Consider the following 57,671-nt stretch of genomic DNA (forward strand, 5'->3'; position numbering starts at 1 on the left):
AGGTGGAACAGTTAATGAAGTTAACTCCTTCTAAACGCCGCTTTTATCAACAAGGTATGCGGGCTGCAACCCTTATACAGTCTATCTCGTAGACCTCTTTGTCACCCCCCCAGACTCTTGTCAAGCCTACCTTTTCAGTTTACTTGTCACCCGTCGGTCAAATCATCCTATTTAGTTATTGACAATTGCTCTTCTCTGTTGAATTGTCAGGGAACGTATATATAAGGTTACAAATTGTATCACAAGCAACAGAAAGTACCCAATGTTTTATGTAGTGCCCTACAATTGAGAAAAGAAACAAGATTAAGAGGCGCGATCCCGATGGATATGAATATGGATATGAATATGGATATGAATGAAAACCTAGACTGGGAAGAAGCATTTGAGTACCGAGCGGGCTTAACAGTGGAGTTGAAGTCCCAGCCAGGTGTTTTCGATACGATCGCTTACTATGAAGTGATGATGGTACCGCCCATCTGGTTAGAAAATGACCCGCGTCCCCGCTATCCTCACGAACTGCGAGTCGTTGCCCACCAGCCAACTGTGTCCAATGTTTGCCGGATTTCAGAGAGTCCTGTTTTAGTCGCCTCCTAGGTTTTTTCAGCCGGAAATATCGGCGATGGCATATAGCCAGCAATCAAACCGATGCAGTGATTTTCGGATTGAGATTGCTTGAGTTTACTTTGTGGCATCGGCTAAGTAGTCGTAGGGTGCGCCGCCATGAACAACCCCTAACGCAGCATATCGACAATCTCACAGATCCGCACCTGTGCGATCGAGAGGCGATGTAAACAAACACAACACTTATTTTCTAGCCAAACTTTGTAAAAATGGTATTATTTTAGGGTTTCGGTAATTCCTTCCCCTATCAATAACCGCACGTTGGTCTAAAATCTCCTCAGCGACCAGAAAGGCGATATGGGCGATCGACTTTCACGAAAAAACTGCGGTAATCCAAAAGTATATTGGTACAAATTGTATTAAATCCATCTTGATATTAATGAGAGTTGTTTGAGGTTTTTCCTAGGGTGACTAATTCGGTTTATTAACACAAAACTGACAATTTTAACCATAAAAATTAAATTGGTATGTTAAGATGACACAAGCCCTTACCATACTTGATTTCAATTATGGCTGAAAAATTAATAGTTAGAAACTTTGCTGGCATCAAGGATTTGGAGATTGAAATCAAGCGAATAAATATACTTATTGGCCCTCAAGCCAGCGGTAAAAGTGTTTGCGCTAAACTCCTTTTTTATTTTAAGAACTTCGTATGGGAAATTTTATCGGTTGTAAAGAATGAGCAGACAAAACGAAATCTAGATTCAAACTATTCCAAGACGTTTGAGGAATATTTTCCTCCTGATTGTTGGGGAAAACAAAATTTTTTCATCAGGTATGAAATTTCCAATGTTTTTATAGAAGTTAGGAGAAAACAGGATACCAAAGGTAGAATTTCCCTCAGCTATTCAGATTTTTTCAAGAAAGAATTGGCAGACCTACGCAATTTACTCAAAAAAACCAGAGAGAAAGGCTCTGAAATAGCTCCTAGTTTTGATATTATTTATACTTTATTTTTATCCCAAAACATTTTAAAAGAACACTTAGTAGAAAGTTTAGGCCGATCCATTGGTCGAGAGGCAGCCTTCAATCAGCTTTTTATTCCTGCTGGCCGCTCATTTTTCTCTAATCTTCAGAGCAATATTTTTTCTATTCTGTCAAGCAATAATACCTTAGATCCATTTCTAAGATCGTTTGGCTCAACATACGAAGGGATAAAAAATTTGGGTATACAATATGAAGTTGATGTTGAAGATAAATATACAAAAGATATACTAGAGGAAATAAACAGGCTAATAGAGCAGTCTTTATGTGGTAAGCACATACAGGAAAAAGGCAAAGATTTTCTGGAGGTGGCAGATGGAAGACGTATTAGTATTGCGAACTCATCTTCCGGTCAACAGGAAACATTGCCTCTGACAATTATGCTAGCTGCACTACCTTTACTAGCTTCCCCTCCTGTCGGTCAGACAGTGTATATTGAGGAGCCGGAAGCGCATTTATTTCCAAGTGCACAGCGTAATATTATTGAATTGATCGCTACTGTCTTTAATTCTCGTAAAGAGCAACTTCAATTCTTCATAACTACCCATAGTCCTTATGTCCTGACAGCGCTTAATAATCTGCTCCAGGCTGGGCTTCTTTATGAAGAGTCCAGCGAAGATATACAACATCAACTAGAAAAGATTGTATCTAGATACAAATCATTAGATGTTGACGATCTCTCAGCCTATGTTTTGAGCGATGGAAAATGCAATAGTATTGTGTGTCCTGATACTGGGTTGATTGACGCGCGAGTAATTGATTCTGTTTCTGATGAACTAGCTATTGAATTCGATCAACTTCTCAACTTAGTTTGAATCGTATATGAAAAGTCTTCCCGAGTGTGAGGAACGTAGATCCGATACCAAGATTGTCTTGCAGGAGAACAAAAGTAAAATAACGTTCCTCAACCCGAATAAAGACGAAATATTAATAATTAAAATTGATGGCTGCGTTATTAGTGACAATGAGACTTTGCGTTGCGACTACGCACTCATTCCTTCTGATGCAGTAGAAATATATGTAGAGTTGAAAGGAAGTGATATTGCACAGGCGGTTAAACAAATAGAATCAACTATTAATTTACTTTCGGCAAATCCCCAAAAGATTAAGAAGCTATGTTTTGTCGTGTCTACACGAGTGCCAAAACAGACAACAAGTATACAACAGCTACAAAGTCAGTTTAAGAAAAAATTTAATGCTAGTTTCCGCATCAAGAATATTCAAGATGAGTATGATTTAAGTACGTCCACAAGCTAAACTAACGAGAACTTTGATATGACGAACATACAAAACTTTAGCAGAAAATGAGTCAGCGGACGATCGCCCTGCCTCAACTAAATTTGAGTTCGTATTTATAATAATTAATTCTGACACCTACCTTAAGAAATATCTTTTTGGGACTTCCCCAACACATCCCACCACTCCCAACATATACTACGGATCAGTGTGCAGTGCACACTCTACAAAAAATTTTGTGTAAATCCTATTTTATATTGCTTAATTCCTTGATCCCCGTAATTGGTCACCTTTATTCGAGCAGAACTGTGCGATATTTAGCCATAAATTAATATTGATTTAAACTTTTATGGAGACATAAACGAGCTAGAATTCAATAGTTGGTGTGGAAGGCATGGAGTTTAAATACAAAATGTCACAGATAACAAATTAATATCGATCGCACTTCTCGATCGCACTTTACAAAACAACCAAAACTCAGGAGTCAATCGCTGATGATGCTAGGAACAACCGAGATCCCGCAATTAAAGCCGCTTTCCGACTCAGAACTACACAAAATGAACGCCTACTGGCGGGCGGCAAACTACCTATCCGTCGGACAAATCTATCTCCTCGACAACCCCCTACTCAAAGAACCCCTCAAAATCGAACACGTCAAACCGAGACTCCTCGGACATTGGGGCACCACTCCAGGTCTAAACTTCATCTACGTTCACCTCAACCGCATCATCAAAGCCCAAGACCTCAACACCATCTACATCGCAGGCCCCGGACACGGCGGGCCGGGCTTGGTCGCCAACACTTATCTCGAAGGCACTTACAGCGAATATTACTCGAACATTTCCCAAGATGAAGATGGTATCAAACGGCTGTTCAAACAGTTCTCCTTTCCCGGCGGTATCCCCAGCCACGTCGCCCCGGAAACCCCCGGTTCGATTCACGAAGGCGGCGAACTCGGCTACGCCCTCGTCCACGCTTACGGGGCGGCCTTCGACAATCCCGATTTGATTGTGGCGGCCGTTGTCGGCGACGGGGAAGCGGAAACCGGCCCGCTAGCTGCTAGCTGGCACTCTAACAAGTTTCTCAACCCGGTTCGCGACGGGGCCGTGTTGCCGATTCTGCACTTGAACGGCTACAAAATTGCCAATCCTACCGTCTTGGCCCGCATTCCGCAGGAGGAATTGGAAAGTTTGATGGTCGGTTATGGCTACAAACCTTATTGGGTGGAAGGTTCAGACCCGGAAACCATGCACCAGTTGATGGCTGCAACTCTCGATACCGCGATCGGCGAAATTAAGGCGATTCAGGAAAAAGCCCGGACAGAGGGCTATTCGGGCCGTCCCCAGTGGCCGATGATTGTGATGAAAACTCCCAAAGGCTGGACGGGGCCGAAGGAAGTAGACGGTAAGAAAACTGAGGATTATTGGCGATCGCACCAAGTCCCACTTTCGGAAATGGCTTCTAAGCCGGGACACGTCCAACTCCTGGAAGATTGGATGAAAAGCTATAAGCCCGAAGAACTCTTCGACGAAAAGGGCAAGTTAATTCCCGAATTGGCGGAACTCGCACCCAAGGGATCTCGGCGGATGGGGGCAAATCCCCACGCTAACGGCGGCCTGCTGCTGCGAGACTTGAAAATGCCGGAATTTGAAGACTACGCCGTTGACGTGCAAAAACCGGGCACTGTAATGGCAGAAGCAACCCGCGTTGCCGGCCGCTTCCTGCGAGAGGTGATGACACTGAATCAGGAAAACGCCAATTTCCGCATTGTCGGGCCCGACGAGACGGCCTCAAACCGCCTCGATCCGGTGTTTGAAGTGACGAACCGGGTGTGGGCGGCGGAAATTTTGCCCGAAGACGACCACATCTCCCCCGACGGCCGGGTGATGGAAGTCCTCAGCGAACATCTATGTCAGGGATGGCTGGAAGGCTATTTGCTGACGGGACGCCACGGCTTTTTCTCTTGCTACGAAGCGTTTATTCACATCATCGATTCGATGTTCAACCAACACGCCAAGTGGTTGAAAACTACTAACGACATTCCTTGGCGCCGACCGATCGCCTCTCTCAACTACCTGCTAACTTCTCACGTTTGGCGGCAAGACCACAACGGTTTTTCTCACCAAGATCCGGGTTTTATCGACCACGTAATTAACAAGAAAGCGGAAGTGGTGCGGATTTATTTGCCGCCGGATGCGAACACTTTGCTGTCAGTAACGGATCACTGTCTCCGCAGCCGTCACTATGTCAACGTGATTATTGCAGGGAAGCAGCCGGCATTGCAGTATTTGGATATGGATGCTGCGATTAAACACTGTACCGCCGGCATCGGCATTTGGGAGTGGGCCAGCAACGATAAAGGCGGCGAACCGGATGTGGTGATGGCTTGCGCGGGTGATATTCCGACGCTGGAAACTTTGGCTGCTGTTGACATTCTCCGCCGAGATTATCCCGATTTAAAAGTGCGGGTGGTTAATGTGGTGGATTTGATGACACTTCAGCCTTCTAGCGAACATCCTCACGGTTTGTCTGACAGGGATTTTGATAGTTTGTTCACGAAAGATAAGCCGGTGATTTTTGCTTTTCACGGCTATCCTTGGCTGATTCACCGATTGGCTTACCGCCGGACGAATCACTCGAATATTCACGTTCGGGGTTACAAGGAAGAGGGAACGACTACGACGCCGTTTGATATGGTGGTGGTTAATGACCTCGATCGATTCCACTTGGTTGGAGATGTACTCGATCGCGTTCCGAAACTGAGTTCTGTAGCAGCTTACGGCAAACAAGCTATCCGTGACAAGCTGATCGAGCACACGCAGTATATCACCAAGCACGGCGATGATATGCCGGAAATCCGCGACTGGAAGTGGCCGCACGCGGGCCCGGTTTCGTCGGAAGCGCCGAAGGAAACAAAAGATCCGGGGGCGACGGCAGAACAAACCGTGCGATCGGGTGCTCCTGGGTAGGTGCGATCGCTTGTAGAGCACAAGCTACTCATCCCTATGATTGTCAACCACAGGGAAAATTAACGATTTTGCGAGTATACAACCTACGCAAGATCGAGGTTTGACCTCAGTTTGACAATCATAGGGAGTGACATCAGTTAAATAAAGCTTCAGCTAGCAATCTCAATTTCTAGGTATGCGCCCGGAACAATAGTGTCGATCGCGTTCCGAATATCGTCTTGATGTTTTTGAATGCGAGGCCAAGAAGTAGACAGCAAAACCACAATAGCAATTTGTCGGTTTGTCAGGTTTTGTTGATAACGCAAGTTGCGATCGGTCGTCACCAGCAGATTATACCCATCGCGTTCGGCAGTGTCGAGCAGATCGCCATTTGCTAATGTTGACCATCCACGTTCATAAGCAGTATCTACTGTATGACTCAGCAGCGATCGGCGCAACGGTACTGGCGTACCTTGATCGAACAATATCTTCATGCCACCATCTGCGTTATTGAGGCTAGGGCGCGATCGAGTAGCACCTCAACTTGGGTGCGAGTTACTCCCGGAAACCATTCGAGAAACTGGTCAATAGATGCTCCATCTTTAAGGTTCTCGAAAAAGGCGGCAACAGGTACGCGCGTGCCCCGAAATACCCATGCACCGCTTACCTTGCTTGGATCGCGTTCAATGACTTCAAAGAGGTGTATATTCTGCATGACGATCGTGTAGTATACAATTAAAACAAGATAATATGTAAGTTATCTTAGCATCAATCAACAATGATTTATGATTTGTACATTCAAAAGAGGCGGTAATGCTTAAAGAAATAGAAATCCAAAATTTTAGGTGCTTTGAGCAAGTCAAAATTTCTGGGTTTGAAAGAGTCAATTTAATCGGCGGTAAAAATAATGCTGGCAAGACAGGCTTGCTAGAAGCAATTTTTCTCAATTTTGCTCCCGATCTTAGTAGTATAGTAATGCTAAGAGAGCTGAGAAGAGAGTCATCAGCAGCCCTAGATGCTATGCCAGATAGAGCATGGAATCACTTATTCTATGCCTTAAAAAAAGATAAAACTATAGTTATTCAGGGAAAGAACGATAATGACAAGGATAATATCGACCGACTAGAAATTCAAATAGAAATCAATTCACGTGAGTCTGATATAATTATTCAAACAATAAAAGGTGAAAAGATACTTGACCAGTTAGTAGGAACTGTTACTTATAGAAGCTCACTGAGTAATACAAGTTTCACTGTGTACGAAATACCGATCGTTCCTCCTTTTATCAGAATTCCAGGAAGAAAACTCATAGAATCATTCGATCAAGCGCGCTTGGATGATAAAGATAGCGAAGTTTTGAAAGCTTTTCAAATTATTGACCCTACGATCGAATCTGTAGAAAGTTTTTCAATTGGCGAACCCACACTTTACTTAAGAAGAAAGGGCGAAAAGCGTTTGCCTTTATCATTGTTTGGAGATGCAATGAATAGAGTTGCATATATTATTCTTAAATTAGTAAACAATAAACACAAAATACTGCTAATTGATGAAATAGAGAATGGCATTCACCATACAAGTCAGCGTAATTTTTGGAGAGTGTTATTTCGGTTGGCGGTTGAACTGGATACGCAGATTTTTGCTACAACGCACAGTTTAGAGATGCTTCAAGCATTTGCTGAGGTGGGTTTAGAAACCACTAAGGAATGCAGCAGCGCATATTTTGAACTAGCAAGGAAACTCAAAACAAATCAAATAATCGGAAGTCGGCTCGATTTGGAAACGTTGAATTACGCACTAGAGCATCAAGAAGGAGTGAGAGGTGAGTAATATTGTTATAGTAGAAAGTAAAAATGATAAATTTTTCATGCAGGCAATGGTTGAGAAACTAAACTGCGATATCCAGGTAGAAAAACCTATTTATATAAATGATTATGAACCTTTGGAAGGCTTGAGCGAAACAGAGTTAATCAAAGCTTTAAAAAATTTAATAAGAAAGATTGACCGAAAAGATATCGAAAAGATTGGAATTATTATCGATATTGATAATTGTTCCGAGCAAGAACGGCTGGAATTCGTAGATAGATGTATAAAACAAGTGTTTCAAGCTGAAAGCTTGTCAAGCACTAAACAATTTATCGATATTTGTACAGATCATGGAACAAATGCAAAATTGGCTTGTTACTTTACAAATGTTGGAGGTCAAGGCGAACTGGAAACGCTTTTAAAGGCAATAAAGGCTAGAGAATCACCTCATGCTGATTGTTTGAATAGCTGGAAAACTTGCATACAAAGCCAGGGACAGCAAATTAACCAGAAAGGTTTTGATAAATTCTGGGTGAGCATCTATCTCAGGTATGATACTTGCTCAGATAACGAACAGCAACAAGCTGGCAGAAAATGCACTATGTCTGGGTTTGATTATGTTATGAAACACAAAAAAGATATTTGGGATTGGGATAATCCTGCACTCGATGATTTGAAGGAGTTTTTTAAACTCTTTTGCTAACATAGTAAAATTCACACACAATTAACTCATGAGCTTAAAAATCTACTTTGTACGACACGGTGAAACGACTTACAGCAAGACTGGCGGTTTCTGCGGCCATATCGATCCAGAATTAACGCCCGTAGGTTCTCAAATGGCAGAACAGTTTGGCGCCGCTTACGCAAAATTGCCTTGGAATGCTGTTTATGTCAGTCCGATGAAACGAACTATTGCTACTGCAAAACCTTTGTGCGATGCTGTGGGAATTGAAATGCAGCTTCGCGACGGACTGAGGGAAATTAATTACGGTGAGTGGGAAGGCAAAACAGTAGAAGCGGTCAAAAAAGAATACGAAGAAGATTATATTAATTGGCTGACTGAACCTGCTTGGAATGCACCTAATGGTGGCGAAACTTCGGTGGAAATTGCTAGTAGAGCTTCCTTAGTGATCGCAGAAATTGAGGAAAAGTACAAGAGCGGTAATGTTTTGGTTGTCTCGCACAAAGCGACTATTAGAATTATTCTGTGCAGTCTCTTGGGGATTGATTTGGGACGTTATCGCTATCGCATTGCCGCTTTAGCAGCTTCTGTCAGTATTGTTAAGTTTGACGTGCGCGGGCCGTTGCTGGAGGTTTTGGGCGATCGATCGTACATGGATGAAAACCTCCGCAATTTACCCGGTACTTGAAATTGCGGGTAGGCTGCGCGCACTGCCTACCCGGAGCGTCTGAAACTAAATCGCGCCTATGTAAGACAATCCTAAAATCGTACCCGTTCCCAAAATATGACCGAAGCAGAGACTTCCCACAAGTGCACCCAAACTCAAGCCGCCGACCAAACCCGATGAGGGCGCGGCTGGGCCTGTGTGAGGCTTTTGGATGGTCGATCTGCCGATCGCAATAGCTAAAATATTGCAAAGAATCATAATCAAACCGGTCGTGGGGCTCCACTCTACGGTTCTGGCGACAGTGGCAAGTAAAATTGGTGTAAACATCGATCGACTCCTTAAACTTTAGTAAATGAAAATCTGCATAGAAGATATATCAAAAAAATGCAACTGTTAGCTACAGATTGCATTAAGAGTTAATTTTTCGACATTTTTCTTAATAATTTTCCCAGGATCTCAAGGTTTCTTAGTCTGTGCAGGCGGATGAAAGTTTGACAAGACGCGATTTCAATCGCCTAGCGATCGAAAGAACGAATCAACAGGACATAATAAAGCATGAAAATACTGGTGTTAAATGCGGGTTCTAGTAGTCAAAAGAGCTGTCTTTACGAGTTAAACGGTGTCCTGCCCGATCGACCTTTGCAACCCCTCTGGTCAGCTCAAATTGATTGGACTCACCAGCAGGGTATAGCAGAGTTGAAAGTCAAAACAGCAAAAGGCGATCGGCTTGAGGAGGAGTTTGCATCCGAGTCTCGCGAAGATGCTATTTCTCGAATGCTGGAGAGTCTTTGGAAGGGAAGAATTCAAACAATTAATGATTTAAACGAGATTGATATTGTCGGCCACCGCGTCGTACACGGCGGACAAGATTATCAGCAAAGTACGTTAATTTCGCCGGATGTTAAAAAGGCGATCGCCCGTTTATCTGTTTTCGCCCCTGTCCACAATCCGGTTAACCTCGAAGGTATCGAAGCCCTTGAAAAAATCCTCCCAAATCGGTCGCAAGTAGCAGTATTTGATACAGCTTTTCACGCACAATTGCCGCCCGCAGCCTTTGTGTATCCCGGCCCCTATGAATGGCTGGAAAATGGGATTCGCCGTTACGGTTTTCACGGGATTAGCCATCAATATTGCGCGCGTCGGGCCGCCGACATTCTGGGTAAAGATTTGGCAGATTTGCGGTTGATTAGCTGTCATTTGGGCAACGGATGTTCTCTGGCGGCCATTCGCGGTGGCTGGAGTGTTGACACGACGATGGGATTTACGCCTTTGGAAGGTTTGATGATGGGAAGTCGATCGGGTTCGATCGATCCAGGCATTCTCATTCATCTGTTAAAACAATCCGAGTTTACTGCTGAGAAACTTGATGGTATTCTCAATCGAAATTCTGGTTTAAAAGGGATTTCTGGGGTATCTAGCGATATGCGGCAGATTGGAGATGCGATCGCCCAAGGTAATCAGAGAGCTCAACTTGCTTTGGATATTTACATCCACCGTTTGCGTGCCGGAATTGGTGCCATGCTGGCGAGTTTGGGAGGGTTGGATGCTTTAATTTTTACGGCGGGAGTTGGGGAAAATTCTGCTGTTGTACGGGCTGCAGCTTGCGAACCTTTTGGATTTATCGGGTTAAAATTGGATGGGGATAAAAATCAACAGTCACCGATCGATCAAGATATTGCGGCCGTGGATTCGGCGGTGAGAATTTTGGTGGTCCACACGCAGGAGGATTGGGAAATTGCGCGAGAATGCTGGAAACTTTATCACTAACTTATTTTATGAATTCCTTCAACAGCGATGCCCACTAAGCATTGCACAATGGTCAACAATCACGAACCCCGCCACCGGAATATATCTAATTCATCGGCGTTAATCTGTGTTTATCTGCCCTCATCGGCGGTAAAAAAAAGAGAATGTATTAACCGCAGATGACAAGGGATTGACGCTGATTCACGCAGATGAAAAAAAGAGAGATAGGAATAATTCCGATGCTAACAGATTTGATATGACAACGCAATGCGTAGCCGGATTGTTAAGGGTTGCTAACTGGAATTTATTTGGGGATGTTGGTTAATAGTGAGTGCCACAAATTACAAAACTTGCCTGGGGGCGATCGGAATCTCAATAATAAACTCGGTTCCCTCTCCGGGTGCAGAAACGCAAGTCAATTTTCCACCATGAGAATTGACAACAATCGAGTGAGAAATAGACAATCCCAAACCAGTTCCCGACCCCACGGGCTTAGTTGTAAAAAATGGATCGAATATCTTGTGCAGCACCTCCGTGCTCATCCCCGGCCCGCTGTCGGCAATTCTAATTATGACAGAATTCCTGTCAGTCACCTCTGTAGAAATTGTAATAGCAAGCTGTTGATGAGAGTTTTCCGGGTCATCTCTTGCTACGAGGAGAGCATCGATCGCATTGGTGAGAATATTCATAAACACCTGATTGAGTTGTCCGGCGTAGCATTCCACCAGGGGTAGAGAACCGTAGTCTTGAATCACCTTAATAGACGGTCGTTCCGGTCTATCTTTGAGGCGGTGTTGCAAAATCAGTAGGGTGCTGTTAATACCCTCATGGATATCTACTGGTTTAAACTCTGCTTCGTCCATCCGCGAAAAGTTCCGCAACGACAGAACAATTTGGCGGATGCGATCGGTACCCATTTTCATCGAAGACAGCATTTTGGGCAGGTCTTCTTGCAAGAACTCCAGGTCGATTTCTTCGGCTGCGATTTGAATTTCGTCAGCAGGGTTAGGATAGTGCTGTTGATAAAGCTGTACGAACTTTAACAAATCTTGGGCGTATTGCTGTGTATGGACGAGGTTGCCGTGAATGAAGTTGACCGGGTTGTTAATTTCGTGGGCGACTCCACCAACCATTTGCCCCAAACTAGACATTTTTTCGCTATGAATTATCTGTGATTGGGTGCGTTGCAACTCACTTAGGGCGTTTTTGAGTTCACCGGTGCGGTGTTCCACGCGGTCTTCTAATTCTGCATTACTTTTTTCTAAGGCGGTAAACGATTCGCGCAGTTGTCTTGCCATCTGGTTAAAGGAGTTGGCAAGGGCGTTGAGTTCTTGAATACGGCTGTCTTCTACACCTTGGTCGAAGTTGCCAGATGTTATTGCCTCACTCGCCCGATTCAGTCGCAGAATCGGACGCGCAATCCAGCCGGAGGTGATAACGCCCATCCCACAAGCTACCCCCAATGCTGCTAAGCAGAGCAAGATTGTGGTGCGAGTGTTGGCATCAATCTGTGCCATGAATTCGCTTTCTGGCACACTCACCACCACTAACCAATCCAATCCATATTGGTCGCGCCAGGGAGTGAGTTGCACATAGTAGAGTTCTCCCTGAAAATCAAGTCGGAGATCCGTGTCTCCAGAAATAGATTGAAACCCTTTGAAGCGTTGCTGGATTTGTTTGGCAATTCCCTGCACTATGGGATTGGGACTGTCGATCGCCTTCAAACGCCGAATCTCGTCTTTGATGGTAGTAAAGGGCTGTTCTTTCGCAGAATTTGCGATCAACAGCCCATTTCGTTCCATGATGAAAACCTGCCCTGAGCTACTGAGATCTATATTCCGTAAGAAATGGCTCAGTTTCAACAGATGGATATCGACTCCAACCATTCCTAGCAAGCGATTATTTGCGTCATAGATGGGGCGACCAGCGGAGGCAGCGATGTAGGGATAATTGGGATAATTTACGGTGACGATCCGCGACCAGATGGGTTTACCTGCTTTCATGGGTTCGGTGTACCAAGGTTCTTGCAAGTTGTCCCAATCATAAATAGTCACGACGTGAGTGCGATCGCCTTTGTTATCGGTGGCATAGTTGGTGACATTATTCGGCGGTTTGGGACTCCAATCATCAATCACGACGGTTTTGGGGTCGTAGCGTGCGGCTCCTACTCCCTCACCCGTGATCAGTCCAATGCCGATGTAATTCAGGTCATAGGCCTGCATTTGGTGCCAGAAATACTTACCGAGGGTTTGGCGATCGCGCACATCCAGCAATCCCATCCGAATCGCATCGGCGTTAATCTGAATCACTTGATGCGGAATAGATAAATAAGCCTCCAGATGTTGATTCACCGAAATGCTGGTTCGATGCATCAACTGAGCCGCCAGGTCGTTTACGGCTTTTTGTCCATTTTTGAACGACAAATATCCAACCAGACCGACCGCTCCAAAGATTTGCAAAACAAATGGCACCATCAGTATGAGCTGCAATGGGATCGCCGGAGTTTTGCCGAAGTGACGTATCTTCATGATCGGAATTTAATTTTACTTTAGTATGATCTACTATCTACAGTTCGATCGTGAAGCTACACACAAGATTTACTTTCTTAATAAAAAATCTGACACTTTTTATGCTTTGCCGGAGCATTGCCACCTCGTCGTGATGAAAAGCCCTCAGTGCGGCTGCAAAATGGCGATCGTCCTATTATGAAAACCCGATCGCTCGACTTGGCGACAGAGTTTTCGCCGAGTTTAAATTGCGAATTCAAAGTTTAGTAAACGCAATGCGTGGCCGGATTGTTAAGGGTTGCTAACTGGAATTTATTTGGGGATTTGGGTTGATAGTAGGGCCGATTACAAAACTTGCCTGGGGGCGATCGGAATTTCAATAATAAACTCGCTCCCCTCTCCTGGTGTAGAAACGCAAGTCAATTTTCCGCCATGAGAACTCACAACAATCGAGTGAGAAATAGACAATCCCAAACCAGTTCCCGAACCCACGGGCTTAGTTGTAAAAAATGGATCGAATATCTTGTGCAGCACCTCAGTGCTCATCCCCGGCCCGCTGTCGGCAATTCTAATTATGGCAGAATTCCTGTCAGTCACCTCTGTAGAAATTGTAATTGTAGGCTGTTTATGAGAGTTTTCCGGACAATCTCTTGCTACGAGGAGAGCATCGATCGCATTTGTCAAAATATTCATAAATACCTGATTCAACTGAGACGCATAACAAGTAATTAGGGGTAGCGTGCTGTAATTTTTAATCACCTCAATTCCCAAACGCCCGCCCTCTTTTCTCAGGCGCGGTTGCAGCAACATCACCGTACTGTCGATGCCTTGATGGATATCTACCGACTTCATTTGCGCTTCGTCGAGGCGAGAGAAATTCCGCAAGCTTAGCACAATATCCCGGATTCTTTCCGCTCCTACTTTCATGGAATCCAGCAGCTTTTGCAAATCCTCGCTCAAAAATTCCAGCTCAATTGTTTCTATTTCTTCTAGAATTTCATCAGCCGGTTCTGGATAGTGCTGCTGGTAAAGCTCAATCAATTTTAGCAAGTCTTTAACGTATTCGCTAGCCGGATTAAGATTGCCGTAGATAAAACTTACAGGATTATTAATTTCGTGAGCTACACCAGCGACCATTTGCCCCAAACTAGACATTTTTTCCGTTTGAATTAATTGAGCTTGAGTTAGTTTAAGTTCGCGCAAAGTTTGTTCTAAACGCTCGTTCTTTTCATTTAACTCCTGCGTTCGTTCTTGTACTTTCTGTTCCACAGAATTGTAAAGCAAAGCATTTTCCAAAGAAATAGCCACTTGGGAAGAAAGCAACCTTAAAACTTCCAATCTGTGGGGAGTAAATGCTCCGACAGTCAAATTGTTTTCTAAATAAAGAATGCCGATTAGTTTGCCTTGATTGATGATTGGAGTACACAAAATAGATTGCAGTTGGTGTTTAGCGATGTAAGGATCGGCTGTGAATAGTCCCTCAGCCGCCGCATTGCTCAACACCAAATCCGAGCGAGTCCTTTCCACGTAATTAATCACCGTCACAGGTAAATCATGATAGTCTCCAACAGGCGTAAATTGCAGCACAGCTACATCTTCAGCAAATACTGACGCTTTAGCTGAAATCAACAGTTTACCATCTCTAACTAAAATCAGAAAACCTAATTGAGCACCCGCATTTTCTAAGGAGATTCTCATCAAAGAAGCCAGCAACTTATCGAGGACAATTTCGCTAGAAATCGCCAGAGATGCTTTCATTACCGTTGCCAAATCCAGCACTCTCGCATCGCTGCCAGTAGAAGTATGAATAGTTGTGGTAGTTTGATTGTTGTTAAAACTTCCGTTGATTGGCGTCATTTCCCGCAACTGCGGATACTTCTGTTCTAAATCTTCTACTTTGCGAACTGCACCCCAGCGCAAGTAGCACGAGTGAGCTTCGCGCAAGTGAATTTTGGCATATTGATACTTGCCTTTACTCAACCAAAACTTAGCTGCTAGTTCATTAGCTAGCGCTTCATTTTGGACAAATTCATTGTCTTGGGCTAAATTTATAGAGAAATCGTACAGTTCTACAGCTTCAGAATCTTTCTTGGAGATTCTGGCTATTTCTGCTTGTACTAAAAGATACTTGTGCAGAAAATTTTCGGCACAGTTGTCTGCCCAAATTTTCATCTGTTTTTGGTTTTCCTCTAACTTTTCCAAGTACTCCTTTTGCTTGTCTTCTGAAACATTTGGGAAAACGGCGGCTAAAGTTAGAGAAAAGAAAAAATTCCATTCGGTAGCGGGTATCGCTCCGGTAATAAAAGATAGCTGTTTTTCTACTTCAAAAGCTAGTTGTAGCGCTTCGTTGAAGTTGCCGTACCAGTACATTACCTGGCATTTGCGAATCTGATAAAGGCAGAGCGAGTACAAATTTTGATGAGCTTGACAGTTGTGTACGTATTCAGCTTCGCTGATATCTTCGCTTTCAAATACAAACTTTTCAGGAGTTAGTTTGCTCAAGTTACGCAGGATTAACTCTACCCCTAATAATATATCAGTTACGAGCTGATTTTTGGTTTTTTGGCTGAACTGCAAATACCTGCTCGTGTCTGCCAGAATTTGCGAGATTTCTTTACCTTGAAAAAATGAGTTAGCTATGCGGTTGGACAGGATATAACCCGCATACTCTAAATCTCCTGATTCTAAAGCGGCTTGATATCCTTCATTGCTGATCGCGTGGGAATCTTTGATGTGATTGAACCAGTAATAAAAAATACTGACCAGGGATGAACAAGCTCTGCACTTCAAGCCGATATTGCCCGATTTTTCGCTGAGATTCAGCGAGAGCAAGCCGAATTGATATGCAGCTTTGTAATCTCCCGAAACTGCGTTTAAGAACATACCGTAGCCAGCATAGCAAAGAGAGGCTTCGGGTACTAAACCGTATTGTAGAGAAAGATTGACTCCTTTTAAAACGCTGACTTTCCACAAATCGGGATTTTTGAGGTACGCGGATGTCAGCAAGTTTGTAATTAATTTGACTGCAACTTTTTTGTCGGGTACAGTCATTTCGGGGGCGTCAATTAGGGAAGCTATTTCTCTACCGGCTAAAATATTTGTAGCGGCTGCAAATTCTTCGGATATGACTTTTTGTAGCCCATCTAGCGGCAAGTCAATGCCTAGCAAGTCTAAAGCTGTGATTCCGGCTTTAACGGCTTCTTCGTACTTCGCCCGCAGGGTGTACTGCACGATCAGCAGGTTGTAAATTTCTACCTTTTCTAAGGGCGATCGCGCTTTTTCCAACGTTATATTAATAAATTCTTCGGAGTTCTCAAAAAAACCGTTTAAATACTCAACATTTGCCCGCTCCATGTGCAAGGCAAAGGCTAAATCGTAGTGGGCATCCCAAATATCGGCGCTCAAACCGTCCATGCCTGCGGTCAAATACTGCAAGGCAGCAACATAAGCAGTGGCATCTTTGGCTCTGCGGGCCGCGTCTAAATTCAGCGTTGCCAGTTCAATTAATTCTCGATCGTCTGTAATTAGCGATCGAGCCACATTCAAGTGATCGACTAATTCAAAAATTCTGTCCGCGCGATATTCAGCCGGGGTGTTTTCTAGGATTTGCCTGCCTATTTTCAGGTGAACTGCCTTTTTTTGCGAGTCGTCGATCAGAGCGTAAGCTGCTTGCTGTACGCGATCGTGCAAAAATTTATAATTCAGAATTAATAGCGGAAACAGCACGTAATCTAATGACTTGCTTTCCAATTCCGAAGTTGGCAGAATCAGTCCCGACTTAATCGCCGGCAACAGGTGAGAAAAAGTTTCCGAGGCTTCTTTTTCATGAATTAAAGAAAGAGTATTCAAGTCAAACTCGTTGCCCAAACAAGCCACTAAACGCAAAACTTGCTGCGTTGAACTTGGCAGTTTTCTCAATTTTTGTACCATCAAATCTACTACATTGTCAGTGATAGCGCACTGCTCAATTTGGGTCATATCCCAATGCCACCCGCCCTTGCTCCCCGACTGTGGCGGGTGAAAAACTAGCAGGTTTTCCTGATACAATGTTTGCAGGAATTGATTTACAAAAAAAGGATTGCCGTCGGTTTTGCTGATTACCAATTCAGCTAACGGTTTGACAGATTCTCGATCGCTGTGCAAAGTTTCGGCAATCAAATGAGTTATGTTTTCCACCCCCAGCGGCGACAAAGCAATCTGATTAATGATAGCTTCCTGATTCCGCAGCGTCTCCACAGTCATCATTAAAGGATGAGTAGGACTAACTTCATTATCCCGATAAGCACCAATTAAAAACAGATATTGCGTAGCTTCATCTGTCATCATCAATTCGATCAGCTTGAGAGTAGCAGAATCAGCCCACTGCAAATCGTCGAGAAAAATGACCAGCGGATGTTCTGGCTGGCAAAATACGCGAATGAAATTTTGAAATACTAAATTAAAGCGGTTCAGAGATTCCGTCGGCCCCAATTCAGCTACAGGAGACTGAGCTCCGACAATTAGTTCAACTTCGGGAATAACATCAATAATAATTTGTCCGTTTTGACCGAAGGAACTGCGGAGTTTTTCGCGCCAAACTGCTAATTGAGCCTCACTTTCAGTTAACAGTTGCCGCACCAATTCCGAAAAAGCGCTGACAACGGCAGAGTAAGGAATAGTTCGCTTGTACTGGTCAAACTTCCCCCAAATAAAATATCCACGTCGGCGGGTAATAGGTTTGTCTAAAATCTTCACCATTGCAGATTTGCCAATACCGGAATAACCGGCAATCAGCATCATCTCGCTGCGAGATTTATGCTGTCCTCTCGCCAGGACTGACAAGGGACTTTCTTTTTTCGATTTAATCTCTTTTTTGATGACAGAAATTTGAGAATCTTCGGTGCGGTAGCCTCGATTATTTGTTGCTGCTACCCGTTCAAATGCCGCTAAAAGAGTTTCAACTTCTCGCTGTCTGCCGTAAAGTTTTTGAGGTATTTGAAATTTGTCGGAAATATCTTGGCTGCCGAGAGGAAACTCAGAAACAACCCCAGATGTTTGCCACTGAAACAGGCAGGATTCCAAATCGGCTTTTAGTCCCCAAGCACTTTGATAGCGCTCTTCAGGAGTTTTTGCTAACAATTTCATCACAATATCTGAAACAGCTTGAGGAATTTCTGGTGCAATTTCAGCTAGAGGTACTGGCTGTTTGGCAATGTGACAGTGAACTAACTCCATGGGATCTGTAGTGGGAAAAGGAAGTTGTCCTGCCAGGATTTCATAGAAGGTCACGCCGAGGGAATAAAAGTCGGTGCGGTAATCGACTACCCGGTTCATTCTGCCGGTTTGTTCTGGCGACATATAGGCTAAAGTGCCTTCTAAAAAATTGGGATTTTTATTGGGGATATTTTCCAGGTTGGATGCAGTTGAAATGCTAAAGTCTATTAGTTTAACTTGTCCTGTAGCAGGGTTAAAAACTATATTAGAGGGATTTATATCTTTATGAATTACATTTTTTCCGTGAATTTCGCCCAAAGTTTCCGCAACTTTGATTGCCGTAGTCAGAAATCCTAAAATGGTAAATTTTTGGGAACCCATAAATATTTTTAAAGATTCCCCGCCAAAATCTTCTAAGATCATTGCCAGACTATTTCTAACCTGTTGCAACTTATACACTTTCACAACTCCGTCCAACAGGCTTAAGTTGGCAGTGATCTCATATTCGCGCTTGTATCTATTCAGTTCTTCAGGAGTCGGATAGTCTTCTTTGATAAGTTTGATAATAACAGGTTGGTTGTTCTGCTCGTTGTGGCCGCGGTAAACCAGGGAAGTGCTGCTTTCATAAATGAGAGCGAGAACTGCAACGCCGGGAATTGCCATCATAGTTGGGTTCTCTCAAATTAGGTGTGCTTGGTCAATGTTACAGGACTGACGCGCGGCGGGCTAGAAACCGGGTTTCTTCGTTGCTAGTCGTTGACAAACCCAAGATTTTTTCGTGTAAATCGGGTTTCTTTTCGTAAATCCTATGTTATTCTTCATTATCGCTCAAGAGCTATCTTTTGGGATGTGTGGGAAAGCAGGCCTTGACAGCAAAGAGCTACTGCTGACAAAAGCACGCTGGGGCTTTCGTTACCTCAGCCGTTAGGTTAACAAGAGCGCAAATACAGGAGTTGTGCAAGGATTTACTCTAATACTCGATCGCCACGCTGACAACTAAATCATCTCAGATTCCAAGCAATCGCTTGATTTTAGTGGAGCGTCACCACATCTCGTGAAAATACGCAAGTGCTGAAAGATTTATTTTTTCCGGTGATCGGGTACGAATTTGCGGTGCTTCAAAAAAACCGGCCGGTGCAAATCTTAACTATAATTCGCGACCGAGGCGCTGAGGGAAGTAAGTGTTGCTTCGGAATCTGAAATTTCCTTCAGTTCTATCTATTTTGACCGATTGATTAACAATACTAACTGACCGTTTGACCAAAGTAAATTTGACAAAAAATGCAGAATTATTGCACCTTGTCTGGTGTACGGCAGCGAACCCTACATTAATCTAATTTGCCTAACTCTTAAGAAAATTTGAGGAAAGATTAAGAATTATTGCCATAAAACCAAGGTAAAGTTGTTTGAATTGCCAGTTAAATCCCAAGCAGGCAAAGCGTTTGAGCATTTCCCAAATCTGTAAATCCTCAGAAAATTAGTATTTCTCAAGGATTCATCCGGTGAGAAAATCAGAAACAACCTTAAAATTTAGCAGTAATCGCCCGATCGGGCAATTCTCAACCAGCACCAGGAAAAATACCTATGAAATTGGCTTATTGGATGTACGCAGGCCCAGCCCACATCGGCACTTTGCGCGTGGCCAGTTCCTTCAAAAACGTCCATGCAATCATGCACGCACCGATTGGAGACGACTATTTTAACGTCATGCGTTCCATGCTGGAGAGGGAACGGGATTTTACCCCGGTGACTACCAGCGTCGTTGACAGACACGTACTGGCGCGGGGTTCGCAAGAACGGGTGGTGGACAACATCACCCGCAAAGACAGAGAAGAACACCCTGATTTAATCGTGCTCACCCCCACTTGCACCTCCAGCATTCTGCAAGAAGACTTGGAAAACTTCGTGGAGCGAGCTCAATTGGATGCCAAAGGCGATGTATTGCTGGCGGATGTGAACCATTACCGCGTCAACGAACTGCAAGCAGCCGATCGCACTTTGGATCAAATCGTCCAATTTTACATTAACAAAGCCCGCAAAAAAGGCGATTTAGTAGAAGCCAAAAGCGAAAAACCATCTGTCAACATTATCGGTATGTCTACCCTGGGTTTCCACAACCAGCACGACTGCACCGAGTTGAAGCGTTTGATGGCAGATTTGGGCATTGAAGTCAACGAAGTTATTCCCGAAGGTGCTTCGGTTCACAACTTAAAAAGACTGCCCCGCGCTTGGTTTAACTTGGTTCCTTATCGGGAATTGGGGATGATGGCCGGGGAGTATTTGCAAAAAGAATTCGGTACGCCGATGGTGGATATTACGCCGATGGGTGTGGTGGAAACGGCGCGCTGTATCCGCAAGATTCAGCAAGTGTTGAACGCTCAAGGTGCGGATGTTGATTACGAAAATTTTATTGACCAACAAACGCGGTTTGTGTCGCAGGCTGCTTGGTTTTCGCGATCGATCGACTGCCAAAACCTAACCGGCAAAAAAGCCGTCGTATTTGGCGATAATACCCACGCTGCGGCGATGACGAAGATTTTGGCTCGCGAGATGGGAATCCACGTTGTGTGGGCTGGAACCTACTGCAAACACGACGCTGATTGGTTCCGGGAACAGGTAAGCGAGTATTGTGATGAAGTGCTGGTGACGGACGATCACGGGGCGATCGGGGATGCGATCGCCAAAGCGGAACCTTCGGCGATTTTCGGTACGCAAATGGAACGCCACGTAGGTAAGCGGTTGGATATTCCCTGCGGCGTAATTGCTGCACCGATTCACGTCCAAAATTTCCCGATCGGCTACAAGCCATTTTTGGGTTATGAAGGCACGAATCAGTGCGTAGATTTGGTATACAATTCCTTCACTTTGGGAATGGAAGACCACTTGCTGGAAATCTTCGGCGGCCACGATACCAAGGAAGTGATTACGAAGGGTATTTCGGCTGATTCTGATATGGGTTGGACGAAGGATGGACAAGCTGAGTTGAATAAAATCCCTGGTTTTGTGCGGGGTAAGGTGAAGCGGAATACTGAGAAGTTTGCGCGCGATCGGGGCATTGATAAGATTACCGTTGAGGTGCTTTACGCAGCGAAGGAATCTGTCGGCGCGTAGTTTATTGGTAGGGTGGGCATTTGCCCACCTCACTTAGTAAAATAGAAATGCACTGTCACTTTTCAAACAGAGAAAAGTTCTTTATGGCTAATTCTGTTGCTTTCCAGACCGCGATCGAATATGTAGAATCTCTGGCAATTGAAGAGCAAGATTTATTAATTGAATTAATTCAGAAACGGCGAATTGAAAATCGGCGAGTGGAAATTGCTAGCAATGCAACAGAGGTTTTGAGTGCTTTAAAAGCCGGCACAGCAAAGCGAGGCAACCTTGCACAGTTAAAAGCTGATTTACTGGATGAAGAATGAAAACTCTAGTTTGGAACAACAGTTTTAAACGGGCTTTTAAACGGGTTATCAAGAGAAATCCGCAATTAGGTGAGAAAATATTTTCGGTTTTGGAGTTGTTAGTAAACGATCCATTTTCTCCTTCATTGAAGGCACATAAACTGCGAGGGCAATTAGAAGGGCTTTGGGCTTGTTGGGTTGAGTCCGATTGCCGAATTATCTATACTTTTGAGCAAGATAATGAAACGCAAGAGGAATTGATCGTCTTGATTGATATTGGAACCCATGATGAAGTATATTAAGTGACGATCGCCGTTTTCCAGCAAGCGTGCGATCGGCTAAACGCGGTACTTGCACCAACTCCCTGACATCATCTCCCAGTCGAGTAAAATCATTAGGGTTAATAGTCAACAACACATCCACACCTGCTTTCCGTGCAGCTTGAGCAATTAACCCATCGTAAATCCCTCCCCCTGGTAGGTTTAAACTAACCATTTTGGGTAGTCCTGCATAGGCAGTATAATTAGGGGTTTTATGTGATAGATAAACTAGCGTTATACTCATGAATAAAATACCAAAGAGCTGCCCATGTGATTGGAGAGTGTTTTAGAGAATGAAAGAGTTTTTCTTGCCCATCGAGATATTCTTTGCCTGATGGTATTATTAAATCTTTTTATAGAGGGTAATCCTGACTATGCAGGACTACCCGATCGCACTTATCGAAATTGATGAAAATTAGCATCCGCGCCCGCAGTTGGCGCACAATATTTAAAAGAATTCTCTGCTTTGTCCTCGCGATCGCCTGTTAGTGCATAAGTCCTCTCAGTAATCCAAAGTGCCACTTATTTAATTGTCTACCGGATAGTCAGTTGCAGGGAAACTCACAAAAAAATATCATTCTCAGTAACTAGCTTTCGATTATACATTCAACCCTCTTGTGGGGCGGGCTTCTAGCCTGCCCCTAAAAGCTTATTGACAATAGTGTCCGATCTCAGGGGAAACGGAAATTGCATCCAAGGATTTCCTCCTTGAGGCCAATTGTGAAAACTGTACTGTTCGCTCGCCCTAATCAATCCCACTTACCTAGATTAGACGCATCAACATATTTTAAAGGAATGACTTATGAACTTCACAGCAAGACTCACACAAACCAGCTTACTCGGTTTAATGCTATTTGCCAGCAATCCAGCGGCAACCTTTGCTCTAGGACAATCGAACACAAGCACTGCACCAACAGCGTCTCGCACTCAGTCTCCGATTGAAACCATACAAATAGCTCATGTATCCACTCCCCAAAAACAGGTGAGAGATTTTTGTGTTCGCAAAAGACAGACACTGGCAAACTATTTCGAGACCAGCAACTTTCGGATTTATCTGTGCTACAACCACGCTCATCAACTATATTACTACGGCGTTAAAAAGAGTAACGGCAGCACGATCGCCCTGCGTGCTCGAACTGAAGAGGGGACTGGTTACGTGGCAAAAAATGGCGCCTACGATTACATTGTTACAGGAGCTAGCCTTAGTATTTATAACAAAGGCAAACGCATTCTCGAACAACGAGTGATTCGCTCCCTTTAGTATTTAAATGCGATCGGGATTTCAAGCCCCGACTTCTTCAAAAAGCCGGGGATATAACAGAATATCTAGCTTTTCTGCTGAGGCAGACGAAAGTTTGTGTAATTTAACCTCCAACTCAAATGATCGGCGCTTCGCCACCTTTGAGTTGGAGGTTAACAGGTTTCAACCGCGGAATAATCTTAAAATAAACAAACCCTCCCCAACAAGGAGAAGGGAGGGTGAAAAGACAGTGAGAAATTTAAGTTTTTGCAGAATTAACAATAAGGAGTTACATCTTCGCCACACTCGTCAGCCAAATAACACAAAGCTCGAAAGCGCAGCCCTACCACTTGCTCGTAAAGCGGATTTAACTTGCACAGTGGCGGAATGGAAAATAAAGTGCGATCGCCCACGAGGGAAATTTCTACAATATCAGATGAACCAATCTTGCTCTCATGCAAAAAATTATGTCAACCTCTACGAAAAGGGAGTACCCCGGTCTTGTGGCGATCGCCCGGAAAGCCTTAAAATAGTTTACCGAAGCATCCCCAATTCCGATTTAATCATGCCGCTCTCCTGCACAATCGCGGACGCTGCTTCCCCCAAAATTTTGTGTGCGGCCGTCGTCGGATGAATGCCGTCCCAAAACAAAAATCGATCGGCACTACCACAAACACCTCCACCCGATAAACACGCACTCGTCACATTAGTCAAGCCATATTTAGCCGGAGAAGTAATGGCTTCCCGATAAAGCGCATTAGCATCCAGAGTCGCAATCTTTAAGTCAGAATGCTGTTGACTTAATACCTTAACCGTTCGCCTCAAACCCTGATTGTGTGCTTGTGTTAATGCAGTGAGCCTTGCAGAATTAACGCCTGTTCGCGTCGCGGGTAACTGCCCCAAATCTGGTAAATTTGCCACCAAGATATTTTTGGCACCCACAGCAGCAAGAGACGCGATCGCCCTCGCCACATTTTCAACGGGAATATTCGCATTATTTACCCCCTGCAAATAGTCATTTGCACCCGCCCACAGTACATACAGCGCATGAGGATTTGCCTGTTTTTGGGATTTAGTCCATGACTGAACTTGAGCTAACAAACCAGGGACAACGCTATTGCGATCGCTCCCCGTTGTTGCACCTCCATAGGCCAAATTAGTGACTCGCTCCGGCGGCAACTTTAGGCGATCGGCAAGATACTCTACCCAAACTTTACCATTCGAGTAACGCCCTTGAAAGTAAGTCGAACGAGGCGGATATTGACCCCCGCTCGCTCGAAACACCGTTCCCATATCCGAAAGACTGTCCCCAAATACATATAGTTCATTGACAGCCTCAGAACTTTGAGCTGATAGGATGAGTGCAACCATACAAGATAAAAGCCCAATAATTACTGCAAAACACGTTTTTTTTAACACTTGGTATTAGTTATTTCCTTGAAGTTTTTTATAATTTGTACCGTTATTTACCCAGTTCGTGAGTTTGAATTTTCATCTTAGTGATATTCTTGAAATCGCTTAAATATTTGCATCAATTACTAATATATCAATTTTCTAAAAAAAATGTGGGTAGTAAAATTGAACTTTAATTGCGGTTGGCCTCACTCCAGGGCTAAACCTACATAGATTGATGATGTCCTTGACACTTGTCTAATGGTATCTAGCTCCTAGCGCTGTGGCGGGGACAAAACCGTACATCTTTTGGGAGATTACCCAATAAAGTTACGCAAGAGGCGAACCAAGAAAACGTTCCAAACAACTACCCTTGAGGTAAATATCAATAAAAAAAGAATGGATTTAAAGCTGATTTACTAGACGATCAAGAAATTGACCGCACTTTTGATCCTTGAAAGCCGACACAAAACAAAAACCCTCCCCAACAAGGAGAAGGGAGGGTGAAAAGACAGTGAAAAATTTAAGTTTTTGCAGAATTAACAATAAGGAGTTACATCTTCGCCGCATTCGTCAGCCAAATAACACAAAGCTCGAAAGCGCAGCCCAACCACTTGCTCGTAAAGCGGATTTAACTTGCACAGCGGCGGAATGGATAATAAGGTGCGATCGCCAATTTTGACTTCTCGCTCAAACGGACACTGGCTGGGAATAAACTTACACAGCAACCGAGCCAACTTTTGACTTTTAATTGCAGTGTTATCAAGCCATTGTTTTAGCGGATGCAAGGGGTCAAAGTGTGGCTTTTGACCGTAAGGTTGAGAATTTGTAGCGACATTAACGGCTGTTTCTTGTTTGCCAAATCCTACCCAATTTGGCAGAGTTCGGTAGGAGACTGTATGCTCAAATACGTTCATTTTGCTCTCTTCCTCTTTTATAACGAGGTGCCAAGAACTCTCTGTAGAGCTTGTGCGATATTATCTACAATCAGTATCTACAGCATCTCGTTTTGCTTTACCGGATTGAACTTCTTAAATTAATGACTTAGGGCGAGAAAAGTAGTTCCTGATTTTTTTTTAGACCGGGTGTGCGATCGAAAAAGTGTCCTCATTTCAAGCCCAACAATTGATTGATAGGGTAAAAATTCTGTCTTCTCCGTTCTAGCTTCAACCTTCGGTTGACTCTCCTTTTGTAGTTCAATTACAATTGTGACGCATTGAGGTGAATTATCCTATACGTGAAAATGCGGAACTTTTAATAAAACTTATCATATTTCTAAATAAGCTCTGCTGTAAAAAACCCTGAAGCCTCGCCCCAACAATCTTTGCTCGCGATCGCTCAGAAACTTCTACAATGAGAAATAATCGGTATCACCGCCCTCACCACCCATGAGCAACCCAGAAACCAAAGCTATCACCCGCGAATTGCAAAGCCACGCCGCCATTCTCGGTGGCTTCGTCTCCCTCCTCTGGATTATCGAAATTGTCGATGCCTTCCTGTTCGGAGGCAGGCTGAATGTCTACGGAGTCCGCCCCCGCAGCATCGACGGACTTGAAGGCATCTTGTTTATGCCTTTTCTGCACGACAATTTTGCTCACTTAGCCACCAATACCCTCCCTTTAGTGACATTGGGTTGGTTGATCATGCTGCGAGAAATTAGCGACTTTTTTATCGTGAGTGCCGTCACTGTGCTAGTCAGCGGATTCGGAGTTTGGCTGACTGGCGCGCCTAATTCCGTTCACATTGGTGCTAGCGGATTAATCTTTGGTTACTTCGGCTTCTTGCTGCTGCGGGGCTATTTTGAACGCAGCTTTACATCTATTTTGGTATCTTTAATTGTCGGTTTCTTCTACGGCAGTTTAATTTGGGGAGTTTTGCCCTCGCAGCCGGGAGTTTCCTGGCAAGGCCATTTCTTTGGCTTCGTGGGCGGGGTATTAACAGCTCAACTTTTGGGGCGGCAGAAACGGCGAATTAACTAGGATTAGGAATTATCGTGCATGGTATCATCACCTTAGTTTATTGCCCCGAACTTATCTGAAAGCGTAGGTTTTTTGTCAATAAACCTGGTTTCTTGTGTAAGACTCGCGTCCACGAAAGTATGCCTAACTGCTGACTAATAACTCAACGCGGGCTGGCAAGCACACAGTAAAAACCGAACCGCAACCTAACTCGCTTTCAACCTGCATATCGCCACCCATCATCACGCAAAAGTGACGACTAATAGTCAATCCCAAACCCGTGCCGCCATACTTGCGCGTAGTTGATGCGTCGCCCTGCATAAATGCTTGAAATAAATGCTGCAATTGTTCGGGGGGAATCCCAATGCCCGTATCCGCTACGCGAAAAATTATTGAGTCGGAAGGTTCTGCTATTTCTTGAGTGGTTAAGCTGTCATGTTTAACTCTTTCAATACAGAGGGTAATAGTGCCACCTTCCGTAAATTTGGCTGCATTGCTCAGCAGGTTGAGCAATATTTGACGAGTTTTGGTAATGTCAGCATACATCATTCCCAAGTCGTCAGCACAATCAACTTCAAACTTATTAAAATTTTTATCTACCAAGGGTTTGACAGTAGAAACTACCTCGTCAATTAAATTAACCGGGTTGAAAGTTTCTAAGTAAAGTTCCATCCGACCCGCTTCAATCTTAGAAATATCTAGAATGTCGCTAATTAAAGATAGCAAGTGTTTGCCCGCTGTTTGAATTTTTTGCAAGTCGGGGATAAAATCTTCGCAGCCTAAATCCTCGGCGTCTTCTTTGAGCATATCGCTGTAACCAATAATCGCGTTGAGGGGAGTTCGCAATTCGTGGCTCATATTAGCTAAAAAGGCGCTTTTGGCTTGGTTTGCAGCTTGAGCGGTTTGAGCGACTTTTTGGAATTCTTCTGCTAATTTGCGCTGGGTAATATCTTCGGCAATACCGACGATGCGGTAAATTTCTCCGGTTTGACTGCGGACTGGAAAAGCCCGATCGCGCACCCAGCAAACTGAACAGTCAGATCGCACTACCCGATACTCCTCATCATAGTCGCCCCGCACCTGTTTCTCAAAAGCAGCCTTGACGCGATCGAGATCCTCCGGGTGAATAGCATCCCAAAAAGCCTCCGGTTCTGACTGCAAACTGTGACAGCTCAAATTCCATATTTTCTCGCAAGCAGGGCTCACATAAATTAGCTGCTTTTGATTGGGTTCTCTAATCCAAAATACCTCATGAATATTTTCTGCCAACTGGCGAAACCGCTCCTCGCTGGCCCGCAACTTCTCCACAGCACTGTGAAATTCAGTCACATCCTGAATCAGCGATGCCACCCCAATGATGCTGCCGTCAGCATCAACCAAAGTCGTATTGTACCACTCGCACAGAATTATTTTGCCGTCCTTTCTGATGTTCTCGTTAAGGCTGGTAACTCCTCCTGTATTAGTGAGCAAAGTTATAGATAGTTGCCTGACATACTCCTTAGCACTTTCAGGAACTATGAGATCGACTCCGTGGCGTCCCATAGCTTCCAAGCGGTTGTATCCAAAAATTCTTTCCGCTGACAAATTCCATTCCGCTACTTCAAAGTTTAGATCCCATTCAATCGCTCCCAAAGGAGTTTGGTGAAGATGAAGAGCCAGTTTTTGCTGCGAGTTTTTCAGAGAAATAATTAATTGATTTTTGTCGGCGATCGCAGATTCCACCCGATCTTCGAGAGTAGTAAACGACTCTTCCAATTGATCTGCCATCATATTAAAAGAGCGAGCCAGGACACCCACCTCATCCTCCCGATCTACAGATGCCATCAAGCCGGGCTCTACCGCCATCCCGTCCCATTCTCCCCGGGACAAAGCCTCCGCAGCCTTGCTCAGACGCCGAATCGGTACAACAATCCACCTAGAAGTCAGAGCGCCAATCCCCGTTGCCAGCACCAAAGCACCCAGACACATCACCACAGTATACCGAGTGTTGGCATTAATCCTTTCCATAAAATCGGCTTCAGGAACCGTCACCACAATCAACCAGTCGAGGCCCCTGCTGTCTAAAAGCGGCGTCACCTGTAGAAATTGCCGTTGACCGTCGATCGTAAAATCCAACTGGCGTGATCTGTCAATTTTGTGCAAATCCCCGAAGCGTTCTGTCAAATAGCGGGCGGTCGATCGAATTAGAACATTCTTGCTGCTCGTTGCCACAATCCGTTTCGCAACACCATTGCTAACAATAAATGGCGGTTCCTGAGTAGAATTTGCCACCAATTGCCCAGACCTTTCTACAATAAAAGTCTGTCCTGATTTGCCAATTTTTAGAGTTTCCAAGAATTGATTGAGCTTGGAAAGTGCCAAGTCAGTACCCAGGATGCCAATCAGTTTACCATCCTCGCCATAAACTGGTTGACCAGCCGTAATCGCTAGTTTGGGAGCGTCAAAATAATTATAAATTTTACTCCAAGTCGGTTTGCCTGCGCGCACCGGAGCTATGTACCAAGGTCGGACGCGGGGGTCGTAGTTGAGAGTAGTTTTTAATAGCTTGGTTGGTTCCTCGAACTCGGACAGCGCATAGCTATGCAAATTATAGCCAGTAGATTGATTAGAAATCTGAACTTGCAACTTGCCGTCGTCGAGGCGTTCAACTCCAATAAAATCTTTTTCTTCGGATGCGAATTGAATGTAGCTAATTTTATCAAAAATTTTGATTTGTTTGTAGAAGTAGCGTCGCAAACTATCACTATCCTCCTCGTTCACAATGCCGAGACGGATGGCATCGAGATTGAGCTGATTGATTTGGTGTGGCGTTTCAATATAACTATTAATATGTTGCTGAATACGCGATGTGACTTCTGTCCGCAGTTGTGCGGCAACATGGTTGACGGCTATGCGCCCGTTCCGCAAGGACAGCCACCCCGTCAACCCTACCGCAGCGAAAGTCTGGAGGGCAAAAGGCACAACAAGGACGATGCGAATTGGCACTTTGCCCGACATTTTTAAAATCGGGTCTGTCAGATATTTGATTGGCATGGTAAAGCAGAACTATTATGAACCCACAACATTCCGGTCAAGTACAACTTGATGAGCGCAGGTTTTGAAGTTGAGATGGTTTTAGTAGGCAAAGTGCTGTTAATAACTCGGAATCTGCCGCTGGCAACTGAATTTTTAACGACTGCCACCGCCATCTTAGCGCGATCGCGAGCTTTGGGAACATTGGCGATCGAGATGAATGCAGTATCAATCCTGAATGCACTCTACACACTCATACTATTATAGATTTTGAGATTAAAGTATTGAATAATTGGGAAAAACGGATTCTGTAAGGGTTTAGAAGTTGCCTGCTGTTGCATTCTTTTTTTAAACTGGTTTCTGAAACCGGGTTTTTTTAGCCTTTTGGCGGGCTGTAAGTAACTATTGTCGTGAAAAAACCAATTGGTGAATAGCCACCCGTGCATCCACCACTAACTATTTTTCCACTCCTGACGCGCCCTAATCAAACAAATCGAGTTTTTGGTTGACTCATTCCTGAAATGACGTATTCTGGGGTTTCAACCGGGTTGCTGGGTTAGTTATATTTTTCCGATAGCGCGATCGAAAATTATAAGTTTTCACAGCAACTGCCATTGATATCTCCACAAGCAGCTACTTTTGATAGAGTGCAACTTAATTCTGGCTCGGTACAATAAGCGCATAGTAGGATGCAACTAGCGGAGGCATGGATGATGAACGCAGTTATTGCTACTCTTGGCACTGCTCTCGGACTGAGCTCAATTTTTATCGGTTTGACCCCGGCGGTTCTCGCCCAACAAAGACTGCAACCAGCGCCCCAATATTCGGAAACGACTTTATCTGGGGACTCGTTGAGGACTGTGGAGGACAGAACCTTAGACTCGGACTACCAAAACTTGATTGGTGAACCAGAAACGGCAGCTAATTCTGCTAGAAGGGAAAGCAGCTTGGGCGACACCTTTCGCCTCAAAATCGATGGCCCATTGGAATTTATTACTACTCCTTCGGACGCCCAGCGTCAAGGAAATCCTTTACCTCCTAAACAAACCGACAGCGGTACAGAAGCGGGAGTTCAGCTTCAGCTAGGACTTTAGGAATTTTAAATGAATTCATTTAAAGCAAGCGATCGCGGAACCCAATTTTTGATTCTCGGAGTTATTGTGACTGCGATCGCTTTTTTATCATAGTTTTATCACAAGTTTTGTGCGGTTTCGATCACACAAGGTTCTCTATTGTGAACCTAAAATTAGACCAATTAAACTTCCGATACAGACCAATTAGCTACATATCTTTACAATAGCGCATAATACTGGCGGTGAAGGTGATGGGAAAGGCTCAACTGATCGATTATTTGCGGGGGGAGTTGGCGATATCGAATTCGGCGATCGCCGTTGCTCTCCGACACGGTGAACAAGATGCCAGCGAACTGCCGATGGTTCTGTGGCAGTACGGGTTAGTCACACTGGAACAATTAAATCTGATTTTTGATTGGATGGAAGCTCAGCCGACTTAGCAATTTAAAATCCTGAGTTAAAAAATATGGATATTGGATTGTAATTTTTTAACAAATAAAGCTTGCACAAACGGTCGTCGAAAAGTATAGGGTTGAGTGTTTAGGTTGAGGGTGGGTCTTATTTTGTCCCAATTAGAAAAATACAAATATACAGTAGGGGCACAGCACTGCTGTGTCCTCATTTTTGTTGCCGCCTAAAATAAACTGCTTTCAATCTGTCGAAGAGGCGATCGCACTCGGCATCAAATAGAAGCTATAAAACAAACCCCAGCAACTTTTAGGCTGCCGGGGCTTGTCTTATCGAATTTGGTGGCGGGAAGTGGATTTGAACCACTGACCTTCGGGTTATGAGCCCGACGAGCTACCAGGCTGCTCTATCCCGCGTCGCTTTGTCTTTCTGTAGTGGTTTCCAAAAACAAAACCCTGAAACCTTAAAGATTACAGGGTTCGCTTGAATTTGGTGGCGGGAAGTGGATTTGAACCACTGACCTTCGGGTTATGAGCCCGACGAGCTACCAGGCTGCTCTATCCCGCGTCGCTTTTTGTCTCTTTACTAATATAAACATATCTTTCCGAAAATAGCAACCCCACAATCAAAAAAACTTTTTAGATTGTGGGAGGGGTTGCTGAAATCGCCTCAGAGTCTCGATCGTACTAAAGCATCGAAACTTCCCCGATCACCTCCAAGCGCTTGAACTCGCTGAGAGTCAGGTAAGTTTCCGAAAGAGTTTCGGCAATTGTCGGAGTAATCCACCCCAACTGCTTGAGCAAGTGAATCGCCACAGCAAATTGAGCGCGCTTTCCCCCATCCGTCACCTTAATTGCCAAGCCCATGCCTTCGCCAACGCGGCCAATGCACTGCACCCCTTCGGCGCCGGACTTGCTCACCAATTCCCCTTGAGTCAAGCGCATCAGTTCCGTGTCAAATTTGCCCTCACCAGCAACCATCATCGGGTGATGAGTCATAGCGCGGACAATCCGTTCCATATCCACATTGTTGCCGGAGGCTAACTGAGCGTACAAAGACGCCATTTGCCCCAACTGCAACAGATAGGTAGGAGCGCCGCAGTCGTCGCGAGCGCTGATAAACTCTTCGGCAGGCATTGCCAGCAAGTCAGCCACTTTGCCCAAAATAAGCTGCTGGACAGGATGTTTGCGGCGTAAATAAGTGTCCAGAGGCCAGTGCAGTTGCTGGCAGACAGCCAGCATTCCGGCGTGTTTGCCGGAGCAATTGTATTGCAGGGCGCTCTTTTTGCCTTCGGGAATGGGGCATTGAAGTTTAGAGGGGTCTATGTCGCAGCGCCACAGGACGTTAAATACCTGGCGCGATTGCTCGATCGTACCTTGATGGGAACTGCAAATAATCGCTAAATCTCGATCGGTCAATTCGTAGCGTTCTAAAGTGCCAGTCCCCGTCACCGCCAAAGCTTGAAAAGGCTTGAGTGAAGAACGGACAAATGAGGCCGTTTCCGAGTTACCAGCAACAGACAGAACGCGCCCGCGGTTGTCGCAGACAGCGGCCTGGGCGCGGTGCCTCGATTCCACAATACCTTCGCGCAGCAGTGTGACTTCAAGTTCGGGAGCTTGGGTTCGTTTTCCCCTTGTCATATCAATTTTAGATTTTAGATTTTAGATTTTAGATTGGGGCCGGTGGAAGTTATGAGTTGCGAGCTGCCAGTTAAGAGTTATAAAGTTAATCTTTCTGCGATCGTTTCTCACTCATGCACTCCGTGTGCCCTGTTGGCTGTGGGCGGCAATCTCAAAACTCAAAACTCCCTTCCATTCCCGATTACAAACAACTCCAAGTTAGTCCCCCGGCAACCAGCAACACTGTCAAACCATAAAATGTCTGCCGCAGACGCCTGAGAATTGGTTCTAGTTGGTAGTTGACAATCAACTGGTCTTGAAGCAAAACTTCGGGAGTTTTAGGCCAAGATTGACAATCGTACCAACCAGACTCTTCGTAGACGACCGTGGGATTTGAAAGGCGCGATCGCACGTAGAACCAACCCAAGTAGAGTCGCAGCAAAGCTAATCCTAGAATAAAACTGGCACCTGCGGCACCGCTGAGGACAAACTGAGCTGGATACTTGTTTGGAGAAAAGCTAGAAGCAGCTATCGGCCCCGATACCAAGCAACTCCAAGCCCACACCCAAGCTAGTTTTGCCAGGTATCCGGGCCAATTGAGTGTTACCCAGCTAAAAAACCAGGATTCTTTAAGTTCTTGGTATTCATTGATCGGTCGCTGTTCTTGCGGAACGGGACAAATAGAAGCAGAAACGTTTTTCACATTAGCCATCCTCACGGCGTGGGGGAAAAGTCAATGCGTTCGGCGTGTCCCCAGAACGCTTCTAAATTGTAGAACTCCCGCTCTTGAGGCTTCAAAATGTGAATGATCGCGTCGCCGTAGTCCATGACGACCCAACTAGCGTCTGATAGGCCTTGTGTACGCAGTGGCAAGCGTTGCCACTCTTCTTCCACTTGGTCTGCTATTGCTTGGGAGATGGCTCGTACCTGCACGTTGGAAAATCCGGTGATGATCGCAAAGTAGTCTGCCAAGTAGCATACTTCTGACACGCGGAGCAATACAATATCTACTGCTTTGCGTTCATCGGCTGCTTGGGCAACGGTCATGATCAGGCCACGGGCTTCGTCTGAGGAGGTGCCGTCGGTTGCTGTAGACTGAGCCCTGGAGTATTCGAGTTGGGTTAGATCTGACATTAAGTGTTTAATTTCCTAATTGATAGGGTAAGGGGAAATCGGTGCGCTATTCGCTTTCGATTGTTGGCAGTTTGAGACGGGAAATAGAAGTTAGGTTGAAGCCAAAAGTAAGGACAGGATTGCTGATAAATTTTACTTTCAACTTGTGATTTGTTCGATCGACTTCTGGGTCGAATTTCCTGTTTCCGGCGATCGAGCCATAAGCAGCGCCCAATTGCGGGTAAGTACGGTGCGGGGGTGGATGTAGCAGCGAGTTTCTAGCAAATATTTCAGAGAATAATCGCTAGTTTGCCACACGGCTGCATAAAGATTTTGCCAGCTTGCCTCGCGCAGTGCTTCTAGTTGGGCTGTGTTGCCGCGGCTTGGCTCTATGGTATCTGCTATGAAAACGGTACAACTGAGCTGGCTCATGTTTGGTCTGCCAAGGGTGTGATTGGCGATGGCGTCCAAAATTTCTCGATCAACCACCCCGAATTCGTCTCTAGCGACGATCGCGCTCGCGTCTGCGTGCAGCAAATGCGGGTGTGCTTCCAACACTGAGTCTAACTCTAAACCTTCCTTCTGGGCCATTTGCAGCAGCAGTTGAGGTTTGAAGTATTTTGCCAAATCGTGCAACAAACCGGCCGATCGGGCTTTTGCTTCGTCGAGGCCGTAATGGCGAGCCAAGTCACCTGCTACCTGTTCGACTCCGAGGATATGTTTGATGCGGGCAGCAGGAACGCGGTCACAGAGCCAAGCTAGGACGTTTTCGCGCGCGGGTGCAAGTGTCAAATATTAACTCCAAAATTGTATGAGCTACTATTTTAGCGTTTTGTTTCGATCGGCTGCGGTGTCGGGCACGCAGGGGTGTGGTGACATCTGGGATGGGGAGGGGCGAAGGGCGCGAAGGGGGCGAAGGGGGCGATCGCATCAACACACCTCTCTCTGCTAGCTAGTTTCACAGTTCACCCTTAAAAGCTTAGTCAATAATTTACTTCATTCTAGAACATCCACCTCATCATTCAATCCGAGTTCTTGTAGTGCAATTTTAGTCTCATCCCGCCTTTGCTGAGATACCTCACCTTCGATAGAAACTTCTATTTTCACTGTGAGCTTAACATTTTTGTCACTGGCAAATTTACTCAGAACTTTAGTATAAAAATTCATCCACTTTTGAGGACTAATTTCACTAATCCATCTCAATCCTTTAGGGGGATGTGGGATGGTTTTGTTATCTGCTAATTGATAAATTGTAGCATTTTCTTTCGCTATGCCACCATTAGAAGATTTTACGGTAAATTCAGCAATAGCACTGATTGTTTCTACTGTTGCTGTTACAGTGAAATTTCCCTCATTTTCTCCACCCGTGAGTAGGCCATTGGGTTCAATATTACCGCCTGTAGTAGTCCACTGTATTTCACCCATAGCAATTTCTTTATCATATTGATCGCGTCCCCGTGCGATAAAAGTTTGCTTTTTACCCGGTTCGAGTTGCACTTTGGTGGGGGAAATTATCAACGCGCTCAACTTTGGGGGATCGGTGATACGTTGCAGGTAAGCGGCGGCTACCTCTGATTTAATGATAAACAAATCGTCTGAAATTTCGATTTTGCTGGCTGCTAAATCGGTTTTGAACTCAAACGGTTCGTATCGATCGCCTGATGCTTTGCCAACTAATGCTAAAGTACCATCTTTGACACCACGAGCGATCGCCTCTTTCACCGCATCCCCTTTCAAAAGTCGCGGAAACGAAGGTGAAGCAAAGAAGGTATCCCGCACACCCTTGGTACTCCACTCCTGGAAAGCACCAGACCAATTGCGAACCAAAAACCGAGGACTCACCGTCTCTTCCACATCCCCATCCAGACGCAACCGATTGATAATTAAGTCTACAATAGATTTGGCAGAACTCGACGTAACTAAACCCAAATCTACCACCCGTAACTTATTCTCTTTTCCTAACAAGGCGACGTATTTATAAGCGCGCCATACGGTTTCAATCAAATCGCGCTGAGCCTTTTTCAGGTTTTCAGATAATTGCTTTTTCTGCACGTCATCTAAATTGGTTTCCTCATCCCGAATGTCTTCCCAGGATAGCATCTTGCGGGCTTCTTCGCGCAATTGAACATCCGAATCGACGATCGCAAAAATTAGCGCACTCTTAAACGTTCTCGCTGACGCACCAGACTCGCGAATCATTGACTCCACCAACTTTAGGGTACTCTCATCCTGTTTGGAATGGGTGGGAGACATCACCGCTAAAGTCAGCACAGCTTGATTCGGAAGATTGTTAGGTTGTTCGGGAAAACATATAACCTGAATTCCCTGATTAATGGCAAATAGCTTCTGAATCTCATTGAGAATTCGCTCATCAATGCGATGCCCTTGCACGTTAGCGCGGCGGTCGGCTAGAATTTTGTTGAGGTTTGGATAGAGACTAAATCGATACTTAGTTTGCCCGACAGTTAAGTAATAGCAATCGCTAGTTAAAGATTCCAAAACCGTTTCTACATTGCCAATATCTACATTTGGCTCACCTACAGCCAGTCGAATTTCTGGGACAGTTGCTTCTGTGCGAGTGCAGCCACCATTAGATTCAAAAAAGATCGCAGTCGTCACTTTCCGATGCAGTCGTGATTTCTTAATATCTTCCGTAGCTTCCGCATCAAGACGAATGGCGTGAGAGTTTTTTTTGCCGCAAATATCTGTTGTCACCGGCCCTTCTAGGCGATCGTTTCCAAGTTGATCGAATACGGCGGCTCGAAATGATAGGTCATCTAGGGGGGCAGTTCCTAATCCAATTAGGGCATCGCGATGGTTGCCTTTATAACCTTCTTGGTAGGCAATAGACACCCACAAAGCTAAGAGTCGGAGGACACCTCTGGTTCGTTGAAAGCGAGGCAAAGCCTGCCATTTACGCTCGAATACCGATAGCACCGTTGGGTGAAAAGGATAACTCGCGACAAAGGCTTCCCGCGCACTTTCAATCGGGAAACTAGGCAACTGTTGCTTGTGTTCAATCACCCAATCTGCATACTCGTTACAGGTAGTAACAGCATCCTTGGGAAGCATGATTTTACCTTCAGGGGTGACAGCATTAGCAGTCCATTCAAATAAGCGACGGCGGATAATTTCTGATGTCTCAGCTTCGGCGGACATCATAATTGCCTTACCCAATCTGTCGAGCACTTTCTTGAAGCGCTGTTCGTCGGCTTCGTCAGCAGCAGTATATTCCATCTCCGAGGCGGGAATAGATACTACTAAAACCACATTTTTTTCACCTCTGGCAGTTTCAGAAAGTGCTTGAATGAAGTTATAAAGCCGATCGCCATAGCCTTTGTTGCGATAAGTGCTGGCGTAGTTGATAATCTCATCTAACAAAATCAAACAGGGCTTATCTTTAGGCAAAAACTTGCGGATTACATCGCCTTTGGGTTCAATAAATTGTGCTTCGTGTTCGGCGACAATATTAAAAGCCGCTTCCCCTCCCAACTGATAGGCAATTTCACCCCAAGGTGTTTTGCGTAGAGGAGTGCCATCATCGCCACCGCGCCCGGTGATCGAGTCAAATTCAGTGCCGACAAATACGGCTACAGCGGCTTCGGGGATGGCGGAAATGGCTGCTTGGTTTAAGATTTTATCGACTCCCGTCCATTTGTTAGCAGCAGCGCCGTGTTTTGCTAAGTGATAGAGTAGAGTTAATGCGTGAGTTTTGCCGCCGCCAAATTGCGTAGAAAGATTAAATATAGCTGAGGTTTCTGTGGTTTCACCAGAGAGTCGCCGGACTACCTGAGCGGCGAGGTATGTTAAATATTTGGTAAGATAAGTGCGATCGAAAAAGCGATCGGGTTCTTGATAATCTGCGGGCGCTCGTTTGTCTCGCACTTGGTCGAGATGTACCGCAAATTCGGAAGCATCTAAAGGTTTGCCTTCGCGCAAGTCTTCGCGGGGGATAAGTCCTTCAATTTTATACCAAGGTTTGATCGTTGCCATTGCTTATTCTCCTAAGAGATTATCGTAAATTTTCCGGCATTTATTTCCAACTCCCACCATTTAAAAAAGCCGTAGGGAAAGGTAGCAGAATCGTCTCGGCTACCTACGACTACAAGGGTTTCACCTCCGAGTTTCCTCCTGTCGGCTAGACTCATGGCTTGCAGCACTTCATCACGCAGGAAGGCAATCACAGCAGCGCGTTCCTCTGCACTGCGGCGGTAGCAAAATACTATTCGTAAATCTGCACGCACGCATAGCACTTTCCATAGTGAATAGGCACTGCGGTTAATATCGCTACTGTTCTCTAATTCCATCACGGCGATAGGGAACCGCCAGCGAGTATTACCAGGAGCAAAGGACATTACATCTAAGGCTAGGTATTCACTGGTTGAAACAGGAAACAAGCCTAGTGAATTTCCTCTAGCGGAAGACTGCCAACCCATTGCTGTAGAAGTGGCGACAACGGTAGTGGTTAAAGCTGTTGTCCATTTAGTAAGTTGTCCATTTAAGGCAGCTTGTTTTAAAGGGTCAGCATTTTCAGGTTGTTGCAGGGTTTGCCAGAATTTAGTTTGCCACTGGTAGGCGATATTTTGCATCATTAGAACCCCAACCCTTTTTTGCGAGCTAAAACTCCATCCACCCAGCGCTTTTCATCGGTGCCCGTGGGATACAGGGCTGAGAGGGATTGGGCTAAAGTCCAGAAGCGCTTGTCACTTCCCACGCCGTCATCGACTAAGAAGCGTTTGAGGGCTTCGCTGCGTCCAGCGGCAAATAAAATCATGGTTTGGTGGATGCGATCGAGTACAGTTTTTCCTTGATTCTCAATATTGGTATCGCCCCAATCTTCTGACACTTCATCGGCTGTGCTCTCTGAAGTATCAAAGAGACTCAATTGCTTGTGCTCTTTTTTCGGGCGCTTGACTGGGGCTTTGCCCGCGTCTTTGCCGAACAGATATTGCGATCGCTCTGATACTGGTAGCAGTCGGGCTTTGTCCCCCTTTACTTGTATGAGACTGGTGAGGTTATCCAAGTTAGCGCCGAGTCCCTGAGCAATCTTGCGGGCGGTATCATATTCCAGGCTAAAGCCTGTGATTTTTGCTTTTTTGCCTGTGCTTTCGTCGTCATCATCGCTAACATCTTCTTCCTCTTGTGGAACAGGCATCTTGCCTGTTTTTCCATCACCTTGTGGAACAGGCATCTTGCCTGTTTCTCCATCACCTGATGAAAGTGTCCACAGCCACATGGCAGTTAATCGAGCATCTTCTTCAAAGCTCGAAGTGTCTGCATCTTTGAAAATGGTGCTGAGTGCTTGTTTGGAAATCGCAGCCCAGACATATTCGAGATATTCGCGGAGGGTGACGATTTCGCCGCTGGCTTTTTCGACGCTGGAATAACGGGAGAAAATTTCTAGGCCGGGCCCCAAACAAGCAAAGATGGCATCGGCTCCGACTACGCCTTGATCCGTGAGGCGCGGCATCCATTCTTTGATCCGTTGCGGTAGTTCTTGCAATACATCGCGCCAATCGCCAATTTCTTCGTGTAATGTGCCATCAGGGTTTTCTCTAGGGCGGCAGACAAGGTGAACGGAGGATGCAAGGGCGGCAGAGTTCATGGCTCTGAGCCGATTTCCCATCTCGGTATCGATGGCCCAAGAGCCTGTAAAAATCCAACCTGCATCGATCATTGCTTGTAATTGCGCTTCCCATCCTGCTGTGGATTTGTGAGCAAAAACAATTAAACCGATACCATTTGGAGCGACTACCCGCCGCCCTTCTGCCATTGCTTTTCCCATTGTGCGCTCGAAGAATGCTTTATCTTTTCCTTTTACTTCATCAACAATGCACTCTTCATCTTTAGGTGTAAGTTCATTAGAGAAACTTGCAGAAAGGTTAGGCGGTAGTGTGCGTTTTAACCAAACGTAAAAGAAGTCAGATAGATCGGCGTAGGGTACAGCATCGTAGTAAGGCGGATCAGTGCATAGAAATTGGGCGGAATCATCAGGAAGATAGTAGAGATTGGTAGCTGAGGTCTGTTCTGTTTGTCCTTCTGTACCTTCAAGATGAGCATTTGATTTACAGACATCAAAAATCCATGCTAATGCACCATCTAAGTCGCCTGATGAACCTGACAAGGGATTAGCTTCAGAAAAATCCCATACCATAGGAATAGCTTGTCTTGCAAATAATCCTTCATTTTTCTCACCAGATGTGTGCCACCGAGAGAGAGAGGTTAAGGTATTTGCTTGTCTATCCACAGCTAAGGATAAACAAGTTTGAATTGCATATGCTAATTCTTTGTCACTTCCTAATTCTTGAATTTCTTTACTCTCAAGTTTTTTAACCAGTCTTGCCAGTGTCACTAATGCCAGCATTTGTCGTGGTGAGAACAAATCAGCAAAATTATCCATACCATAATTACGCTGTGAGAATGCTCGGCCCGCACCACTACCGCCCCCCATTGGAGTTGGTTCATTTGGAATTAGGTCTAAATTTGTAAATTCTTTCAGCCCTACAAGTGCTTTTTCAGTCGCTTCTAAATCCTGTAAAGTAGGCAAACGATAAAATCTGCCTTGTGTACTCGGCTTGGTCAACACTACACAAAAAAGCCTTGCATCATTTGCCCCACCCTTACGCTCTTTTAACTGCCTTCTTGTCGATGCTACAGGGGTTGTATATCCCGTCCTAGGACAAGTAGCCGAACCCCTAGCCACCGTTCCCTTTTCAACTTCCTTCTCACTCTTCGGCTCAAAAATCTCCAACAAAGGACGGCGCACCTTGCGCGTTACCCCATCGGCATAAGTCACTTCTATCGTCTCAGTTTGCACAATACCCGAAGCATCCCGTACCCAACGCAAAGCCCTATATCTACCAGCTTTCTTTGCCAACCAAAGACTACGCATTAACGGCACTTCTACAGGAATCCCCGTCCCATCATCAGGAGCCTCAGAAATAATTGTCCTAGCCCACAAATAAGCAATGGGCGTACTTCCATCAGCATCTTTCGGATAAAATTCAGCTAATTCCTTCTCTGCTTCTTCCTTAACCCACTGTCCCCACTTCCGCACCTCATCCGCTAACTTTTGCCCATATTTAGGAATATATTCCAACACCACTTTATTCAACAAAACTGCCACCGGATTCAAGTCAGAAGCAAAAGCATCCGCACCTACTCGCAACGCTTCCAAAGGAATCGAACCACCCCCAGCAAAGGGGTCAACAACTAGGGGACGAGTTCCGAGAACGCCGCCTAATGCTTCATGGGCTGCTTGAGTTAAAGCGCGACTGGTTTCTAAATAGTCTTGCTGTGTGGAATTATCCCAATTAGCAAAATCCGCAATAAAATCCAATAACCGATAGCGGAGAATATTGAAATGCTGGGGATTATTAGGATCTAACTGATTTTCTGTTTTGGCTAAAACCTTCCAATTACTCCAATTTTCCTGAGAACAATGATTAGCTAAATCCTTATCCTTCGCCACTTTCTTAGCAAAATCATTAATAATGCTGGCTGCTTTATCCCGAAATTCTTGAGGACATAATTCATCAACTGGATCGATCCACAACGAAGCACAAATCACGGCCCGACACGCGGCCAAAGGTCGCCTCGCCCACCAAATATGCAGCGTTGAAATATGCCCGTGACGGATAGATTTTTCCCGTCTGGCGTGGGCGGAAATCCGCTTGATGGGGAGGTCAACTTCGATGAGGCGTTTGGGATAATTAGTTTTGTTACTCACTTGCTCGCCTCCAAAATTTTCTCTGCATCAACGTGATAATGTTCAATCTTCACTAACGGTTCCCACCCCAACTGCACGGGGTCTTGTATTGGACGCACTTCTGGAGTAGAGGCACAGTTAAAGACTACATACAGCCAGTAGTCTTTTTTTAAGCGTTCTGCTGTCTTGTATTCGTTGGTGGTGAGGGCTACTTCACCCACGCGCGATCGCCCTTTAACCTCAATAAACCTCACCGCGATCGCCGTGCTTGGATCTTCTGGATGAGGTTTGCGGGAGATTAAATCAAAGCCGCGATTCTCCTTTTCTACACTCACCACCAGCCAGCCCCTCGCCTCCTCGTAGGCAATAACTGCCTCCACTGCAATTCGCTCAATTTCGCGATCGCTAACCATAGCTGCCATTTCAGGGGATGTGCGTTCTGGATGGGGAAGTACCCAAGCCCGTCCGTGATGTTGAATATCGGCGATCGTGCAACTGCGCTCTTTTTCGAGTTCGTCCCGCCGCGTTTCCAATCGCCCGTTTAACTCAAACAATCGGTCTTCCATTTGCTTGATGCGGCCGTCTAGTCCAGATTCCTTGGCACCAGATTCTTGTCGCGAAATTAACTCAGCAAACTGACACTGCACTTTATCAATAATTGTACTAAAACTAATTTCCATGTGGTCGGAAATAGTCTTAACTTCCTGCTGTCTTTGAGTCCTGATTTCGGTCAAAAAACGATTCAATTCTTGTTCTATCAACGCTTGTTCTGTCTGGTCGCGACTGGGTAAATCTGTATCATTTGGCAAACTAACAACCAACTTGGCACTATCAGTTACTGGCACCAAATCTAAAAATAAAGTCGGCTGTCGCACTGTCATTGTCCCGTCGATTTCCGTCTGCACCACATAGACACGTTCGTGCAGCTTGTTACCGCGTCCATCGGCGATCGCCGCCGAAAACACATCCAATCTCGCAGGTCGATCGCGATGCAAATCGAAAAATACTGCCCCGTGGCGCAAATCATCCTGTACCCGCATTAGCACATCTTCCCGCACGCACTCAAACAGCGGATGTCCGGGCGTCACCCATTCCAGCGTTGGGTCATCTGTCAACTTATGTTTATCAAACGTAATCTTTTTGTAGTCATGACCCAATTTGCCAAAGCGGGTTTCCAAACGTTCCCCGATCGGCCATAGAGTACGCGGTACTCGCCCAATGCGGTACACCTTCTGATGCTGGCGCGTTTCCTTGGGGTGAATCCCCGAAATCGGGGCCGCTTGCACAAAAAAGTCATCAATCACTTCTGGCACTAAACGTCGCTCTTTTGCTTCTGCTGATTTACCAATAATCGCACTTAAATTCAGTTCCCGCTTAGCTAATCCTTCTAAAGCGGAATTGGTGAGGCGGCGGAATCGATCGGTGTCCACTTGCTCGACGATGCGGTTCTTAATCACATCTTCCGTCAAGTTGTGAGCGTACATCTCCCGAATCATCCGTTCTAGCTGATTGGCCGGAAAAATATCGCCCAAAACATTAAACACTTTGCCAGTGCGTTCTGGATCGATGTCAATCTCGATCGCCCGGATGCGCTCAAACAACTTCCACAACACCCGTCCTTCGCGGGTATTCGTCGAAACAAAGTTAAAAATCAGACAATCCTTATCCTGACCGTAACGGTGGATGCGACCCATCCGCTGTTCCAAGCGCACCGGATTCCAGGGAATATCATAGTTAATCAGGAACCAGCAGAATTGCAAGTTAATGCCCTCCCCCGCCGCTTCCGTCGCCACCAATACCTGACAATCTTCCCGAAACTCGCGTTCAGAATAAATTCGGGTATTGGGCGTATCCCTGTCTCCAATTTTCATCCCCCCGTGAATCTGAGTCACCGATAGTCCCCACTCCCGCAGCTTACCCACCAAATAATCCAACGTGTCTTTGTGCTCGGTGAAAAGCAGCAGTTTCATCAGCGGGTCTTGGAATATGCCTTTCTGGGTAATAGCTTCTTTCAGTTTCACCAGTTTCGATTCAACTTCTCGTTTTTCCAACGTCCGCGCTTGGTCGATCAGTTTGTTCAACTGATAGATTTCTTGTTGCAGCGCTACGGGGTCAATGGAAGCGACGACTCCTTCCAAATCTCCCAGAATTTTTTCCTGTTCTGCTTCAGTCAGTTCATCAAAATCCTCTGGCACTTTCTTAGCAATCTGTTCGGCCCGATAAGCCTCTGGGTCTTCCAATATCCGCTGGCGTTTATCGCGCATTCGTTCTAAACTTCGCCGCACTGCGTAGACACTAGACGCGAAACGACGTTGCAACATTGCCATCGTAAAACCCAAGGCGCGACCGCGGGCGGAATCATCGGCCGATGCTTTGATTGACTGGTCTTCTACATACTTAGTCAAGTCGTCGTAGAAATCCAATTCTTCGTCATCAATTTGAAAGTCTATCGTTTCAACTTTGCGATTAGTAAATAGCTTTTTGGCTTGACCTGTCTCTGTATCGGGGAAAGTAACGAGAGCTTCTTTAGTCCGCCGCAGATAAAACGGAGCATTATTCCGACGCATTGCTTCTTCTAAACTCGTAACATCACCATAAACATCGCGGTCGAGAAGTTCTAGGAATAAACAAAAGTTTTTGGGGTCGCCTTTATGAGGCGTGGCGGTCATTAATAAGTAGTGGTCGGTGAGTTTGGAGAGTTCTTCACCGAGTTTGTAAGCCAAGGTTTTATCATCGGAACTATAGGCGCTCATCTTGTGGGCTTCATCCACAATGATTAAGTCCCAATGACTCCGCAGGAGACTATTTTTGGCATCTTCAATGCGGGAAACCCAGGATATTGAGGTGATGACTTGTTTCTTTTCTTTCCAAGGGTTAGAGCCGTAATTTGCCCGCAGGACATCGCCCCGAATCACCTCAAAATCTTCGCGGAATTTGTCTTTGAGTTCCCGCTGCCATTGAAATGTGAGGTTGGCGGGGGTGACAATTAAGGTACGTCTGACTAAGCCCCGGACTTTGAGTTCTTTGAGTAGCAGTCCGGCCATGATGGTTTTACCAGCACCGGGGTCATCGGCTAGCAGGAAGCGGATGCGGGGTTGTTTGAGAAAGTATTCGTAGACGGCTTCTAGTTGGTGGGGCAGGGGGTCTACATGGGCGATCGCCAGGGCAAAATAAGGGTCATATTCGTAGGCTAAACCCAAGCGCAGGGCTTCCACGCCCAGGCGAAAATGCAGGGCGTTGCCGTCAAAGGGTTCTTGTTCTGGGGTAGCTTCTAGTTGAGCCAACTGTTGTTTTGACAGAATGGGCTCGTAGACTTGGTTGGTATTGATTCCTTTGCCGATGAGTTTAATGGCATCTCCCATCGGCACTACCATAATTACTTTTACAGGTTCTGGGAAGAGGGAGCCTCGCAGAATTACATTGGACTTCATTTGCTCTACTTGCATCAGCTTTCCATTCCCAAAACAGGATTTTATTTAATAGTGTCTAGCTGCTAACTTTACTTTTCTATGTATAAAAAATATAATTAAGTGGCTGTTTTACACCCATCTTACTAATTTTATTTTGTAAACTTGAGCGATTTCATTGGCAGGAGCGATCGTCCTTAGCGATCATTTCGGCAAAGGCTCCAATATTTTCTCACCATGACTCGCTGCAACCGCCGCAAATAAAGTTTCATAATGATTCAAAGCTTCCTCAAATCCGTAATTCTCCACAGCATAATTTCTGCCTTGCTCGCCCAACGCATCCACCTTAGCAGGGTGCAAGTACAAATCCTCAACAGCCTCAGCCAAAGCCTGGGGATCTTCCGGCGCTACCACCACCCCGCCACCGCTTTGCTGCACTGCTTTCTGAGCCGTACCAGTTTCGGGAACCGAAGCCAAAATTGCCCGACCGCTGGCGAGAATTACTTGAATTTTTGAAGGCATATTGAAGTTAGTAACGCGGCGCTTTTGTACGACTAAACTAACATCAGCAGCAGCTAACAATTCTGGCAATTTTTCTCGCGGTTCAAATGGTAGCAACATTACATTATTAGCTTTGTAAGTTTCGCAATCTTGTTGCAAGCGCGCCAAGGCTGTTGATTCCCCGACAATTACAAAAGCGATTTCGGTTAGGTGTTTCAAACGAGCCGCTGCTTGAACAACTGTTTGCAAGCCTTGAGTGAGGGCAATATTGCCTGCATAGAGAACGACAAATTTTCCCTTGAGTTTGTGAGTTTCTCGAAATGAGTTACTTTCCTTGGGTAAGGGGCGAATAAAATTGACATCAACCCAATTGGGAACGCAAACTATTTTTTCGGGGGGTACTCCCTGAGAATGCAATTTTTTGACAAAACCGCTGTCGATGACGCTGACTTGGCTGGCTGTGCTGTAGGCCAATTTTTCCAAAGCGTCAGCAATGCGAACTAGCAGTCCGTTTTTTTTGACCAAGCCGACGCGCACGGCTGCTTCTGACACGATATCCTGAACGTTGAGGACGATCGGGCAAGCGCGAATCCAGCCGTAAAAGGCGACTGGGACGCAAATCGGTAAAGGGGGCATGGTCGAGAAAATCACGTCGGGACGCCAGCCTCTGAAGGCTTGGACGGCGCTGGAGACGACAAAACTGCCGTCTAGCACAAGTCTGTCTAGGAGGCTGGGGTGGGGCCCGTTGACACGCAGATAGCTGCGCTGAATTGTGACGCCGTTGTGTTCTTCGGTGAGGTACAATTTGCCCTCATATTGCGGATAAATCCGGCGCTGCGGATAGTTGGGCATTCCTGTGACGACTCGGACTTGGTGGCCGCGCTTGACTAGGCCTTGCGCTAGTTCTGTCATCAGGGGGGCAATGCCGATCGGCTCTGGATAATAGTTATAGGAATAAATTAGAATACGCATAATATTTATTTTGAAGCAAATTGTCCTCCAGCCGCGTGCATCGAGCCTGCACCCGCAGAATTGCAGAGGATGTGGTTGGGTGCCGGGTAGGACAATAGGGGGCGAGGGGATCTTCCACTCTTTGGGAAAGAAGCCGCCCTTACCGGGCGGGTATCGCGCCCTCAGCTAATGTTTTTTCGCATTACCAGGCAGTTGCGGCGATCTTCGGTACGGATATAGCGAAGATCGTCTGTAAGCTTGTACATGAACACCAGTCCCCTTTCTCCTTCTCTGTCCAAAGGATCGCGCTGCTCTTGCATGATCGAGTGCAGCTTTGCTTCTAAGTTGAAGGGTTGACCCCTGTCCCAAATCCTAATTTCTAAGTAATCGGCAAACACTTTTACCTCAATGTCTATGGGCGTCGTGGGGGGCAAGTTCTGGTGAGCGTGGCGGACAGCGTTTGTAAAGCCTTCGTTGATTATCAGTCGGCACTGCCACCAGAAATCCGCTGGTATCATGGGCAAAACGATATTCTCCAACCATTCCAAAATGGATGTTAAAGCATTCAGGTCTGTTTCAACCTGCAGGTGCCACTCGGCCTTTGGTTGCTTGTCTTTCATCTTTCTTCCCCCTGGTCGGCCCCCACCACCGCTGTACTCAGCGGCGGAGGGAGAGAAAAAGGAGGGCAAGGTCTTGGCAACATATTAGTTAAGTCAAGCTTGAGTTGAAGAAGCCCGTTTTGCCTCAAGGTGAGCATTCCTTTCGCACCATTTACTCGCACAGCAAATGAGAGACTTCCGATACTGTAACCCGCCTCGGTAGGGCGTTTAAATAGGGAAAATTCCCGAGTCAGCTTGCGAGGAAGTGATTTAAGCTTCGACCGTGTTAGCAGTCGGTACTTTTCTAAACACAGGTGAGTTCTTCTCGTCCTCGAAAATCCTGCTGGGATCATTCGAGTATGACCTCGAACTCGCCAATTGATTAATGCTCTGATTGCAGAGCTGGCAACTAGCTGTGCATTTTCTGGGCGTGTGAATTTTAACACTTAATGCTAGCGTAGGTATCGCTAGCGATCGTCTGCTTGACTAAGTATCGAGTTCGACTTCCCGCCCCCCGTCGGCAACAGCACCTCAAAGTTCAGCGGTGGGTTGTTGAGGGTTCCTACACAGCGCCACTATTTTTGTTAAACAGGACTGTTACAGTTTTGACAATTAGTTTGAGGTCATACACCAGGCTCCAGTTTTGTTGGTATTTTAAATCTAAACGGATGACATCTTCAAAATCGCGGACTTGAGAGCGACCGTTGACTTGCCATTCCCCTGTCATCCCGGGTTTGACATCCAAACGCTGCCACTGAGGGACTTCGTAACGCTCAACTTCGTCTGGGGTAGGCGGTCTAGTGCCCACTAGACTCATTTCGCCTTTGAGCACGTTCCAAAACTGCGGCAGTTCGTCGAGGCTGGTTTTGCGTAAGATGCGCCCGACTTTGGTAATCCGCGGGTCGTTGTCATTTTTGAAAAATGCGCCAGAAGCCTGGTTTTTGATTTGGGCTTTCATGGCTTCGGCGTTGGTACACATCGATCGAAATTTCCAAATCCGAAATTGTTTGCCCATCCAGCCACAGCGGGTTTGACCGAAAAATATCGGGCCTGGATCGTTGATAGTGATGGCTGCAGCTATAGGTACGAGCAAAATTCCTGTAATTATCAAACCGACGATTGCCCCAACAATATCTATCAGCCGCTTCACCCACGATTGCACTGAGGGGTGCGTCATCGGTAGCTGATTGTCCGAGGGGTTGGTCTCTGTGGGAGTTGAGGTTGCAGAGGGCTGCTCGATCGTCAGCACTTGATCTAGGCTGGTGAGAGCAAATACTGCCATCACCTGCGGCTTGAGGCTTCGGAGCACCAAGTCGCTACCACGCTGTTTGGCAAATTTCAGATTGCTGACTAAAGCACCGATCCCGCTACTGTCGATGAATGTCGTCTGACTGAAGTCTAGGACAATCTTGCTGGGAACGGTGGTGCTTTCCGAAAAAAGTTGCTGGCAGGTTGTCTTGAAGTTTACAGCTTCAAGTACGCTCAAGCGCACGGGTATGTGAACTGAGGGAATCTCGTCCGAGTACGTTACCCGAAAATCTGCCTCTGGGGTTTGACTGACCATGAAGTCCTGGTTTCAAATTTCAAGCTTATGTCTTTAGCCTATTCTGTCCTAGCAGCTCCACCTTTACCAAATATTATGGTTAACAAAAGGCTAGCTTTATACAAACTTTACAAAAACGCCTGCAAACTCGCCCGCCGAGAATGATATCAAAGGCAAAAATAGACTTAAGTCTACCAGTGCCAGTTTTGGCCCAAAGATTTTTGAACGCAGTCGGGGTCAAACTTTAACATCGGAATCAAGATTTTTGTGGATTCAGGCCGATTAATCTTGTCGTTAATCATTTTGGTGCCTGTCTTGCACCAGATAGCCATCGCAGTTAACAGTTAACAGCTAACACAGAAGTCAACAGTTAACCGTTAACGGGAAAACCTCCGTACCAAGCGTCGGGGGATGAGGTTAAGAATTGTAGACGTTTTCTGACTGGGAGGTTTCGCGGGTGATGGGTTTGACTTTGGCTTTGGCTTTGGCTGCGTTGCGTTTGAGGGCCTGGAGACGAGCTTCGTATTTAGCCCGCTGCTGTTTTTTGGAGGTTTGCTCGATTAAGGTTTTTAAGGCGCTGCCGAGGCTTTTGTAGGCGTTTGGGAGAGTGTACCCGAAGCGGGTGGCCAGGGCGAGGGCTTTTTCGTCGGCGTCTACTGCTTCTTTTAAACTTTTCTCTCCGTTGTTTTTTTGGTAAAGTCTCCAGCCGGAGACGCCGCACAGGGATAGGGCTAGTAACAGCAGCAAGCCGTCTTGCACCCAAAGTTCGCCGACGGCGCCACCTAAACCAATGGCGAGGGCTGCCATTTCCCAACCGTCTCTGGGGATGGTGTCGTTTTGGATTCTGGCGACTTCGTGCCAAAATAGGAGGTTGCGCTGATCCATTGCTAGCTGTTCCCAGCGGATCAGGTCTATTTGGATTTCTACCTGGTCTTTGCCTATTTCTTCGCTGCGGATCAGGGTAGGATTAACTTCTATTGTTTTTTCTACTGTTACCCAACTTTGGAGTTCTGGGGGCAGTATGTTTTTCAAGCGCCGGATCTCACTCATCTCGGCTCTTGCTGTAGAGGTTGCATAGGATGTCATAGCTCCGGCCTATTGATTTTGCAAAGGTTAATATGTGTCTATTTCTGGAGTATAGCAAACCTTGAATCCAAATATAGTCTAGCAACGGAGGTCGATCGACCAATACTTGCAATTTTAGTTGATTTTAGTCTCAGGGGGCGATCGCAACTGCCTGCTCGATCATTGACTTTCGACTATTTCATCAACGGTTCGATTTCTTGCCGCAATTTCGACCAAGCAGACAAAACTTCCGGCTTAGAAGTTATGCCTTTTTGAACTAAAACAACTCCGTCCAATACTTCAGCAATTCCGTACAAACCTCGCCGTAGAGCTTCATCGGTAAAACGCACTCCCGCCCGAACTCTACCTCTGTCAACGGGAACTTTTAAATTGTTTTGCTGCAACTGCCACAAATCTAACAGCGCATAATCGACATCGACTACTTTTCCCTCTTCGTCTTTCATCTGCATCACTTCTAAACGGATGATGTTCCGGCGGTCCGAAAGGTGGGAAACGATATAACCGCTGGTAGAAACGCTAGCATCTTGGGGAATCAAATTTAAAACTTTTTTCACATTAGCTGCGTGTCGGAGTTGAGCCGGTAAAGATTGATAAACCCAAGGTTGAAAAGAATAAGGAGAGAGGAAATACAAAGCTCGATTCGGATTGGAAGTGTACGTGAGCAGTATTGACAGACCGATACACCCAATCCAGAAGCGGTGGAACCTGGGTTTGAATTTATCTTGATGTTGCGACCACCACAGGATTGTACCGTAAAATAACCCCGGAATTACAGCAAATGTGTAGCGGGTGTTAATTGAAGTAGCGGCCTGATTAACAACTTGCAGCAACAGAACCAGTAAAGGAAAAACAGTCATTAACCAGGCGCTAGGAGTTATCGCAGGTACAAATGCTAGCGGCAACCAATGACCTAAAAGATATAAAATTCGCCTACTTGCATCTTTAAAAAATACTTCTATTATAAGATGAGGTTGACTGATAATCGCCCAAAGCAGTTCTAGTGTTGACGGGTTCTCGGTTTTGACAAATTTCCTAAAGTAATTAGCTAAGTACAAGCGGGAATTGTCAACCGAAAACCTCGGCATAATTGTATTAGTTATGAACACCACGTAGCTAAAGCTGAGAGCGCACAAAGCTATGCCGACGCGGGGGTAGCGCCGACTGACAATTAAATACGCTCCGATGCCAAACAAGCTAATTCCAGCATCTTCGCGGGTGCCTAGTGTTAAAACTGCGAACAGCCAAAATAGCGGCCAGCGCTGCTTCTCTAATGCTAGGAGCAAGCTAAATATAAATAGAGGAATTTGGCAGTGTTCGTAAAAATTTCCCAGCGTCGGGCCGATGACACCATTTGCTCCGTAATAGCTGGCTACTATCATTACCGACAGGGGAACAGATAGATACTGTCTTGCTAAGAAATACAGCACTATTCCGGCTGCTGCAATTAAAGCTACTTGCAAAACTATCAGGGTAATGGGGGATGGAAATAAGGCATAAATCGGCATCCAAATCAGAAAATCGATGACGAAGTGTTGCCCTAAATGGATGTAAAATGGGTAGGAAAGTTGTCTGTCCATCAGCGAGGCGCTGGAGGCGGCTGAGGACAGTGAACTTTGAAAAAATCTGCCGTGTATGCTATTCCAAAATACTTGGTTAAATAGACCGTGATCGTAGGTGGCTAAGAAGCTTTCGTAGCGGATTAGGCTAAAAGTTAAAACTAATATAAAAAAGATGGTTGCTAGGATTGTAACTTGACGCAATCCTGTTTGATTCTTCCAGTAGTCGAGAGGTTGAAATTTCATATTTTTTGCGGAAGCCGATATTTTATCTAAGGTTGAATGAAGTTATGCTTAAATTCGGAAATAGAAATAAATTTGCCTTTGGTTTTCAGCTTGGTGAGATATTTTTCTAGTTTTTCAACCATTTTGCTGCCTGAGTCTTTTTTGACGTAACCGGGTAATTTAAACTGGGAAATATCTGTGAATTCCCAGGGGTGAAAGTAGATGTTCAGATAAGAGTCTGTTTGTAGGGTTAGTTGGGTTGCTAATTCTATCATTGAGAGGGGGAAGTTTTTAAAGCTCAACCAAAATAAAGGAAATCTGATCAGAGGAGTGACTGAAATGGGAAGGTTGAGCAGTTTATTCGTATAATATGCAGTTCGGGGTTTAGATAGGTTGTTGTATCTGCCGGGGATGTAAGTTGGATTCATTGATGAGTTGTATTCGTAGCCTGCTTTTTCTATTTCTGCGTCGTCAACTGGCTGAAGTCTAGCCATCCTGAATCCAGTGATTTCAGTATTAGTTATTTGTTCTAAGGTTTGTTTAGATTTCTGTAAATCTTCTAGGCAAAATTGAGAGTGGTAAAACCCGTGGGAGGCGATTTCATGGTGTTTTGAAATTTCTCTGATTGTATCTGGGTTGTGGAGTGCAAAGTTAGCTGTCACAAAAAATGTGGCTGTAATATCTAATTTTTCTAGAAGTGCAATAATCTTGGACAATCCTCGGTTAGAAATTTCAAATTTGATGTCGGATTCCAGGGGTTGACCGTATTCTTCGGGGATGTCAAATTCTTCTATGTCAAAGCTCAACAAGATTGATTTATTCATAGTAGCCTGCGCGGTCGTTGGCTCTAATTTGAAATAAGCACATCAGCATTTTTAGGGAATCTGTGAATATATTGACTTGAGAATGTTTGTAGAGGTGTGGCTGGCAAACTTTGGCGGGGATTTCACCAATTGTATATCCTTTTTTTTTTGCTAAAAAAAGCAGTTCTGCATCAAAAGAAAATCCAGTAATAGTTTGGCTTTTAAATATTTCTTTAGCTGGTATTTTGTTAAATCCTTTGAGTCCGGCTTGCATATCTCTATATGGTAGACTGAGAATTTTTCCAGTAAGTAAGTTAAATATTTTGCCCGATAGTTTTCTGAGTAAGCTAAGATTTCGGAAATTTTCTTGAACGAGGTTTCGGCAACCAATTACAACATCAAATTCTTTTAATTTTTTGACTAAGAGTTCGAGGTGTTCGAGGGAGTAAGCTAAGTCGCCATCCATGAAGCAAATGCAGTCGGCGTCAACATATTCGCTGCCTTTTTTGACGGCATATCCTTTGCCTTGACGGTTGCTGTAAGAAATTAGTTTGATGTGATGTGTGGGGAAATTTTTGAGTTGGTTTTCGAGAATTTGCAGTGTATTGTCGGTCGAGCCGTCATTAACAATAATAAAATTGTAAGCAGGATTTTTTTGAGAAAATTCTAAAATTCTATCAAAGGTTTGCTCTATGCACTTTGCTTCGTTGTAAACAGGCAGAATTACCGCTATCTTCATCATGGTGGTGGGATCGGGCTTTCGGTAAAATATGCTACCACCTCGGGAGGTAAATCACAAGTAAAAAATTTACAGAGAAAATTTTACCGAGAAAATTTCTGGCGGGGAGAGGTATTGTTAACTGCGGATGAGAAAATTGACTTCAACTTCGCCTGGAAAGTGCAAAGACGAAGTTGGACTTTTTAGAACCTTTGAACAGCGGGCAGTTTCGGGGTTGGAGGGTGCTGTTGGAATTGCTGCTGTCGATCGCCCATAGTGGCTAATCTATCTCAAATGATGATTTTTGAGCAAGCGCACGATCGCCACTCATCTAGCACGACTTGTCAAGTGTGAACCGGGGTTGCGGGATAAGTGCGATCGAGAAAAATTGTATCATGCTTGAGTTGAGCCAGCTTATCTTTACGGAAAACGCGGGCGATCGACAATCTAGATTCTCCCAGCAGCGAAGCCAGAAAAACCCTCATAATCCCGCCCGAACCTTTTACCTCATGAGGTTGTAATTGTCAATCTAAATTATTTAGTTAACAAATTGCCGGAGTATTTTCAACCGGGTATTACGCTCCGAAAAAAACGTATTATTAGCTTTTTACTAGCATTCATCCTAACTTCCATCACTTATCAAGTAATCTTAGAAATCATCACAGTAGAAATTACCATTTTCTGCTTTTACGATATACTTTACCTTCCGAATAGCCGGAAAAGTGTCGCCGTTGCGGCGACACTTTTCCGGCGAGCACAGCCAGCAAAACTTGGAACCTTTTTTAGAGCCTTTAGTCAGCCATAACAATTGGTTTTTGTCATCCCAAGAGCTGGGCTAGTATTTCATAGCAAATCCCAAAAAGCCGATGCCGAGTGAATAGATTAAAGTGACTTCAAAATGCCACTTTCTAACTGATAAATTGCTGCCATGATTCCGCTTTCAGGATTTGTAAGCAGGGACTTTTTGACATCTTTCAAGTATTCTACAATATGTTCCCGCAAAATCGGTCTTTCTACTTTGACTGTGTGATTGTAATCCCACAAATCCCAGATGATAATTCCGATGCCGACAATCGGGTCGATTAAACTTACTCCCAACTGACTAGCAACTGTACCGCCTGTTTTTGTGGCTACCTTGGCGGCGGCTTTGCTGGCAACTTTTGCGGTAACTTTGCTGCCAACTTTAGCTGCTACTCCCAAAATTAAGGGTTTAGCAACTAAGTAGCCACTGCCGCCCACTAATACTTTTAATGATAAATTAGAGACGTTTCCTTTGTCGCTAATTGTAGTGGCAATATCGTTCAGATATTTGTCCCACTGTACTTGTGGTATATTATAATTGTTTTGAACTACTTTCACATTTTTGCTAACCTCTGATATGTACAAATTAGCAGTATCTTGAGTGATTAATTGAAATCGCAGTTGAGCGTTTTTGGGTACCAGCACGCGGTTAGCAAATTCTCTTTGAAAGTCTTCGGTTAATTTTTCGGAAACAGCTTGAGAAGCTGCTGTCATATCAAATCTGTTGAGTACGGCCGATTTCACGAAATTAAAAGGTACGGTAAACTCCATCTTTTTTTGATTGAAGTAATCGAAGTACCAATCGAGGAAGCTATTGTCTACTCGTGCAATTACTTCGGTTTCCCATTTGTCCAATTCTTTTGATGCGAAAGTTTCGGCTGTTGTATGGGATTGTTGGATAGCGTTTTTAATGTCTTGGTTGACTTTGCTGAAATCGTGTGGCGGCGAGACTACAACTGCTGTGGTTCCGCTATTTGTTAGTGACTGGGAAATTAGAAAGTTACCGAATAGGGGAATGATGACTACTAAAATTACGATCGTCCAAATCATCGGTGTGACAGTTTTGATAAACTGACCGATAACTCTGAGGCGTTCTGTTTTCTCTGAATAGCTAATTTCTTCCTTGTCTTGACTCATGGCGGTTTCTCAACTGATGAGAGTTGGGCTAGTTTCGATTATAGGCGATCGTACCTGCGATCGTGTTACGGGCGTGTGGCCTGGGATTCTGGAAAGGTTGGGGAAAAGTGCGCGGGAGTGAAGCTACCCCAAAGGGAATCGCCAGTTTTTAATTTTTGACTGCATAGAAATTAAAGTGGTACTATTTTTGAATATATCTCAAGCTGTTAATATGACATTAGATCCTTTGCTCCGCAAGCTAGCAGCCATAAATGAAGCTTTATCTGCCCTTTCAGCAGAAACCTGCACGGCACCCGGATGTAATCAAGCCGTTTCAAAACCCGGTCACAAATTATGCTACGAACATTGGAAAGCTAACAACGCTCAACCCGTGTCAGCGCCCAAACCTAAACCCCAACAATCCTCTTCCCCCTCACTTCTGTCCGCTACCAGCATCAGCGAGAAACTAGAAATATCAAAGCACAAAGTCAATCCGATTTTAGCGGAGTTAGGATTGGTAAACAAAGAGCGCAACGGCTGGGTAGCCACTAAGCGGGGAATAGGTTTTGGGGCGGTGCAAAAAACCTACCCTCAAGACAACACTCCTTATGTGCTTTGGCCAGAATCTATACTGACAAATCAAGTTTTTCTGGCGACTATTGAGAGTCTTAAAGGTGACAATTATGAAAGCAAAACAGAAGTAAACACAAAGCTAGGGTTCCGCGAGAAGTTTCGGGCGAGTGCAGAGCATCGAACAACCGACGGTCATTTTGTGCGGTCTAAAGCTGAAGTTTTGATTGATAATTGGCTCTATATGGCGGAGCTAGTTCACGCCTATGAACGCCGACTACCCATAGAGGAAGAAGCTTACTGTGACTTTTATATTCCAGGGGGGAAGGTGTATATTGAATACTGGGGATATGAGAACAACCAGGAGTATGTGGCGCGTAAGAAAGTGAAGCAAGAACTATATCAGAAGTACGAACTCAACCTGATAGAGTTAACAGATGAACACATCAAGAATTTGGATGATTATTTGCCTAGAATGTTATTAAAATTTGGCGTAATTGTAAATTGATTAAAAGTACGATCGCACTCTTCATCCGCGTTCCGAAGCGTTAATCTGCCTGCATCAGGGGTTCATAAAAAAATAAAAGAGCGATCGCCCTTGAAGCGTGCCTCAAACTCGATCGTCCTTATCTGATTATCTTTTAGCCTGCTTTACTTAACACAACCAGAATGTACTGGTCAAGACTAACTCCTTCCCTTTCCGCTTTTTCTGCTAAACTCAAATGTAGAGATTTAGGAATCTGTAAAGATAGACTTCCACTATACTCAACTTCCGTTGCAGGTAAAGGAATCTCATGTCCGCACTCATAAGCAGTCTCTATCCACAATTCCCTAGCTTCCTCAATGTTCTCCATTGCTTCCGATAAAGTTTCACCCTGAGACATACAGCCCCGAAGGTTTTTTATGATAGCTGTGTATCCTTCAGCTTCCGGGTGAAAACTGATAGGATATTTCAGACCCAAGTAATAATCTAGAGATTTAAGCTTGACTTTCATCATCAATAACTTAAGCCACTTGCTCAACATTGAGCCGCCCTTCAACCCGCTCATATTCATCTTCAAGCAGCCAAAGCCTTGCTTCCTCATAGCTAGAACAAGCAAAAACAATCTTATAGTCTTCAGTCGGGTCGAAAATGCAAAAATTATTTTTATCATCACCGAGCAACATCAAAACATAAGGAGGGACAGAGGTAGGATCAACCCATATTTCTGTAAACTGCCAGTTATTTGCTAGGTTGGGTACGGGGGATGACATGATATTTATCTCCTATCACTTTAATTTCACCGTAATGTAAAGGAATTTGGCTGCCATCACTCTGAATTCTATAACCAATTGGGCTGGCAAAGTAGAGTCCATATCGTTCGTGATTGCGAATAATGCCTGTGAATTCCCCATTTTCTATTATGGCTTGTGCCACTCTAATCATTGTAGCTTCATTGTTAAATACATGAGCAGATCCCCCTCGCTGCAATAACCTTTGCATTTGTAGTGTATCTGGGAGATGCTTGGCAATGTGTCTATTGTCTATAGTTAGTTCACGGTTAATACCACTCATTTAATCGGCAAATTTCAGTAATTTTTTAATAAAAACCCGGTTTATTTAATAAACCGGGTTTTTTATTCAAGGCTAAAAACGATTAAACCTGAGCCTCATTCTTCACCAAATTACCCCAACCCAAATCCTTCAGCGAATTATTCCGGCGCAGCGGACGAGTCACCAACTCCAAAATATCCCGCGCATTACCAAACCCGTGAATCTGAGCAAAAGTAAACTCAACAGACCACTTAGTATTAATTCCCCGCGCTTCCAAAGGATTAGCGTGAGCCATACCAGTAATCACCAAATCAATATTCTGCTCGTAAATCCGCTGCAACTGATTGTAATTGTCTGGTTTCTCCACAATCCGAGGAGTAGGAACTCCCATCTCGTGACAAGTTTTTTCTAACAAAGCCAACTCAGCCGCTTGATAGCGCTTGTCCATGTAAGGAATGCCAATTTCCGGGCAAGTCATGCCGCAGCGAATCAAGAAACGTGCTAAAGAAATCTCCAGCAAATTGTCTCCCATAAAGAAGACAGATTTGCCGCGAATTATTTGCAGGTAATCTTCCAAACCAGCCCAAATTTGCGCTTCCCGTTCGTCCAAACCTTTTGGTTCAATTCCCAACACTG

The 57,671-nt window shown here is 45.0% G+C and carries 50 protein-coding genes, 2 tRNA genes and 2 pseudogenes (1 of these 54 running past the window's edge); 19 read left to right on the plus strand and 35 right to left on the minus strand.

Annotated features, from left to right (window positions below):
* Positions 1-321: 321 nt before the first annotated feature.
* The 4 genes from NDI35_RS22945 (at position 322) to NDI35_RS22960 (ending at position 5,810) form a co-directional block, all read left to right on the plus strand.
* Positions 322-594 (plus strand): hypothetical protein, encoded by a 273-nt coding sequence (locus NDI35_RS22945; protein WP_445314737.1) that lies wholly within the window; start codon positions 322-324, stop codon positions 592-594.
* Positions 595-1,130: 536 nt separating this feature from the next.
* Positions 1,131-2,420 (plus strand): AAA family ATPase, encoded by a 1,290-nt coding sequence (locus tag NDI35_RS22950; protein WP_445314738.1) that lies wholly within the window; start codon positions 1,131-1,133, stop codon positions 2,418-2,420.
* A 7-nt stretch (positions 2,421-2,427) separates the two neighbouring features.
* On the plus strand, positions 2,428-2,862 hold the full coding sequence (locus NDI35_RS22955; protein ID WP_445314739.1) for a hypothetical protein: 435 nt from the start codon (positions 2,428-2,430) through the stop codon (positions 2,860-2,862).
* A 473-nt stretch (positions 2,863-3,335) separates the two neighbouring features.
* A complete protein-coding gene (locus tag NDI35_RS22960) occupies positions 3,336-5,810 on the plus strand; it encodes a phosphoketolase family protein (RefSeq protein ID WP_445314740.1) in 2,475 nt (824 codons plus the stop codon).
* A gap of 149 nt (positions 5,811-5,959) precedes the next feature.
* On the opposite strand, the gene NDI35_RS22965 is transcribed toward NDI35_RS22960, so the two are convergent.
* Positions 5,960-6,283, minus strand: a complete 324-nt coding sequence (locus NDI35_RS22965; protein WP_445314741.1) for a hypothetical protein — start codon at positions 6,281-6,283, stop codon at positions 5,960-5,962.
* Entirely contained in the window at positions 6,280-6,504 is a 225-nt protein-coding gene (locus NDI35_RS22970) for a DUF433 domain-containing protein (RefSeq protein ID WP_445314742.1), read from the minus strand. The genes NDI35_RS22965 and NDI35_RS22970 overlap by 4 nt, the downstream gene beginning before the upstream one ends.
* Positions 6,505-6,602: 98 nt before the next feature.
* Between NDI35_RS22970 and NDI35_RS22975 the strand changes: the two genes are divergently transcribed.
* Genes NDI35_RS22975 through NDI35_RS22985 form a run of 3 tightly spaced genes read left to right on the plus strand, consistent with a single transcriptional unit; the run spans position 6,603 to position 8,962 of the window.
* The gene (locus tag NDI35_RS22975; protein ID WP_445314743.1) at positions 6,603-7,616 is read left to right on the plus strand and encodes an AAA family ATPase; all 1,014 of its coding nucleotides are present in this window, start codon (positions 6,603-6,605) and stop codon (positions 7,614-7,616) included.
* Positions 7,609-8,295: a DUF3226 domain-containing protein gene (locus NDI35_RS22980; protein ID WP_445314744.1), complete on the plus strand. Its 687-nt coding sequence runs from the start codon at positions 7,609-7,611 to the stop codon at positions 8,293-8,295. Before NDI35_RS22975 ends, NDI35_RS22980 begins: the two co-directional genes overlap by 8 nt.
* 28 nt (positions 8,296-8,323) lie before the next feature.
* Entirely contained in the window at positions 8,324-8,962 is a 639-nt protein-coding gene (locus NDI35_RS22985) for a histidine phosphatase family protein (protein ID WP_445314745.1), read from the plus strand.
* A gap of 45 nt (positions 8,963-9,007) precedes the next feature.
* Here NDI35_RS22985 and psaK read toward each other — a convergent pair whose 3' ends face one another.
* Complete coding sequence (gene psaK / locus NDI35_RS22990; RefSeq protein ID WP_333050587.1) at positions 9,008-9,268, minus strand: photosystem I reaction center subunit PsaK; 261 nt, start codon at positions 9,266-9,268, stop codon at positions 9,008-9,010.
* A 228-nt stretch (positions 9,269-9,496) separates the two neighbouring features.
* Between psaK and NDI35_RS22995 the strand changes: the two genes are divergently transcribed.
* Positions 9,497-10,708 carry an acetate/propionate family kinase gene (locus tag NDI35_RS22995; RefSeq protein ID WP_445314746.1) on the plus strand — a complete coding sequence of 404 codons (1,212 nt, stop codon included), beginning with the start codon at positions 9,497-9,499 and terminating at the stop codon, positions 10,706-10,708.
* Positions 10,709-11,028: 320 nt separating this feature from the next.
* Here NDI35_RS22995 and NDI35_RS23000 read toward each other — a convergent pair whose 3' ends face one another.
* Complete coding sequence (locus NDI35_RS23000) at positions 11,029-13,215, minus strand: ATP-binding protein (protein ID WP_445314747.1); 2,187 nt, start codon at positions 13,213-13,215, stop codon at positions 11,029-11,031.
* Positions 13,216-13,332: 117 nt separating this feature from the next.
* Here NDI35_RS23000 and NDI35_RS23005 point away from each other — a divergent pair, with 117 nt between their 5' ends.
* On the plus strand, positions 13,333-13,461 hold the full coding sequence (locus NDI35_RS23005; RefSeq protein WP_445314748.1) for a hypothetical protein: 129 nt from the start codon (positions 13,333-13,335) through the stop codon (positions 13,459-13,461).
* A gap of 78 nt (positions 13,462-13,539) precedes the next feature.
* Here NDI35_RS23005 and NDI35_RS23010 read toward each other — a convergent pair whose 3' ends face one another.
* A complete protein-coding gene (locus NDI35_RS23010) occupies positions 13,540-19,053 on the minus strand; it encodes an ATP-binding sensor histidine kinase (protein WP_445314749.1) in 5,514 nt (1,837 codons plus the stop codon).
* A 918-nt stretch (positions 19,054-19,971) separates the two neighbouring features.
* On the opposite strand from NDI35_RS23010, the gene bchB reads away from it, so the two are divergent.
* From bchB to NDI35_RS23025, 3 genes are all read left to right on the plus strand, one after another.
* Entirely contained in the window at positions 19,972-21,498 is a 1,527-nt protein-coding gene (gene bchB / locus NDI35_RS23015; protein WP_333099663.1) for a ferredoxin:protochlorophyllide reductase (ATP-dependent) subunit B, read from the plus strand.
* 83 nt (positions 21,499-21,581) lie between these two features.
* The gene (locus tag NDI35_RS23020) at positions 21,582-21,803 is read left to right on the plus strand and encodes a hypothetical protein (RefSeq protein ID WP_445314750.1); all 222 of its coding nucleotides are present in this window, start codon (positions 21,582-21,584) and stop codon (positions 21,801-21,803) included.
* Complete coding sequence (locus NDI35_RS23025; protein WP_333288694.1) at positions 21,800-22,084, plus strand: type II toxin-antitoxin system RelE/ParE family toxin; 285 nt, start codon at positions 21,800-21,802, stop codon at positions 22,082-22,084. The genes NDI35_RS23020 and NDI35_RS23025 overlap by 4 nt, the downstream gene beginning before the upstream one ends.
* Here the strand turns inward: NDI35_RS23025 and NDI35_RS23030 are convergent.
* Both NDI35_RS23030 and NDI35_RS23035 read right to left on the minus strand, forming a co-directional pair.
* Entirely contained in the window at positions 21,999-22,277 is a 279-nt protein-coding gene (locus NDI35_RS23030) for a hypothetical protein (protein ID WP_445314778.1), read from the minus strand. The two genes, NDI35_RS23025 and NDI35_RS23030, sit on opposite strands and share 86 nt — an antisense overlap.
* 37 nt (positions 22,278-22,314) lie before the next feature.
* A pseudogene (locus NDI35_RS23035) lies at positions 22,315-22,459 on the minus strand (IS1 family transposase); the annotation flags it as partial.
* Positions 22,460-22,904: 445 nt separating this feature from the next.
* On the opposite strand from NDI35_RS23035, the gene NDI35_RS23040 reads away from it, so the two are divergent.
* Positions 22,905-23,363 carry a hypothetical protein gene (locus NDI35_RS23040; RefSeq protein WP_445314751.1) on the plus strand — a complete coding sequence of 153 codons (459 nt, stop codon included), beginning with the start codon at positions 22,905-22,907 and terminating at the stop codon, positions 23,361-23,363.
* Positions 23,364-23,617: 254 nt separating this feature from the next.
* Here NDI35_RS23040 and NDI35_RS23045 read toward each other — a convergent pair.
* The 3 genes and pseudogenes from NDI35_RS23045 to NDI35_RS23055 form a co-directional block, all read right to left on the minus strand.
* Positions 23,618-23,752 (minus strand): annotated as a pseudogene (locus tag NDI35_RS23045) (Mo-dependent nitrogenase C-terminal domain-containing protein); the annotation flags it as partial.
* A 124-nt stretch (positions 23,753-23,876) separates the two neighbouring features.
* Positions 23,877-24,713, minus strand: coding sequence for an SGNH/GDSL hydrolase family protein (locus NDI35_RS23050; RefSeq protein WP_445314752.1), 837 nt, complete (start codon positions 24,711-24,713; stop codon positions 23,877-23,879).
* Between the two features lie 560 nt (positions 24,714-25,273).
* The gene (locus NDI35_RS23055) at positions 25,274-25,651 is read right to left on the minus strand and encodes a Mo-dependent nitrogenase C-terminal domain-containing protein (RefSeq protein ID WP_333048531.1); all 378 of its coding nucleotides are present in this window, start codon (positions 25,649-25,651) and stop codon (positions 25,274-25,276) included.
* 471 nt (positions 25,652-26,122) lie between these two features.
* Between NDI35_RS23055 and NDI35_RS23060 the strand changes: the two genes are divergently transcribed.
* Positions 26,123-26,713: a rhomboid family intramembrane serine protease gene (locus NDI35_RS23060; protein ID WP_445314753.1), complete on the plus strand. Its 591-nt coding sequence runs from the start codon at positions 26,123-26,125 to the stop codon at positions 26,711-26,713.
* 123 nt (positions 26,714-26,836) lie between these two features.
* Here NDI35_RS23060 and NDI35_RS23065 read toward each other — a convergent pair whose 3' ends face one another.
* Positions 26,837-29,725 carry a PAS domain S-box protein gene (locus tag NDI35_RS23065; protein WP_445314754.1) on the minus strand — a complete coding sequence of 963 codons (2,889 nt, stop codon included), beginning with the start codon at positions 29,723-29,725 and terminating at the stop codon, positions 26,837-26,839.
* A gap of 51 nt (positions 29,726-29,776) precedes the next feature.
* Between NDI35_RS23065 and NDI35_RS23070 the strand changes: the two genes are divergently transcribed.
* The 3 genes from NDI35_RS23070 to NDI35_RS23080 all read left to right on the plus strand — a co-directional run bounded on the left by NDI35_RS23070 (position 29,777) and on the right by NDI35_RS23080 (position 31,217).
* Positions 29,777-29,971, plus strand: a complete 195-nt coding sequence (locus tag NDI35_RS23070) for a hypothetical protein (protein ID WP_333218769.1) — start codon at positions 29,777-29,779, stop codon at positions 29,969-29,971.
* Between the two features lie 446 nt (positions 29,972-30,417).
* A complete protein-coding gene (locus NDI35_RS23075) occupies positions 30,418-30,798 on the plus strand; it encodes a hypothetical protein (RefSeq protein WP_445314755.1) in 381 nt (126 codons plus the stop codon).
* A 230-nt stretch (positions 30,799-31,028) separates the two neighbouring features.
* Positions 31,029-31,217 (plus strand): DUF2949 domain-containing protein, encoded by a 189-nt coding sequence (locus tag NDI35_RS23080; RefSeq protein WP_333374968.1) that lies wholly within the window; start codon positions 31,029-31,031, stop codon positions 31,215-31,217.
* Between the two features lie 307 nt (positions 31,218-31,524).
* Here the strand turns inward: NDI35_RS23080 and NDI35_RS23085 are convergent.
* The 20 genes from NDI35_RS23085 to NDI35_RS23180 form a co-directional block, all read right to left on the minus strand.
* Positions 31,525-31,601: transfer RNA gene (locus tag NDI35_RS23085), tRNA-Met, on the minus strand.
* 74 nt (positions 31,602-31,675) lie between these two features.
* Positions 31,676-31,752: transfer RNA gene (locus tag NDI35_RS23090), tRNA-Met, on the minus strand.
* 119 nt (positions 31,753-31,871) lie between these two features.
* Complete coding sequence (locus tag NDI35_RS23095; protein WP_445314756.1) at positions 31,872-32,825, minus strand: asparaginase; 954 nt, start codon at positions 32,823-32,825, stop codon at positions 31,872-31,874.
* 181 nt (positions 32,826-33,006) lie between these two features.
* A complete protein-coding gene (locus NDI35_RS23100) occupies positions 33,007-33,516 on the minus strand; it encodes a CGLD27 family protein (protein WP_445314757.1) in 510 nt (169 codons plus the stop codon).
* A gap of 2 nt (positions 33,517-33,518) precedes the next feature.
* Positions 33,519-33,938, minus strand: coding sequence for a ribosome silencing factor (rsfS, locus tag NDI35_RS23105; RefSeq protein ID WP_445314758.1), 420 nt, complete (start codon positions 33,936-33,938; stop codon positions 33,519-33,521).
* 138 nt (positions 33,939-34,076) lie between these two features.
* Entirely contained in the window at positions 34,077-34,709 is a 633-nt protein-coding gene (gene yqeK / locus NDI35_RS23110) for a bis(5'-nucleosyl)-tetraphosphatase (symmetrical) YqeK (protein WP_445314759.1), read from the minus strand.
* A gap of 32 nt (positions 34,710-34,741) precedes the next feature.
* Positions 34,742-34,879: a hypothetical protein gene (locus NDI35_RS23115; protein WP_445314760.1), complete on the minus strand. Its 138-nt coding sequence runs from the start codon at positions 34,877-34,879 to the stop codon at positions 34,742-34,744.
* Between the two features lie 34 nt (positions 34,880-34,913).
* Positions 34,914-37,910, minus strand: coding sequence for an ATP-binding protein (locus tag NDI35_RS23120; RefSeq protein ID WP_445314761.1), 2,997 nt, complete (start codon positions 37,908-37,910; stop codon positions 34,914-34,916).
* An 11-nt stretch (positions 37,911-37,921) separates the two neighbouring features.
* Positions 37,922-38,509, minus strand: coding sequence for a hypothetical protein (locus tag NDI35_RS23125; RefSeq protein WP_445314762.1), 588 nt, complete (start codon positions 38,507-38,509; stop codon positions 37,922-37,924).
* Complete coding sequence (locus NDI35_RS23130) at positions 38,509-41,646, minus strand: DUF1156 domain-containing protein (RefSeq protein ID WP_445314763.1); 3,138 nt, start codon at positions 41,644-41,646, stop codon at positions 38,509-38,511. Before NDI35_RS23130 ends, NDI35_RS23125 begins: the two co-directional genes overlap by 1 nt.
* Positions 41,643-45,071, minus strand: a complete 3,429-nt coding sequence (locus NDI35_RS23135) for a protein NO VEIN domain-containing protein (RefSeq protein WP_445314764.1) — start codon at positions 45,069-45,071, stop codon at positions 41,643-41,645. The genes NDI35_RS23130 and NDI35_RS23135 overlap by 4 nt, the downstream gene beginning before the upstream one ends.
* 165 nt (positions 45,072-45,236) lie before the next feature.
* The gene (locus tag NDI35_RS23140; protein ID WP_445314765.1) at positions 45,237-46,505 is read right to left on the minus strand and encodes a glycosyltransferase family 4 protein; all 1,269 of its coding nucleotides are present in this window, start codon (positions 46,503-46,505) and stop codon (positions 45,237-45,239) included.
* Between the two features lie 161 nt (positions 46,506-46,666).
* Complete coding sequence (locus tag NDI35_RS23145) at positions 46,667-47,104, minus strand: ATP-binding protein (RefSeq protein WP_445314766.1); 438 nt, start codon at positions 47,102-47,104, stop codon at positions 46,667-46,669.
* Positions 47,105-47,645: 541 nt separating this feature from the next.
* On the minus strand, positions 47,646-48,647 hold the full coding sequence (locus NDI35_RS23150) for a sugar transferase (RefSeq protein WP_445314767.1): 1,002 nt from the start codon (positions 48,645-48,647) through the stop codon (positions 47,646-47,648).
* Between the two features lie 396 nt (positions 48,648-49,043).
* A complete protein-coding gene (locus NDI35_RS23155; RefSeq protein WP_015178535.1) occupies positions 49,044-49,712 on the minus strand; it encodes a DUF3318 domain-containing protein in 669 nt (222 codons plus the stop codon).
* A gap of 173 nt (positions 49,713-49,885) precedes the next feature.
* Positions 49,886-51,514: a DUF2079 domain-containing protein gene (locus NDI35_RS23160; protein ID WP_445314768.1), complete on the minus strand. Its 1,629-nt coding sequence runs from the start codon at positions 51,512-51,514 to the stop codon at positions 49,886-49,888.
* Between the two features lie 26 nt (positions 51,515-51,540).
* Positions 51,541-52,317: a polysaccharide deacetylase family protein gene (locus NDI35_RS23165; protein ID WP_445314769.1), complete on the minus strand. Its 777-nt coding sequence runs from the start codon at positions 52,315-52,317 to the stop codon at positions 51,541-51,543.
* On the minus strand, positions 52,310-53,038 hold the full coding sequence (locus tag NDI35_RS23170; protein ID WP_445314770.1) for a glycosyltransferase: 729 nt from the start codon (positions 53,036-53,038) through the stop codon (positions 52,310-52,312). The genes NDI35_RS23165 and NDI35_RS23170 overlap by 8 nt, the downstream gene beginning before the upstream one ends.
* 320 nt (positions 53,039-53,358) lie before the next feature.
* Positions 53,359-53,499: a hypothetical protein gene (locus tag NDI35_RS23175; protein WP_445314771.1), complete on the minus strand. Its 141-nt coding sequence runs from the start codon at positions 53,497-53,499 to the stop codon at positions 53,359-53,361.
* A 397-nt stretch (positions 53,500-53,896) separates the two neighbouring features.
* Positions 53,897-54,952, minus strand: a complete 1,056-nt coding sequence (locus NDI35_RS23180) for a hypothetical protein (protein WP_445314772.1) — start codon at positions 54,950-54,952, stop codon at positions 53,897-53,899.
* On the opposite strand from NDI35_RS23180, the gene NDI35_RS23185 reads away from it, so the two are divergent.
* Positions 54,951-55,073: a hypothetical protein gene (locus NDI35_RS23185; protein WP_445314773.1), complete on the plus strand. Its 123-nt coding sequence runs from the start codon at positions 54,951-54,953 to the stop codon at positions 55,071-55,073. The two genes, NDI35_RS23180 and NDI35_RS23185, sit on opposite strands and share 2 nt — an antisense overlap.
* Before the next feature lie 66 nt (positions 55,074-55,139).
* On the plus strand, positions 55,140-56,009 hold the full coding sequence (locus tag NDI35_RS23190) for a hypothetical protein (protein ID WP_445314774.1): 870 nt from the start codon (positions 55,140-55,142) through the stop codon (positions 56,007-56,009).
* A gap of 133 nt (positions 56,010-56,142) precedes the next feature.
* On the opposite strand, the gene NDI35_RS23195 is transcribed toward NDI35_RS23190, so the two are convergent.
* From NDI35_RS23195 to NDI35_RS23210, 4 genes are all read right to left on the minus strand, one after another.
* The gene (locus NDI35_RS23195; RefSeq protein ID WP_445314775.1) at positions 56,143-56,526 is read right to left on the minus strand and encodes a type II toxin-antitoxin system HicB family antitoxin; all 384 of its coding nucleotides are present in this window, start codon (positions 56,524-56,526) and stop codon (positions 56,143-56,145) included.
* A complete protein-coding gene (locus tag NDI35_RS23200) occupies positions 56,507-56,755 on the minus strand; it encodes a hypothetical protein (RefSeq protein WP_106148613.1) in 249 nt (82 codons plus the stop codon). Before NDI35_RS23200 ends, NDI35_RS23195 begins: the two co-directional genes overlap by 20 nt.
* On the minus strand, positions 56,724-57,056 hold the full coding sequence (locus tag NDI35_RS23205) for a DUF6972 family protein (protein WP_445314776.1): 333 nt from the start codon (positions 57,054-57,056) through the stop codon (positions 56,724-56,726). Before NDI35_RS23205 ends, NDI35_RS23200 begins: the two co-directional genes overlap by 32 nt.
* An 82-nt stretch (positions 57,057-57,138) precedes the next feature.
* Positions 57,139-57,671, minus strand: partial view of a ferredoxin:protochlorophyllide reductase (ATP-dependent) subunit N gene (locus NDI35_RS23210; protein ID WP_199297522.1) — the 3' end only. 877 nt of this gene lie beyond the right edge of the window; 533 of the gene's 1,410 nt are visible here — the last part of the coding sequence; its start codon lies beyond the right edge, outside the window; the stop codon is at positions 57,139-57,141.

It is taken from the genome of Microcoleus vaginatus FACHB-2002 (assembly GCF_040004035.1).
GTDB lineage: Bacteria > Cyanobacteriota > Cyanobacteriia > Cyanobacteriales > Microcoleaceae > Microcoleus > Microcoleus vaginatus_C.

Bases quoted from the DNA above. Each gene is read 5' to 3' on its own strand.
- NDI35_RS23150 (WP_445314767.1), bottom strand. From the start codon at position 48,647: ATGGTCAGTCAAACCCCAGAGGCAGATTTTCGGGTAACGTACTCGGAC.
- NDI35_RS23155 (WP_015178535.1), bottom strand. From the start codon at position 49,712: ATGACATCCTATGCAACCTCTACAGCAAGAGCCGAGATGAGTGAGATC.
- NDI35_RS23030 (WP_445314778.1), bottom strand. From the start codon at position 22,277: ATGGTTAGTTTAAACCTACCAGGGGGAGGGATTTACGATGGGTTAATT.
- NDI35_RS23100 (WP_445314757.1), bottom strand. From the start codon at position 33,516: ATGGCTAATGTGAAAAACGTTTCTGCTTCTATTTGTCCCGTTCCGCAA.
- NDI35_RS23160 (WP_445314768.1), bottom strand. From the start codon at position 51,514: ATGAAATTTCAACCTCTCGACTACTGGAAGAATCAAACAGGATTGCGT.
- NDI35_RS23025 (WP_333288694.1), top strand. From the start codon at position 21,800: ATGAAAACTCTAGTTTGGAACAACAGTTTTAAACGGGCTTTTAAACGG.
- NDI35_RS22975 (WP_445314743.1), top strand. From the start codon at position 6,603: ATGCTTAAAGAAATAGAAATCCAAAATTTTAGGTGCTTTGAGCAAGTC.
- NDI35_RS23040 (WP_445314751.1), top strand. From the start codon at position 22,905: ATGAACTTCACAGCAAGACTCACACAAACCAGCTTACTCGGTTTAATG.
- NDI35_RS22950 (WP_445314738.1), top strand. From the start codon at position 1,131: ATGGCTGAAAAATTAATAGTTAGAAACTTTGCTGGCATCAAGGATTTG.
- NDI35_RS23055 (WP_333048531.1), bottom strand. From the start codon at position 25,651: ATGAACGTATTTGAGCATACAGTCTCCTACCGAACTCTGCCAAATTGG.
- NDI35_RS22965 (WP_445314741.1), bottom strand. From the start codon at position 6,283: ATGAAGATATTGTTCGATCAAGGTACGCCAGTACCGTTGCGCCGATCG.
- NDI35_RS23140 (WP_445314765.1), bottom strand. From the start codon at position 46,505: ATGCGTATTCTAATTTATTCCTATAACTATTATCCAGAGCCGATCGGC.
- NDI35_RS23205 (WP_445314776.1), bottom strand. From the start codon at position 57,056: ATGAGTGGTATTAACCGTGAACTAACTATAGACAATAGACACATTGCC.
- bchB (WP_333099663.1), top strand. From the start codon at position 19,972: ATGAAATTGGCTTATTGGATGTACGCAGGCCCAGCCCACATCGGCACT.
- NDI35_RS22995 (WP_445314746.1), top strand. From the start codon at position 9,497: ATGAAAATACTGGTGTTAAATGCGGGTTCTAGTAGTCAAAAGAGCTGT.
- NDI35_RS23125 (WP_445314762.1), bottom strand. From the start codon at position 38,509: ATGATGCAAAATATCGCCTACCAGTGGCAAACTAAATTCTGGCAAACC.
- NDI35_RS23020 (WP_445314750.1), top strand. From the start codon at position 21,582: ATGGCTAATTCTGTTGCTTTCCAGACCGCGATCGAATATGTAGAATCT.
- NDI35_RS23000 (WP_445314747.1), bottom strand. From the start codon at position 13,215: ATGAAGATACGTCACTTCGGCAAAACTCCGGCGATCCCATTGCAGCTC.
- NDI35_RS23065 (WP_445314754.1), bottom strand. From the start codon at position 29,725: ATGCCAATCAAATATCTGACAGACCCGATTTTAAAAATGTCGGGCAAA.
- NDI35_RS23185 (WP_445314773.1), top strand. From the start codon at position 54,951: ATGGCGGTTTCTCAACTGATGAGAGTTGGGCTAGTTTCGATTATAGGC.
- NDI35_RS23175 (WP_445314771.1), bottom strand. From the start codon at position 53,499: ATGAGGGTTTTTCTGGCTTCGCTGCTGGGAGAATCTAGATTGTCGATC.
- NDI35_RS23200 (WP_106148613.1), bottom strand. From the start codon at position 56,755: ATGTCATCCCCCGTACCCAACCTAGCAAATAACTGGCAGTTTACAGAA.
- psaK (WP_333050587.1), bottom strand. From the start codon at position 9,268: ATGTTTACACCAATTTTACTTGCCACTGTCGCCAGAACCGTAGAGTGG.
- NDI35_RS23145 (WP_445314766.1), bottom strand. From the start codon at position 47,104: ATGAAAGACAAGCAACCAAAGGCCGAGTGGCACCTGCAGGTTGAAACA.
- NDI35_RS22970 (WP_445314742.1), bottom strand. From the start codon at position 6,504: ATGCAGAATATACACCTCTTTGAAGTCATTGAACGCGATCCAAGCAAG.
- NDI35_RS23050 (WP_445314752.1), bottom strand. From the start codon at position 24,713: ATGGTTGCACTCATCCTATCAGCTCAAAGTTCTGAGGCTGTCAATGAA.
- NDI35_RS22945 (WP_445314737.1), top strand. From the start codon at position 322: ATGGATATGAATATGGATATGAATATGGATATGAATGAAAACCTAGAC.
- NDI35_RS23135 (WP_445314764.1), bottom strand. From the start codon at position 45,071: ATGCAAGTAGAGCAAATGAAGTCCAATGTAATTCTGCGAGGCTCCCTC.
- NDI35_RS23075 (WP_445314755.1), top strand. From the start codon at position 30,418: ATGAACGCAGTTATTGCTACTCTTGGCACTGCTCTCGGACTGAGCTCA.
- NDI35_RS23060 (WP_445314753.1), top strand. From the start codon at position 26,123: ATGAGCAACCCAGAAACCAAAGCTATCACCCGCGAATTGCAAAGCCAC.
- NDI35_RS22985 (WP_445314745.1), top strand. From the start codon at position 8,324: ATGAGCTTAAAAATCTACTTTGTACGACACGGTGAAACGACTTACAGC.
- NDI35_RS23195 (WP_445314775.1), bottom strand. From the start codon at position 56,526: ATGTTGAGCAAGTGGCTTAAGTTATTGATGATGAAAGTCAAGCTTAAA.
- NDI35_RS23170 (WP_445314770.1), bottom strand. From the start codon at position 53,038: ATGATGAAGATAGCGGTAATTCTGCCTGTTTACAACGAAGCAAAGTGC.
- NDI35_RS22955 (WP_445314739.1), top strand. From the start codon at position 2,428: ATGAAAAGTCTTCCCGAGTGTGAGGAACGTAGATCCGATACCAAGATT.
- NDI35_RS23095 (WP_445314756.1), bottom strand. From the start codon at position 32,825: ATGACAAGGGGAAAACGAACCCAAGCTCCCGAACTTGAAGTCACACTG.
- NDI35_RS23180 (WP_445314772.1), bottom strand. From the start codon at position 54,952: ATGAGTCAAGACAAGGAAGAAATTAGCTATTCAGAGAAAACAGAACGC.
- NDI35_RS23120 (WP_445314761.1), bottom strand. From the start codon at position 37,910: ATGGCAACGATCAAACCTTGGTATAAAATTGAAGGACTTATCCCCCGC.
- NDI35_RS23070 (WP_333218769.1), top strand. From the start codon at position 29,777: ATGAGCGCAGGTTTTGAAGTTGAGATGGTTTTAGTAGGCAAAGTGCTG.
- NDI35_RS23165 (WP_445314769.1), bottom strand. From the start codon at position 52,317: ATGAATAAATCAATCTTGTTGAGCTTTGACATAGAAGAATTTGACATC.
- NDI35_RS23010 (WP_445314749.1), bottom strand. From the start codon at position 19,053: ATGATGGCAATTCCCGGCGTTGCAGTTCTCGCTCTCATTTATGAAAGC.
- NDI35_RS23080 (WP_333374968.1), top strand. From the start codon at position 31,029: ATGGGAAAGGCTCAACTGATCGATTATTTGCGGGGGGAGTTGGCGATA.
- NDI35_RS22960 (WP_445314740.1), top strand. From the start codon at position 3,336: ATGATGCTAGGAACAACCGAGATCCCGCAATTAAAGCCGCTTTCCGAC.
- rsfS (WP_445314758.1), bottom strand. From the start codon at position 33,938: ATGTCAGATCTAACCCAACTCGAATACTCCAGGGCTCAGTCTACAGCA.